Below are 56,058 nucleotides of genomic sequence, written 5' to 3'. Positions count from 1 at the left end.
AGCAATCGCGACCTGAAGTCGCTGCTACGAATTTACGCAAACCCGTAGCAGCGGGTTTATCCCGCGACCAAAGTTGGTAATTTCGATATAAAATCGTTAAAGATGCCACGACGTAAAGGTATGAAAACAGTCGCGACCTAAAGTCGTTGCTACGAATATGGATAAACCTGTAGCAGCGGGTTTATCCCGCGACCAAGGTTGGTAATTTCGATATAAAATCGTTAAAGATGCCACGACGTAAAGGTATGAAAACAGTCGCGACATAAAGTCGCTGCTACGAATGTGAATAAATCTGTAGCAGCGGGTTTATCCCGCGACTAGGATTGATGTGCGACATAAAATCGTTAAAGATGCCGCGATGTGAAGGCGTGAAACAGTCGCGACCTAAAGTCGCTGCTACGAATGTACACAAATCTGTAGCAGCGGGTTTACCCCGCGACTAGGATTGATGTGCGACATAAAATCGTTAAAAATGCCGCGATGTGAAGGCGTGAAACAGTCGCGACCTAAAGTCGCTGCTACGAATGCACATAAACCTGTAGCAGCGGGTTTATCCCGCGACCAAGGTTGGTAATTTCGATATAAAATCGTTAAAGGATTCGTGACGCAAGGGCGTAAAAACAGTCGCGACCTAAAGTCGCTGCTACGAATGTACACAAATCTGTAGCAGCGGGTTTATCCCGCGACCAAAGTTGGTAATTTCGATATAAAATCGTTAAAGATGCCACGACGTAAAGGTATGAAAACAGTCGCGACATAAAGTCGCTGCTACGGATGTGGATAAACCTGTAGCAGCGGGTTTATCCCGCGACCAAAGTTGGTAATTTCGATATAAAATCGTTAAAGATGCCGCGACGTCAAGGTGTGAAAACAATCGCGACGTAAAGTCGCTGCTAAGAATGTGGATAAACCTGTAGCAGCGGGTTTATCCCGCGACCAAAGTTGGTAATTTCGATATAAAATCGTTAAAGATGCTGCAATGTGAAGGCATGAAACAGTTGCGACATAAAGTCGTGAAAACAATCGCGACCTAAAGTCGCTGCTACGAATGTACACAAATCTGTAGCATCGGGCTTACCCTGCGACCAAGGTTGATTCCAATATGCTTTTGAAGTTTGCTCTCTTTCAAGTCTGCTCTATTCTTTAAGTATGCAGGGTTATAAGGATATAACATGTACAAAAGTCAAAACTTGAGGAATAAGCGGGTCTCACTCGTAAATCATTTCTATGCAATTACTTTAACGTGCAAAGATAGAAAATCGTACTTTAACTCCTTTTCGGTTTGTGCCGAGGCCGCTAAGACGATCATGGCTTGTGAGCAGGGGCAGCTTTTTAAAGTCATTGCTTTCGTATTAATGCCAGATCATCTTCACTTAATCATTCAATTAAATGGTTCTTTAAAGTTACCAGATTCTATTCGAGCGATAAAAGGCCGCATAGCAACCAGTCTGCGTTCTTTCGGAGTATTTGGCTTATGGCAAAAAGGTTATTATGAACATTTAATTCGAAGTGAAGACGACTTAAAAGAACAAGCAAGGTATATAATTCAGAACCCAATTAGGGCTAAGCTTGTTACGCGGGTAGGTGAATATCCATATTGGTTTTGCATTTGGGTGTGATTTATTAAGGTGATTGCAGTTAAACAATCGCGATGTAAAGGCATGAAAACAGTCGCAACGTAAAGTCGCTGCTACGAATGTGGATAAACCTGTATCTGGGGGGGAGCCCGCGACCAAGGTTGGCAATCGTGACATCAAAGCGTTAAATATGCCACGACGTAAAGGTATGAAAACAGTCGCGACCTAAAGTCGCTGCTACGAATGTGGATAAACCTGTAGCAGCGGGTTTATCCCGCGACCAAGGTTGCAATTGCGATATAAAATCGTTAAAGGTGCCACGACGTAAAGGTATGAAAACAGTCGCGACATAAAGTCGCTGCTACGAATGTACACAAACCTGTAGCAGCAGGTTTACCCCGCGACTAGGATAGATGTTACGACATAAAATCGTTAAAGGTGTCACGACGTCAAGGCGTGAAACAGTCGCGACCTAAAGTCGCTGCTACGAATGTACACAAATCTTTAGCAGCGGGTTTACCCCGCGACTAGGATTGATGTGCGACATAAAATCGTTAAAGATGCCACGACGTAAAGGTATGAAAACAGTCGCGACGTGAAGTCGCTGCTACGAATGTACACAAATCTGTAGCAGCGGGCTTACCCTGCGACAAATTAGGAAGCTAGGCTTAATTGATGAAAGCGTTTCAAAAATTGCGAAAACTCTTCACCTAATTGCTCATCGCGAATAGCATATTCAACAATGGCTTTAAGGTAACCAAGCTTGTCGCCACAATCGTGCGAACGACCGCTCATATGAAAAGCCTCAACGGTTTCCTGTTCCATCAGCATATCGATAGCATCGGTTAACTGGATTTCTCCACCAGCACCGACTGGCGTTTTTCTTAGTAGTGGCCAAATATTTTTGGAAAGCACATAGCGGCCAACAACTGCTAGATTAGAAGGCGCTTCTTCTATGGCTGGCTTTTCTACCATATGTTTAATGGCGCTACTTTCACCCGGGCGTAGCGACACACCGTTGATATCAGCAATACCATACTTACAGACATCCTGCTGTGGCACAGGCTCCAACATGATTTGGCTAGCTTTCGTTTGGTTAAAACGAGATAGCATTGCGGCTAAATTTTCTTTTCCCTGATCGGCTGTGTATTCATCCAAAATGACATCGGGCAGTACAACAACAAAATCATTATCCCCAACGATAGGTCGTGCGCATAAAACAGCATGGCCAAGACCTTTGGCTTCACCCTGACGAACATGCATAATCGTAACATCTTCAGGACAAATCGAGCGCACTTCATCTAAAAGTTTACGCTTTACACGCTTTTCGAGCGTAGCTTCCAATTCAAAGCTAGTATCAAAATGGTTTTCAATTGCATTTTTTGATGAGTGAGTCACTAACACAATTTCTTTAATACCCGCAGCAACACATTCTTTGACAATGTATTGAATGAGTGGCTTATCCACCAAAGGCAACATTTCTTTAGGAATAGCTTTGGTCATAGGGAGCATCCTTGTTCCTAAACCTGCTACTGGGATCACTGCTTTCATATTATCTCCGATTTAAATCTTGCAGCCTTTTTTCGAAATAGTCCACAATTCTAACCGTTACAAGCTAAGTTGCAAACGAATTTATGTTGCAATATGTACGGCTGTTAATTGAAGTTTGATTTTTAAATTTAGCGAAGAAAGTCCCTGCACCATTAAAGAAATAATGGTTATTGGCCTTTTGGTTGTAAAGGTATGAGTCACTTTACTTGCTTGTTTTTCAGATATTAAAGTAGGTCATTTTGGTTTTTTGCACGAAAAAGCCCCTTTCGGGGCTTAAATTAACCTTTAGATATGGAATAATTAAAAGTTAACTGTGATTTCGTTTGAGCAAATTTCACCAGATTGACATACTTTATATGTGTAGCTGGTGGCTTCTAAATCACGTGAGAAGTCTCTGAACTTACCTGTGTTTGCAACCGTTTCAAGTGCTTGACCATCACGGTAAATCGTTACTTCATCAGCACTGCTGCCTTGCCATGAAAGCTCTACGCGGATAAAGCCTAAGCGAGACTTATTAGCGCGAACCAGCGATAGCTCAACCTCATCAGTGCTAACCGCAACAGACTGAGTGGTTGTGTGGCTGTTGCCTTCACTATCAGTCACCGTTAGAGCAACGCTGTACTCACCAGATGCTGCAAATTCATGAATTGGGCTTGCGTCAGTACTGATGCTGCCATCACCAAAGTCCCATGCCCAGCTAACGATATCATCATTCGGATCACGGCTTTCATCAGTGAATGTCACGGTAAGGCCTGAAGCTGCAAAGCTAAAGCCCGCAACAGGAGGTTGAGGTGATGCTTCGCCTAGACCTGTTAGGTTTAGTGTCCAGCTGTTTAATGTACCTGTATCGATACCTGCATTATCTGAGACAGACAATGTCCAATCACCCGTTGCAACCTCACCATTAAATGCCGCAGAGTTAAAGGTTTGGTTAATGTCATCAGCACCGCCACCCTGACGGTTGTGCAGTGTTGCCACTGTACCCGCAGGAGAGGTAAGCGTAACAATTAAGTCGCCGATGTAGGTGTGTGTAATATCCACTATAGTATTGCTATCAAATACAGTAACAGTGTCAGCTACAGTGATCACGGAAGTAATACCTGAAGCATCGTTATCTGGAATGTCTACCGCGGTAGTATTTTCATAGCTGAAATCACTTAACCCTTGAGGTAATACATACAGTCCTACTTGCTCTTGATCTGCAAGTTCGCCGGATGTTGCATTAAGCGTGAAACTATATTCACCCCACTGAGTTGAAGCTGTAGTTGGTACAGAAAGTGTTACTGTATCGCCTGGCATTGCAGTAGTTGCAGACAGCGTTGCACCTGCTATTGGTGAAGTAACAGACAAATCAATAGTGCCCTGCCAGTCAGCGACTGAAGCAAAAGTAAATTCGTATGTTGCAGTATCGCCCGCTGTGATTTCTTGATTAGCTGGACGAGCTGATACTCTAAAGCCTGGCTCTGGATCTGCATCAATTACAGCTTGATTCACATTTAAGCGCTTACCAGATACTGTTTTATCTGTAAGGTCAGCATTAACATCACCGCTTTGCATTAGTAGGTTTTTAAGCTCAATTGCAGTGAGTGTCGGGTTGATAGAAAGTACTAGAGCCGCTGCACCAGCAACGTGAGGCGTCGCCATCGAAGTACCTGAGTAGCTTGAGTAACCGCCACCCGGAACGGTAGATAAAATTGCGCTACCTGGTGCACCCATATCTACAGACGTTAGACCCCATTGTGAAAATGAAGACATCGCGTCAGTATGGGTTGTACTTGCGATAGAGAATACGCTGTCGTGCTCGTAGCTTGAAGGATAATGAGGGTTTACATCGTTATCTACCGCACTGTTACCGGCCGCTGCCACAAATAAGATGTCCGCGTTTTCACTTGCAGTGATTGCATCAGAGAGTGCTTGGCTAAAGCCGCCGCCGCCCCAGCTGTTATTAGTAACGCGAACGTTGTGACCGGCATTTTTAAGCGCTACGATATAGTCAATACACTCAATCGCATCTGAAGTTGAGCCTGAGCCTGATGCATCTAGGAATTTACAGCCGACGATTGAGACTTCATGGTTCACACCAGCAACGCCTGTAGCGTCGTTGCCTGAGGCACCGATAGTACCTGAAACGTGTGTACCGTGACCTTGGTCGTCCATCGGGTCGCCACTGCCTGTGATTGCGTTAATACCGTGAACGTCATCAATATAGCCGTTACCATCATTATCAATGCCATCTCCAGCGATCTCTCCTGGATTGCGCCATGCGTTTGCCGCGAGATCTGGGTGAGTATAATCAATACCCGTATCGATCACACCGACGATCACATCACGTGAACCAATAGTGATATCCCATGCTTCAGGGGCATCAATATCGGCGTCAGCCGTACCACCAGTTTGACCTGTGTTATGCATGCCCCAAAGCTCATCAAAGCGACTATCGTCTGGGATTCCAAGTGCTTTTACTTGATAGTCAGGTTCGACATATTCAATGGCCGGGTGGTTAGCTAGTTTTTCAATTGCTTGCTTTGCTGTGATGCTATCTAGTTTAAAGTTTGCTAGGCGACCTTTTAAAACATGGCGATATTTGTCGTCTACGCCATCAGCGTTCAAATCCGCCATCTTTGCTTTTACAAGGTTTCTTGCATTGGCACGAAGTGCTGCAGAAGTGTTTTCTTTAAACACAACTAAGATGCTGTCATCAGCGGTTGCAGTTGTAGTTTCGATTTGAACAGCTGCTTGAGAAGTGAAAGCAAGTACAGGAAGCAAAGCCAAAGACAATGCAGAAAGTTTAGATCTCATATTAATAACCTTTTTAATTTCAAGCGTATCCATCAATACACAATTTTTGAGTTGGTAGTTTTTCTGGTAGTGGCTGTGGTCTTTTTGGCAACGTCTTAAAACCTAGACCCAGATATTGAGCAGTGCAATGTAAAAAAAGAGTTAACTAATAAAATCAGTTTTTTTTACTGATTTTTATTTTTTGGAATAGATTATTTGGTTCTTTTTTATGGGGTGGGTGGATATGGGTACGATTGAACTTTAGTCATACTTTTTTTGTACCTCCATATTTTATTCGTAATTTTGTGTGAGTTTATACTTGTACTTTATTGAAAATAATGAAGTATTTTTTTCATAAAATCTTCTTATTTATCTTCAGTTGTTCCCATCTTAGAGTTAAAGGTGACAAGACGTAATAAAATATATTATTTCAACATATGAATTTGCTGACTTTGATATAGATTATGTTTTTCACTAAAAATGTAACACTCTGGTAACTGGCACAGGTGGGAGCGACTCAGGAGTAATGAGTCATAACAGGACGTTAGTTAAGTGAAAAGTTGCAGTTGGCTGAGTTCGGCAACAACTCAATGCCTGCACCGATCACTTAATTGAAAAATAATATAATAAATCTCTAAGGAGAACAGTGTGAAGTTTTCAAAATCAATCGTAAGTTGCGCTATCGCGCTTGCACTAACACATTCAGTTACAGCACATGCTGAGGCAAAATCAGATAATAAACCACTTTCAACTTCTGCACTTTCACAAGTGGAGCGTGCAAGTGGAACAAGTAACGAACTCAAACTTTCACAAACGTCAGGTAGCCAAGGTGGTAACGAGTTAGCTTCGGTGCAACTGGGTACTTCTAACCTGACAGATGTGACTACGATTGGCGACAACAATATTACTGAGGCCGATCAGAATGGTACTGGTAACGTCGCTATTATTACGACCACCGGAAATAACAATAACCAAGTATATAGCCAAGATGGTGAATCTAACGGCGCATTAACTGAGGTTACTGGTGATGATAACGCGATTGACATTCAGCAATCAGGTAGCGGGATCCTTGGGATTAACAACGAAGCCATCAATGTGATTAATGGCGATCAAAATACTATTACAGTATCTCAAGGTTCAGGCGGCCAATGGTTCTACAACCTAAATATGCAAGGTAGCCAAAACGAAGTAACAGCGACACAAACAGGTACGTGGAACGAAGCGACACTTGAGTCGGTACAAGGTGACATGAACCAAATCACCTTAGATCAAGATGGTGTATACAACCAATATAAAGTAGTTAGTCTACAAGGTAATGAAAACGAAATTGAATCGAGCCAAAGCGGCAACTTCAATGTTATCTCTGTAGAGACTGTGATTGGTGATGACAACCAAGTTGAGATCGAGCAATCGGAAGGTGATAGCAATACGGTTAACGTATTTGAAATTACTGGAGACAATAACGAGCTTAGTATCGATCAGGAAGGTTCAACTAACACCTTCGCGTCAGATTTATTAGTTGGTAACGACAACGAAGTGATGACTGAACAACGTGGCGACGAGAACAAAGCCCAAGCAGACGTGATCGGTGATAATAACGAATTTACTGCGATGCAAATCGGTAATGGTAACGAGATGTATCTTGGGGTTGCTGGCGAGAACAATGAATTTTCAGCAACTCAAGTAGGTGATGCGAACATCGCACACATTGCGAACTTCAACGGTAGTGATAATGATGTTGATGTTACCCAAACGGGTGATGAAAACGAGGCTGTGGTGCAGTCATCTTATCCAGACGTGAGCCTTGCAAGTAATGATAACGCAGTTGATATTTCACAAAGTGGCACAGGCAATGGTGTTGTTGTGACAATGAGCAGCGTATTTGATAGTAGCTCAAACCAAGTAGATATTGCGCAGTCTGGCGAGTTCAACGCGATTGATCTGATGCTTGAAGGTAGTCGCAATATGCTAGACATCACACAAAATGGTAGTAATAACTTTGTGATGGGTATGGGCTCAGAAGCATTCATTATCAACGGTGATGATAATGCATTTACAGTAAGCCAAATTGGTGATGGCAACTTAGTCCAAGGTGGAATTACAGGTAGTGGTCAAAACATTACCGTAACTCAGGTTGGAGACAACAACGTTGCGACTATCACTCAGCAATAACTAAGTAATTTAGATAGGGGGGCAAAACCGGCCCCCATATTTTGTACTATTCAGCTAACCAAAACATCAATGTGAATCTCGTCAGCAAAGACATTCTACGCCGTGAGTAAACAAATAATGATAAGAATAATAACACTCTTCTTGAGCGCTATGCTCGTTTCTACATTTTCACTGAGTGCACAAGAAGATGTAGAAATTGATGGTTTAGTGATTGATCAGAGTATTAGCCGGTTTGGTCACCAGTTTTACTTTCAATTTTCGCAGTTGTGGAGAGATGTTCCTAACACCTCGGGAATTAATATCACGGTTAAAGAAACGGTTTTGCCAAGAGCTGGCACTCGGTTAGAGGTTTTAATGAACAGTCGCGCAGTGTACGCAACAGCAATGGGAAGAAGGGGCGGCTCCGTTGATGAACGAGTTGAAACTGCCATTTTCACCATTATGGATGCGATGGCGAGAGAACAATATCAACAGCATGGCTCTGAAGATCTAGCTGCGAGCGGGTGGTAAAATGACAACAATAAAAACAACAATCGTGTGCGCTGGTTTAATACTACTTGGTAGTGCTCATGTGACAGCGACTGAGCTTGTATATAAACCAATTAACCCTGCATTTGGCGGTAATCCGTTAAATGCCAATATGTTACTGAGTAAAGCACAATCTCAAAATAAGCACAGAGCACCAATCATAGAAAAAACCTATGACGAAAAGTTTCAAGAATCACTCGAGCGTACGTATCTCAACCGTTTGGTAAGAGAAATCACGGATGTTGCGTTTGGTGAAGATATTCAAGACAGTATCTTTAACCAAGACGCGACCTTTATGAGTGGTGACTATCAAATTCAAGTGATCACCAGTACACCCGACACCATCACGGTTAGGATCACGAATACAGCATCGGGTGAAGAAACCATTCTAGAGGTACCCAGATTTGCCTCATCAGCTGGTGGAGGATATTAAATGCTCCGCGTAACGTTATTGGTATTTTTATTACTGCTAGGCGGTTGTTCTAGCATGTCTCGCGTTTTGCCACCTTCGCAAAGTGTAGCAATTGAGCTGACTGACACAGAAACCTTTGCAGAACTAAAAAGCTTACCTACACCGAAAGGGCGAATTCCTGTCTCTGTTTATTCATTTCGGGATCAAACAGGGCAATACAAACCACAAGATAATGTAAGTTCATTTTCAACAGCGGTGACTCAAGGCGCTAACTCTATTTTAATGCAGGCACTACACGAAACGGATTGGTTTATTCCGGTAGAACGTGAAGGACTGCAAAACTTGCTGACTGAGCGCAAGATTATTCGTGCAGCAAGTGATGATAATGACACAAACGCTTTGCCACCTTTAATGACTGCAAAGATCATTTTAGAAGGTGGGATCATCAGCTATGACTCTAATATCCGCACAGGCGGTTTGGGTATGGAATATTTTGGCATAGGTGCATCTGAGCTTTATCGTGAGGATGTTATCTCTATTTATATGCGCGCAGTTGATGTTCGTACCGGGCAAGTATTGCTTTCCGTCGCGAGTAGCAAAAAGGTGCTATCCATGGAGGTTCGGGCAGGGTTTTTCCGCTATGTGAGTTATAAACGGTTGGCTGAAGCCGAAGCGGGGTTTAGCGATAACGAACCGATGCACATTTGTGTTACCCAAGCGATAGAAAAAGCGCTGACTTTGATGGTACAACAAGGCATTGAAAAAGGCGTGTGGTCGGCCGCTACCGCATCGTAGGTCGTGCTTTAGCGCGACAAACCTTTAAGCACGATACAACCTTGAGCACGTGCTCATACTACCCACTTTAAAATAAAGAATAATACTGGTGCATGAGATTCAACAATAAAGTCAGCCACCAATAAGCTGAGTATGTTAATCTAAACAGCAATGAAATAATAAAGAACGCTAACATCATGCACGTACATATTTTAGGGATTTGCGGTACCTTTATGGGCGGGATCGCAGCCATCGCTCAATCATTGGGGCACAAAGTCACAGGTTCAGATCTCAATGTTTACCCGCCGATGAGTACACAACTTGAATCACTCGGTATTGAACTAACTCAAGGGTACGACCCTAAGCAGCTCATCGATGTTGAGCCTGATGTGGTGATCATCGGCAATGCCATGAGCCGTGGTAATCCGTGCGTTGAATATGTTTTAGAAAAAGGTATGCGTTATACCTCAGGCCCTGAATGGTTAAAAGACCATGTTTTACGCCAGTCATGGGTGTTGGCTGTGGCCGGTACGCATGGCAAAACAACCACTGCAAGCATGTTAGCGTGGTTACTCGAATACGCAGGATTGCGTCCGGGCTTTTTGATTGGTGGCATAGTGCAAAACTTTGGTGTGTCGGCGCGCACCTCAGATACGCCATTCTTTGTTATCGAAGCCGACGAATACGATACGGCGTTTTTCGATAAGCGCAGCAAGTTTGTCCATTACTTACCTCGCACGTTAATACTTAATAATCTTGAATATGATCATGCTGATATTTTTCCAGATTTAAATGCCATTCAAACCCAGTTTCATCATTTAATTCGCACGCTACCCAGCCAAGGTAAAGCCGTATATCCAGCGGATGATACTGCGCTACAAAACGTTATTGAACGCGGTTTTTGGAGCGAGCAGGAATCGCTTGGTAAAGAATGGTCGTATAACTTGCTCAAGGCTGACGGCTCTCGCTTTACAGTGTTATTTGAAGGCGAAGAAAAAGGCGAAGTAAATTGGCAAGCGATTGGTGTGCATAATGTCAAAAACGCCATGATGGCGATTGCGGCGGCAAGACATGTGGGCATTCCAATCGAGGTAAGTATCGAAGCGCTGGGGCAATTTATTTCTCCCAAACGCCGTATGGAAGTCAAAGGGGAGGTCAATGGCGTTACTGTCTATGATGACTTTGCGCATCACCCCACGGCAATAGCAACGACCCTAGCAGGGCTTAGAGCCAAAGTTGGAGATGCACCTATCATTGCTATTTTAGAGCCGCGCTCAAATACGATGAAGCTGGGCATTCATCAAGAAACCTTATTGCAATCACTTGATGTTGCAGATGAAGTGTATCTATTCGAACCAGATGGCTTATCTTGGTCTCTTAAAGCACAAGCCGAAGCCGCGGGTCGTCAGTGTTTTGCAAGCGTAGATGAGATTGTCGCACAGGTTGTGACAAATCAAGCACCAAACCAACATGTGCTGATCATGAGTAATGGTGGTTTTGGTGGCATCCACGACAAACTTTTAACTGCATTGAAAAAGTAATCATTATGTCAGAACAAACATTTAATGGGCCAATTACGCTGGCCTTTAGTGGTGCGTCGGGCGCCCCATACGGACTGAGATTACTCGAGGTATTGGTGTCGTTAAACTATCAAGTTTACGTGCTAATCTCGAGCGCAGCCAGAGTGGTGCTGGATACTGAGTCCAATCTAAAACTCTCTGGTAATGAACAAAAAGCAACGGAGCAACTACAGGCGCTTTTCTGTGCTAAAGAAAAGCAAATTCAGGTATTTGGTAAAGATAACTGGTTTAGCCCTGTGGCATCTGGCTCGGCCGCACCCAAGCAGATGGTGGTGTGTCCGTGTAGCGCAGGAAGCGTGTCAGCCATTGCGCTTGGGGCATCTGATAATTTGCTTGAGCGTGCAGCAGATGTGGTGATCAAAGAACGTGGCCAATTAATATTAGTGCCGCGCGAGACGCCCTTTAGTCCGATTCATCTTGAAAACATGCTCAAGCTTAGCCGCTTGGGGGTGACTATCATGCCTGCAGCGCCCGGTTTTTATCATCAGCCACAAAGTATCGACGATTTGGTCGACTTTGTGGTGGCCCGTATTTTAGATCATCTACACATCGAGCATACCTTAGCGAAGCGCTGGGGTTATGGAGAATAATAAAATATGACAATAGCACTGAACATCAAAGGGTTAAAAAAAGTTTATAGTAACGGCGTCGAAGCCGTTAAAGGCATTGATCTCGAAGTTCAAGAAGGGGACTTCTTTGCGCTACTTGGTCCAAACGGGGCTGGTAAATCTACCACAATAGGGGTTATTGCCTCACTGGTGAACAAGACCCAAGGCCGTGTAGAGGTTTTTGGTCATAGTATTGATACTCATCTGGAAGACGCTAAATCGAACTTAGGTTTAGTACCACAGGAGTTCAACTTTAGCCAATTCGAGACGCTTAACCAAATTCTAGTGACTCAGGCGGGCTATTATGGTGTGCCAAGAGACGTTGCCCATCAGCGAGCCGAGAAGTATCTCAAACAACTAGGACTATTTGATAAAAAAGACAAGCAAGCTCGCACGTTATCCGGTGGTATGAAACGGCGCTTGATGATTGCAAGAGCATTGATGCATGAGCCTAAGCTTCTTATTTTGGATGAACCTACGGCTGGTGTGGACATAGAACTACGCCGTTCTATGTGGGACTTTTTGCGTGAAATTAATAAGCAAGGCGTAACGATTATACTCACAACGCATTACTTAGAAGAGGCAGAGCTGTTGTGCCGTAATATTGCGATTATCGATAAAGGCACGATTGTTGAGCATACTACCATCAAGGCATTACTCGCAAAGTTAGACAAAGAAACGTTTGTACTTGATCTTAAGCCGCCCATGCAGCCTGTGGCACTCGATGGTTACCAATTTACCACCGTCGATGATCATACTATTGAGGTAGAAGTGGCTAAGTCGCAAGGGCTCAATGGGGTATTCACACAACTCACAGAGCAAGGTAATCAGGTATTAAGTATGCGTAACAAAGCTAACCGTTTGGAAGAGTTGTTTGTTGGCTTACTAGAGCAGGGGAGAGGGGCATAATCGTGTTGAAATATGGCGTCGCGTTAAAAAGTATTTGGATAAAAGAGTGTATTCGGTTTTTACGTATTTGGGTGCAAACCTTAGTACCACCAGCGATCACCATGACACTTTATTTTGTGATATTTGGCAGTTTAATCGGCTCGCGCATTGGTGATATGGGTGGCTTTAGCTACATGGAGTTTATTGTACCTGGCTTAATCATGATGTCGGTGATCACCAACTCCTATTCTAATGTTGCCTCGAGTTTTTATTCCACCAAGTTTCAAAAGAGCATTGAAGAACTACTCGTTGCACCTGTGCCTAACTATATTATTGTACTTGGCTATATGGGCGGTGGTATGGCGCGAGGCATGCTGGTCGGGCTTATTGTTACTATCGTCAGTCTGTTTTTTGTGGATATTCAAATTCACAATCTTGCAGTTATCGTTATTACGGTTATTTTAACGTCAGCCGTGTTTGCATTAGGCGGTTTGATCAATGCGGTGTTTGCCAACAGTTTCGACGATATTAGTATAATTCCGACCTTTGTGCTGACACCTCTGACTTATCTAGGTGGTGTATTTTACTCAATCACATTACTACCGGAGTTTTGGCAAGGTGTGTCGCAGGTAAATCCAATCATTTATATGGTAAATGCCTTCCGTTTTGGCTTTTTAGGTGTTTCGGACGTTGATATTGGCGTCGCCTTTACGGTATTAGGTGTATTTATATGTGGTCTATTTTGGTTGTCACTGTACTTAATTAAACGCGGTGTTGGACTAAGACACTAACGTAAATAGCATTAATTTGGAAACATGGGCGCTGTCATCAATTGCGGCGCTCTTGCGTTATTTCAGGTAAAATCCTTACCATTCCCCCTTAATAATGACTGGTTATGACAGAAGCAAACTCTCGTAGTATCACCACTAATCAACAAGGGCTACACGAAAAGCTCGATGAAATCGTTACCAAGCATCTAACCGCTGAGTTTAAAAAACCCATTGCGGCACATACACAAAGTGCTTTCGATGAGGTTAACGCACGAGTGCAGGCCTTTAATGGACCGATTATTTTGGACTCATGTTGTGGTGTTGGTGAAAGTACTGCAAATTTGGCGAAGCGACATCCTGATGCCTTGGTAATTGGCATCGACAAGTCTGCGCATCGACTAGATAAACACGATGTTGAATATAAACAAACGGAACAAGGCCAATATATTTTGGTGCAAGCCGATCTCAATGACTTTTGGCGATTAGCGTTGGAAGCCGATTGGCAGCCAACTCACCATTATTTGCTGTATCCTAATCCGTGGCCGAAAGCTAAACATATTCAAAGACGCTGGCATGGTAGCGCGGTGTTCCCTTTTATCGTCAAGCTAGGCGGTAAGTTGGAGCTGCGCAGTAATTGGGATATTTATGTAAAAGAGTTTGCCAGAGCTTTGGCGCTTAGCGGTGTTGATGTTGAAGTGGAAGCCTACGAAAGTGATGAGGCTATTACACCCTTTGAGCGTAAGTATTGGGCAAGTGGTCAATCAAGTACCCGGTTAGTCGTAACGCTTTAATTTAACCCATTGTAGACTTGCACTTCAAATTGATAAAAGCGGCTTAAAGATGGCCGCTTGCTTTTCCTATCCAGCTACCTTCTAATCTTGCAACGCCTGCTGCTTCCAATTGTTTTGCCTGTTTGCTGGTGGCAACACAGGGTACAATCAAGTCGATCCGCTTGGCATTACAATGACTTGCAAGATATTCAATAGAGCTCAGCAGCATCTCATCTTCATCCAAGTTTTCACAAATACTGGCTTCTAAACAAATGGCATCTAGTGGGAGTTTTAAGATCCGGTTGATGGTAAGAAAACCGCTATTCACACCCGTTACCGCAACATTTGCACCTTTTGCTTTTAACGACTGCATCATTAAGCTCATATCGCTAAAGTTTTTGAGCACATCTGTTTCATTAAACTCAAATGTGATGAGCTGCGGCTGCGGGTAACGGCGTAGGATCTGGCTGATATATTCAAAATATTCCGCATCCGAGATTTCACTGTGGCTTAATTGCATGCTCCAAGCATGGTTTGATTTACGAAAACGGGTGACGCATAACTCAAGTAGCTTCATGCTAATTTGGGCGCGGAGTTTTGGTTGCTTCATCACTGGGTAAAAATGTTCGGCGTCGATGATAGCGCCACGCTCGTTAAGGACGCGTGCCGTGCAATGGTACTGAATGTCAGCATGATCATGACAAGCTTTACGCGGCGTAAAGAAAGGAATGATGCGGTCTGATTCACACGCGCTTTGCAGTAACCGGGTGAGATGGAGATTTTTTGATTGTTGCTGAGGATTTATTTGTAGCTGAGAATCAAAATAACACACTTGGGTATTTTGCTGTTGAGCCTGACGTAGCGCGAGAAAGGCATTTTCAAGTAACAGCGAGCAATTGCCTTTAGCAACACCCGCACACAAATTAACGTATAAATGCGGCGCGTCGTATATGGGTTTTGCACAAGGGAATGACTCGGTTAAGTTCGCCAAATAATGCTCACCATTTTCGATGCTGGTAACTAGCGCAATTTTAGAGGTAGTAAGGCGATAAACTTCAAACGGATGGGTAAACTCGCTAAAGTAGCTCATGACTTTTGCCATAACGTTATCGCCGACTTCCGTGCCATAGAAGCTAATGATATCCTCAAGCTCTTTCACCCACACCACGCTTAAGCATAGGTGTTGCGATTTAGAATATTTAAGTGCTTGCTCAAGGGCGATTCGGTTGCCAAATCCGGTGCGACTATCCGTTGTTAGAGTCTTCTTGTAGTACATAAAGTACAAGCTCACGACAACCAAAAACATCACAAAGAAGAAGCTAGCGTCAATGGCGGCATCCATCACACTTTCTTGTAACCGACTCTCTAAATCATGAATGGTTAAGTCAGCACCTGCTATATAAGTAGTGCCATCTGGTAGCACAAAGGGAATAAACACACTTTTAAAGTGGCCCCATTTGTCTTTGGCGATTTCAAACACAGGTTCGGTAGAGTGAAAGGCGCTTTTTAGGGTAATCGAAGCCTCGGAATAAACATCTTGATAACGTGTAAGTCTGTTGAGTTTAAGATCTTCTCGGGTGTAACTGGACGCGGTAAAGTGCACATAAGGTGGCTTAAGCACCATAGTATAGACGTATTCAACATTTAGAGCACGGGCAAGCTCTGTGAGGGCATGACTTTTTTGCTTAAATTCGGCAGGGGTTATGTGTTCTGGTGACTCGTGATATTTTTTACCTACAATGACGTTGGCGCTGGTGGCTGCATTGATTAACTGGGCGTCGATCCTCGCCATGATATCGCGGCGCGTATCGTAATAGTTGGCGATAACATAAATCGATAGGGCAGCTAAAAAGATAAAAGAGGCTAAAACGAGCCAAGCAACTGGGAGTCGTGAAGTGTAACCTGTGAGCCCTAAAAGCGGAGTTGCTTTTGCTGTAGGCTGCCTAGATTTAGCTTTGAGTGGTTGAGCGATACTCCGAGTATTCATGATAATCCTTTATCCACAATATCGTTATCTAACAACGATAAAATGCCTAACTGGCGTAAGCGTGGTGGCTGCTTTGTTACATAATATAAACAATACAACATAAATTGACGTCTTGAGAAGAAATAAAGCAAAAAACTTTTTCTCCAATGATCAATAAAATGCATTGTTGCGGGCAAGTCGGCAATATACCGTTTTGCTGGGTTTATGTCCCCATTTTATACCTTATTTTTGACGAGAATGTAAAATAGAAACGCCAGAATACTGAGGGATTTTTCACTGAACTTTCGTTGGGTTTTCATAAAATTGTCAATGTTTCATGAATTTTAACTAGACAATAGAAGACAATTCCCTTTCTTTACAGTAAAGTTAGCCATTTCATGTATCACAATCTCTTGTGCAATTTGTATCTACTCAATTTCTACAATGGGTAGATAGGCTACTGCACCGTTTGATGTTTAGGTAGTATTGATGGGTCCAAAGCGTTGCGCCGTTGCGTCTGAAGAAAGCTTAATGCGTATATTTACCGTGCCTGAGGCGCCTGATTCAACTTTAAGCAGAATCGAGCAAGAAATCTCGAGCAATTTGGCTGGCTTTTTAAATGAGAATATTGCGGCAATCGAAAAGCCACTGCACGAAGTTGAAAAAGACTTTCAGTCGGCGGTGATCCCCGAAGTGCCAATGTTTGTCTCAGACTATGCGCAAGATATCATGGAGCAATTAGTTGCCCACTCAGTGCATACCGCAGCCCCAAGTTTTATTGGGCATATGACATCAGCTTTACCGCATTTTGTGTTGCCTCTGTCGAAGTTGATGGTGGGACTCAATCAGAACCTAGTCAAAATTGAAACGTCAAAAGCCTTTACTCCACTTGAACGTCAAGTGTTGGGAATGATGCATCACTTGGTTTACGGCAGCGATGATGCTTTCTACGATAAGTGGATGCATAGCGCAAAAACGTCACTTGGTGCTTTTTGTTCTGGTGGCACAATCGCCAATATAACCGCACTTTGGATAGCAAGAAACCGCTTATTAAAAGCGGATGGTGAATTTAAGGGTATTGGTGCATCGGGTATTGTGGCCGCGATGCTTCATTATGGTTACCGAGGCTTAGCGGTATTAGTTTCTGAAAGAGGCCATTATTCACTAGGTAAGGCCGCAGATGTGCTAGGTATTGGCCGCGATAACTTCATTTCAATCAAAACAGCTGGCAACAATAAGGTTGATGTTGGTGCCATGCGAGCTAAAGCTCATGAGCTTGAAGCACAAGGGATTAAAGTACTGGCTTTAGTTGGTGTTGCTGGGACGACCGAAACGGGTAATATTGACCCGTTAGAAGAGATGGCTGATTTAGCCGAAGAGCTCCATTGTCACTTTCATGTTGACGCCGCTTGGGGTGGAGCAACACTACTATCGAATAACAATCGCCACCTTCTTAAAGGGGTGGAGCGAGCAGATTCAATAACCATAGATGCGCACAAGCAAATGTATGTGCCTATGGGGGCGGGTATGGTGCTATTTAAAGACCCTGCAGCATCTGATGCAATCGAACATCATGCCGAATACATTTTACGGAAGGGCTCTAAAGATCTGGGTAGTCATACTTTAGAGGGGAGTCGTCCTGGTATGGCGATGTTAGTGCACGCATGTCTGCGTGTCATTGGTCGTCAAGGCTATGAGATGCTCATTGATAAAGGGATTGAAAAGGCACGGTATTTTGCTGAACTAATTAAACAAACCCCTGATTTTGAGCTGATCTCTGAACCTGAGCTATGTCTGCTGACTTACCGCTATGTGCCTGAGCAAATAAAAGCGGCAATCGCACAAGCGGATGAACAAGAAAAGATAGAGATTTATGCCGCACTTAACCGTTTTACTGCAAGCATGCAAAAGCGTCAGCGTGAAGCGGGCCGCTCTTTTGTTTCTCGAACACGCTTAACACCAGAGCAATATGACCGCCAACCTACGGTGGTATTCCGAGTAGTTTTAGCCAATCCTCTGACATCGGAGTCTTTGCTTAAAGAAATCATGGATGAGCAACGACAATTGGCAATGTCAGATCCGGTATTTAAAAAATACCTCGCAAAATATATTAAATAATCCAACGAATAAAGTGGCCTCGTGCCACTTTAATAAACTCAGGCTTATTACCTTTTAGCATTACCTCCTTTACGGATTGCTCTACTTATATTCTTATTTCTTACATAATCGTGTGAAAATATTCCAAAACATAGGTTAATTCTAGTATTTAAGACTATGCTTAAAAATTATGGCGCGTTATGCTAGCAGAAAAGAATAAAATCTTCGTATTATGTTGAAGAACTTTAGCAATGTCACTCAGAGGCTTCGGCGGCTCAGTTCGCAGGAGCTTGACGTATCGGGAACATTTCAAAGCTTCCTGATTGATTTACTTGATGAAGGTAAGCTTACCTTAGACGTCACTCGGGTTTCTGTTTGGTTGTTTGACGATCTCGACAAACCTTCTGAGCTTATCAATGTTGCTAACACAGATTGGCAGGGTGATGAGTTACCTGTGCAATTGCCAGCCTTAACGTATGAAAACTTTCCCGCTTACTTTTCTGCAATCAACAGTGGTCAATCGATCGATGCGAATGACGCTGCTGCCGATCCCAGAACGTCTGAATTTCAAGAGTGTTATTTAACCCCAAACCACATAGTAACCATGTTAGATACGGTGATCTTTAAAAATGGTATTCCTCACGGAGTGGTGTGCTGTGAGGGGAATAATGGCGTACGTACGTGGCACAAAGATGAAATCGCGTTTGCGGAGATGATTGCGGACTGCTGCAGTCGCCGATTACTGGTTAAAGAGTTATGGCAGTTACAGCTGCAGCTCACTGACATGGCGTTTAAAGATCCACTCACTGGATTGAGTAATCGACGTTTTTTAATGGATAACGCAAAACGTGAGATCAGTCGTCATGCACGCTTTGACCATCCATTTAGTATGATGATGCTAGACATAGATCACTTTAAAAAAATCAACGATAACCATGGTCATGAAACCGGTGACTTAGTGTTAAAAAGCTTTGCTGAGATCTGTGTAAATACCTTGAGGTTAGAAGATTGTATGTGCCGCTTAGGGGGTGAAGAGTTTATTGTGCTGTTACCTAACACGCCGGTAAATTCAGCGATGGTGATCGCTGAGCGCCTGCGACAAGAAATAGAGCAATCGGTTATCTCTACGCCATCAGGGAAGATCTCCATTACATCAAGCTTTGGGGTTGCCGAAGTCAATACCAATTTGCCTTTTGGTCACTCGCTAAAAGCCGTTGATCACGCGGTGTATCAAGCCAAAGCTGCAGGCCGCAACTGCGTGATCCCCGCGCAGTAAAGGTGGTGTTGAATACACCAACCACAATCACAGCCAAGTTGCTATTGCACGCTCAAGTTAGTTGAAGCGTCCGGCTCTGACGCGCCTTACCCTTTGGTTTATCCAATGTCTAAAGCAGTGTGCATAGAGCCATTGCTTGATGCCAGTTAGATTTTTGTGTTGCTGATAAAGCGCATCTGGACTTGTATAAAACCCTAGATCGCGTGTAATACTTTGCTTTTGAATATATGCACCATTTAACGAAAAACGATTATCGGGTTGCTGCAAACAGGGAGTGGAAATACCAAATCCTGTAAAGTTTTTTGCCATTGAGAACTGTTGCTGAACCTGTTTAAGGTAGCCGTCATCTATTATGTAACCTTCAAGCTCTACCCAGCGCTCCTCTAAATAAACCTCAATCCAACTATGGATAATACTTTTTGGAGCAAACCACGTCAGTAGGGTAGGAATTAACCCTTGCTTAAGATCGTTGGCTATCTCAAATCCATGAACTCGGGTGGGAATATCACAAGCCCTTAGCAGTGCAACCAGTAACGTTCCTTTGGTATTACACTGGCCATAACCTTGCTTAAGCACTTGGCTTGCAGTTAGTGTATCTGTTTCACTATAACCAAATTCGATGTCGTCTTTGACGAAGTTATAGATTTGCTCCGCTGCCGTGATGGTATCAAGTTGCTGCCAACCTTTTGCTTCTATTAAACTTTGGATCGCTGAATGTTGATAATCAACTAAAGGGGTAGTTACTAAAAATTGCTTCATGGTTATGCTCCTATTTTGGTAGCAGTGTGATGCAATTTAGGTAACTAAGCTTGAATAAACTGGCTAAGTTTGTGTTTTTAATGCCTCAGTCGGTGTAATACCAAACTGCCGTTTAAATGTACGGCTCAAATGGGCGCTATCTGCAAACCCCGCAAGCATGGCTGCTTGTGTAAGGTTGTTGCCGTGTTGTATGGCGACAACTGAGCAGATCAGCCTGCGCCACAGCACATAAGGTCGCCATGCTATCCCCACCTGCTCGGTAAACAGGTGTAAAAAGCGACTTGGCGAGAGATAAAGTGACTCGGCAATTGTACTGGCGCTGAAGTGACTGGGTTTCAGGCAAGTTTGGGCGTTAAAGCACGCATCTAATTGCGCCAATACACGGTCAATTCGTGGATCTAAATCTGTTGTCGGGAGTTCGGTCAGCTCTACTGCGCGTAATAACTCGGCAAGCTTGGCGTTGCTCTTTGGTGCGGTATTTATCTTGATTGCTGCGCAGCTATTGCCTTGTAGTTGCTTGCCATACAAGCTTTTTGGCTCGACTAATATCACCCAGCCTGAGGTCATTTTTAAGCTATGTTCTACGCCACTTGCAATTACGCTTGGGCCAGATAGCGTCTTGTCACCGATTTTCGCGATACAGTCGCCCAAGGGCAGATTAATTTGAATAAGGTGATGTGAATGGCGCGCGGCATTCAGGTCTTTGACAAAGGAGGCGAATATACCCGGAGTGAGGTGCAGCATAAAAACAGCCGAGACTTTCGTCTCGGCGAGCAGTATTAACCAGCGAATGCGTCTTGCAATGGTGGTACAACTTGCTTTTTACGGCTTAGTACGCCGTCCAACCATACTTTGCTTGCTTCAGGCTCAACGTTGTATGCTTTTGCGATGATCGCTTCATCATCTGAAGCGATCAGCATTTGTGATCCTTCTTTCATGATATCAGTAAGTAGTAGCATCACACTGTGGCGATTACCTTCCTCTTTTAATTTTGCGATATCGGCATGTAGCTCATCTTTGATCTTATCAAATACGGCAAGATCAACCACTTCAAGCTGGCCAATACCAACAAGGTTGCCATTCATGTTAAAGTCTTTGAAATCACGCATGACCAGGTCACGAATTGGTGTGTCTTCAACTGCTGATTTCACCTTGAACATTTCCATGCCAAGCTCTTTAGCATCATCAACACCTGCGATTTTTGCAAGTGCTTCAACACATTTGATATCCGCAGTGGTACAAGTTGGTGATTTGAAGATGACTGTGTCGCTTAGGATTGCACACATCATGATGCCAGCAATGTTTGCCGGGATTTCTACATCGTAGAAGTCGTACATCATTTTAATAATCGTGTTACTACAGCCAACTGGGCGGATCCAACACTCAAGCGGTGTTGAGGTTGTAAGGTCGCCTAGTTTGTGGTGATCAACTACGCCAACTACAGTTGCCTTGTCGATGTCGTCTGGTGCTTGCGTTTTTTCAGTGTGGTCAACGATATACACATCTTCGCCAGCATAGCTCATCTTAAGCTCTGGTGCTTCAAAACCAAAACGGTCAAGAATAAACTGAGTCTCCGGTGAGACTTCACCTAAACGCGTAGGGATTGCTTCTTCACCAATTTGGTTTTTTAAATAAGCAAGTGCGATTGCACCGCAGATTGAATCTGAATCAGGGATCTTATGACCCACTACATACATTGCCATTGACGGAACTCCTTAAAATTTTGCCCACATTCTAGCAAAATAACTTGTCATTTAAATAGTGTAAATGCGCAATTTGGCGTAGATAGGGGACGGTAACGACAGATTGTTGAATTAGGCGAAATAGCCTAGGCGAGCAAGGGCTAATTGAGCATGTATAAATACAAATTAGTATTATACACTAACCGTTCAAACGCTTAGGAGATGGGTATGATTCAAATGAGCCGTAAGGCGTGGAATAACGTGGTGATCTTTTCCATGTTACTGATGATCTTTTTTCTCAACGGCCTCCACTATAAATTGAATCCCAGTGACGACAAAGCAAAGATACAAGCTGTGCTACCAGAGCAAAGCTTTGTCTTAACCGTGGCATTTCCTGGCTATAAAATTGAACGCATTGGCACGAGCTGGCGTATAGAGTTACCGCAAGGCTCAAACCAGAGCTTTAGTGAAGATGCCTTACGTGCGCTTGTTGCCAAGTGGCAAAGTTTACAGCTATTGGTTGTTGAGGCGCCAAGGCAATTGGAGCCAGCGCTGAGCGCTGCGCAGTTTTGGCTGGCAACTCAAGAGCTTCCCCTTAGCTACCAACTGTATCGAAGCGATAATGGCTTTGTATTATTTGATAAACAACAACAGCGCTGGTTTGAGCTTGATAGCTTGCAAGCCAAAGCATTATTTCTACCGATAGAATTGTAATATCACAAACCACACAGTAATAGAGTGAATTATGCCTGAGTTACCAGAAGTCGAAGTGAGCCGTTTAGGCATTCAACCGTATTTAGAGCAACATATTATCCAAAGCGTAAAAGTACACAATGGTAAGCTAAGATGGCCTGTACCAGAGGAAGTACAATTGCTTGAAGGTGAGAAGGTGCTTGCGGTTAAGCGACGGGCAAAATATTTGCTTATCGAATCCAAGCATGGCACTGCGATTTTGCATTTGGGGATGTCAGGAAACTTACGTGTTGTTGATAGCAAAGAGCCACTAAAAAAGCATGATCATGTGGAGATCATTCTGGCCTCAGGCAAGTCGCTCAGATTAAATGACCCGCGTCGCTTTGGCGCTTTTTTATGGCAAGGTGCAGGCGAAGATCATAGCGTTTTTGAAAAGCTGGGTCCTGAGCCGTTGACCGAGCTTTTTACTGCAGAGTACTTATTTGAAAAAAGCAGAGGCAAGAAGCAGCCGATTAAACAATTTGTTATGGATAATCATGTGGTGGTTGGTGTGGGTAATATTTATGCCAATGAATCTTTGTTTAAAGCGGGGATCCATCCCAAAAAAGAAGCAGGTAAAATTTCACTTAAACGCTACCAATTACTGACACCGATCATCAAGGAAACCTTAAGTGCAGCTATCAAACAAGGGGGAACGACACTCAAAGACTTTGCTCAAAGTGATGGTAAACCGGGTTATTTTGCTCAAGAATTGTTGGTGTATGGTCGCAAAGGTGAGCCTTGCGTAAGTTGCGAAACGCCATTAAAAGAAATACGTCTAGGGCAACGCAGCACAGTGTATTGCTCTAAATGTCAGCGCTAAATAAAGTGCAGGCTAGGAGCCTGCGGTTTTAAAGTCTATCTTAACTTGGTTTTCTTGTAGCGTTGCTGAGCAAGGGGGGTAACTGCGGGTTGTTTTATACACGCGATCAAAGATATGAATTTCAACCCCTGAATGAAGCGCTTTGTTTGCCGCAAGTTTCGTGTTGTCGAGCAAATCGTGTAAGTCGTGATCAAGCTGGCTGAGCTTTTGCTCAAGGTGCTCGGCTTGCTGGCAGTAGTGCATCTGTGTTGCGCCAATTTTAGTTTTGAGTTGTTGCTTTTTAGCTGCGTCTTTTACTAACTCTGCTTTTTCAATCGCTTGCTGTAGTTGATCTAAAGAATCATTGGTGGCGGCGACTTCTTTGAACAGGGTGTCGGTTTCTTGGGTGATTTTAAGGCCTTTGCGTGCAAGATAAATCATCATCTTAGCGCCAGATTCACTGCCAATCTCTCCCGCTACCACCATTTGCGCATCTATGATCGAACCACCTATTAACTTGCCACTTGGATGATCGCCAGTGCCAACTTGTATCAGCTTTTGCGCTTTAATATCGCAGTGGTTACTCTGCTTATTGATAATAATGTTATCGCCTTCAAGGTAAGTATATTGTCCATGGGCAATCTCAATATTGCCTTTGGCGATAAGCTTGCAGGTTAAGCCTTGCTCATTATTTTGATGGTCAACATGGCCGATCACGCCACCTCGTACCTCAATATGACCACCTGCAATAAGTTCTCCAGATTCCACCGTGCCGAGCACTGTGATATCGCCTTGTGCAGTCACGTGCATACCCGGCTCCACATTATGGGTAACTACAACGCTGCCATTAAAGTCGACATGACCACTTTTTACTGTGACATCGGCAATCGTAAATACATCATCCACGCGCATACCGTTGGCGATATCTGAGGGGCAACCTGCAATGGTTGCGATAAGCTCTAGTGGGTTGTTGGGGTTGATCTCGGTGCCTTCACCCGCCATAAGCTGGAACGATTCGCCGGGCTTCGCTTCAATACTTTCACCGCTAACTGTAAAGCCTTCTTTGCCTGGTGTTGCGGGCTTTTGAGTCACCAGTAAATCACCCGGCGCGACGCTTGCAAGCTTGCCAAAATCACGCATGTCAACGGTGCCATCTTCACGCATTCTAGGTTGTTTGAGCCTCTCTTTTAAAGTTTGTACGTGCGGCAGTAATTTTGCTGACTGGCCGTCTTGTGGTGGTCGGCCTTGGGCGATTAACCCAGATGCCTCTTCACCTGGTGGAAGTTCAAATTGTTTGCGCAGGATATTTTCTAGGTAAGCTTGCTTATAGCCACGACTGACGCCAGCTTTGACAATGGCTTTTTTCGCTTCTTCTAATGATATCGCTTTACCACCACGAGCCGTTTTAAGTTGCCCAAAGGCCTGCATTTTATCGTCACTTAAGGTGACTTCAAATTCAGCATCATGTTGTTTAGCAACAACAATTTGGCTCTCGGGGAAGTCGCTTTGGAAAAAGGCATTAATCGAGTCGTGATCGATTTCGCAATCGGCAAATTGTGACTTTTCAAGGGCTTCAATCACAAACGCAGCACTGGGCGGTGAAGCAGACTTCACATCCATTAAAATATTGCCATTGTGCACAAGCTTGAACACGATAACTGCCTCGTCGAATTTTTATCCTATAGTTTCAGCTTGCTAAATAAACATCAATTGGTCAAGTGCTTAGGCCAATTTTCTTACGTTAATATGGGTTAAGTTAAAAAACAGAAATAAATCGTGATTTTCTAATACTTTCAGGTGAATGAAAATCAGCGCGCTTAAAAATGTGCGGGCTTATCACGCGCTTCTTGCAGTAGTATTTTAATCGCTTCAGGAACAACCTTTTTCTGTGTTGAAATCGCATAAAAATACTCATAAATATTAGGTAGTTCCTGATATTGCTGTAGCACCCCTTGGGCTATTTCGTCTTTTACTACTACGGCTGGTAAAACAGCCACCGCGCCACTGTCTCGTGCCAGTAGTCGCATCATCGCCATATCGTCGACCTCTGCCAAAATGTTGGGGAAATACTGATACTGAGCGCACAGTGCATTAAATGCGGTGCGTAAATCTGAGTTGGCAGGTGGCAAGATCCAGCGTGTTTTTTCAAAGCCTTGTGGAAATGGTGTGCTTGGCTTGAGGGCAGGCGGACCAATGATCGCCAGCGGTTGCTTGGCAACTAGTTGGCACTGCCAATAGGGATCTGAAGTATCTAGGTTTATTGTTCGGTTGGTAAGCACTAAATCCAGCTCATAATTGGTTAAGCCGTTGAGTAGCTCTGAAATACTGCCTGACTTTAATTTAAATTGCACATCGCTGCGCCGCATCAAAGGGCTAATAAAAGCTTCTACAAAGTTACGTGACAGAGTGGTCAACACCCCAATAGTTACGTGGGTGGTTGACTGCACGCCTTTGCTTAGCAAGGCTTCGAGCTCTTGCCCCGTGGTAAAAATATCATCGGCATAGCTCAACACCTTTTTACCCTGATCGGTCAGCATTAGGTTACGGCCTACGCGCTCAAATAGTGATACCCCGACATTGTGTTCCAACTGTTTGATTTGCGCAGAGAGCGCAGATTGCGAAACATGTAATTCTTTAGCGGCTTGAGTCAGGTTTCCGAGCTTAGCAACCTGCCAAAAGTAGTAAAGGTGGTGATAATTAAGTCGGCTCATCTATATATAAGTAAAACAGAACGAATAGTTAAATTATATCTATTTTTATTAAATTAAAAAGGTTGGAATAATGACCTAATTCAAGACTTAGGTGAGAACCATAGAAAGTGATGATTAATATCTTAGTGGTGTTGTTGCTATTACACTTTTTGATTGCTGCGTCTTTCATGAGCAAAGCGTCTCGTAGTAACGCTGGGTTATTTCGTATCGCGAACGGTTTTGCTATTGGTGTGGCAATTTGTATCGCTTTTGGCTGGGGGAGTTGGGCAACACAAGGTGATATTGCCAGTAGCCTGTTTGAAATAAACTTTTTACGGCTTAGCGTGGTGTCATTGATTGGCTTTATGAGCTTTATTTTACTGCGTTACTCTATTCACTATTTACATGGTGAAAAACACCGAGGCCGCTATTTTCGCTATCTACTCACGACATTACTGAGCGTGACTATTGTGGTGCTCAGTAATCACTTAGTCCTATTTTGGTTGGCTTGGGTCGGTATTAGTTTGAGCCTACACCGTCTACTGCTGTTTTATCCTAACCGCCCGAGAGCGGCATTGGCCGCACACAAAAAGTTTATTTTGGCGCGCTTGGCAGAAAGTGCATTGCTTGGGGCTTTTATTTGTATCTACCTCAGCACTGGCATGCTCCAGCTTAATGACATCACAAACTATTACTTAACTCACGCAACGACACTGACTGTGCTAGAGCAATCTGCAGCTGGCTTACTTGCAATTGTGGCACTGATAAAGTGTGCGCAACTGCCAGTGCATGGCTGGTTGATGCAAGTGGTTGAATCACCCACACCGGTAAGTGCGCTGCTGCATGCAGGGATCATTAATTTGGGTGGTTTTTTGGTGATGGTGTTTGGCCCTTTGATTTTACGCGTAGAAGCTGCGAAATGGCTGATCTTGATCGTGGCAGGAATAACGACATTATTGGCCGCGCTTATCATGACAACGCGGATCAGTTTAAAAGTGCGCTTGGCTTGGTCAACCTGTGCGCAAATGGGACTGATGCTAGTGGAGTGTGCTTTGGGATTATATGAATTAGCGCTGCTACACTTATTAGCCCATTCAGCCTACAAGGCTCATGCATTTTTAAACTCAAGCCAGTGGATCCATGAAGATTTGACTCGTCGCTTGAGCGACCAACTTGAACCGCCCTTGTGGCAATGGCTCATTGCACTTGCCGTGGCAACTGGTCTAACTACAGTAGCTGCAGTCGTTATTGAATATCAAGGTCCTATCAGTATTTGGGGATTAATGGTTGGTGCATTAACGGTGTGGCTAGCGCTGCGTTTTGAGGCGCAAGCCCCTAGTAGCTATTTTAGAATTATCACCGCAGCCGTTGTGTTATTGGCAGCCTATAGTGCGCAAAAGTGGCTATTGCACTTGGTGGTCGCGCTACCAAATGATCTTAGAACGCAAGCACTCGATGGTGCTGATATTTGGTTGCTCAGCTTAGTAGTGGTACTTATCGTAGTAAATTATTTGCTCTATTACCGCGCACATTTGGTAACAGTGCAAAAACTCTCTCGAGTGTTGTATGCCGGCCTGTACTTAGACGAGTGGATGACGCGATTAACCATATTACTTTGGCCCGTCCATTTGCCAAGTATTAAAAAGCAGAAACACCTAGCCATTCATCGCTATGCTGCGGGGCACGAGGAGCAGAAGTAATGATAGAGACACAAGACAACAAACAGACTCAGCTATCTAAGCCGCAACAGCAACAACTCCTGAGTGCTGAAACACGCATTGCGCCAACTTGGCCACTCGATCAATTGATCGCAGTGAATCCATTTTGGGGAATGCGCGATCTGCCCTTTGATGCGGTGGTCAATAAAATGAGTGCGTTGGCACAGGTTAGAATGCTGATGCCCGTGGCATTTTATCTTGAAAAATGGCAGCAAGAGGCGATTTCAGAGCAAGCATTGCAGCAATCTGCGGCACATTACGCGGTGGATCGCAGCACCAATGCGCTACTTAATTGGCTCAAAAAAAGTCACTGCGGCGAGTTGCCACATTGGCATACATTAGCGGACTTACTTGACCGTTATCGCTCTGAGCATAAGATGCCATGGCAGGAGGAGATCAGCCACCAAATTAGCCAATTTTGCGCCGCGCATTATCAGCAGGTGCAGCCTATTCTCAAACAAACCCAAGGTGAGGATAAACTCTGTTTGTATCGCCACTGGCATGAAACCGTATCGCGAGACTTGGGGATAAGCATCGTCATGGGGGAGTCGGGCTTAGTGGATTACTTTAAGGCTTTGCCAACGTCTCCTGAGTCTTTAATTGCACTCGCTGTCGACACCTTAGAGATTGGTTTTAATGAGCTGAGTGATTATGCGCACATGCTACTGCTAGACATTAATGGTTGGGCATCTTGGGCGGCTTACGAACGCTGGCAAGCAGATCTTGCCCAGCATCCAGCTTCCGATATGCGTGCGCTATTGGCAATTCGAATGGCGTGGGAGCTGGTGATTTGGCGTTATGTGAGTGAGCGCCATCCAACGACCTTTACCCGTATTCAATACCATTGGAACAAGCAAAAGCTGCAACTTGCTGAGATTGTGATTGAACATAAAAAGGCATTGTTGCCGCGCCTAGTATTTCAGCGGGCACTCGAGCTCAGTTATCAAGTCACTTTAGTGGGGCAGCTAAAGACTCAGCAGGTAAAATCTGAGGAGGCTCGTGAGCAAGCTACACCAACCTTACAAGCGGCTTTTTGTATTGATGTGCGCTCAGAGGTGATCCGCCGTGCGTTAGAAACTCAAAACGCAGGCATTCAAACCATAGGCTATGCTGGTTTTTTTGGCCTACCGATTGATTATCATGCGACTAACTGCCGTTTTAGTCGGCCACAGTTACCCGGATTGTTAAAAGCACCAATCACCGCGATACAAACGCCAGCACCCCAGCACCTTGCCACAAAACGCCAACAAGCTGGCCGTTGGCATAGCTGGTCTCACTCTGCGGCTGCTTCATTTTCGATGGTGGAGTCGATGGGGATGAGTTACTTTTATCAGCTATTTAGCAAAGTGTTTTCACTGCAAAAAACTCATCATCCCGTCGATAGTCATATTGATTCAAGAAAGTGGCAATTAAAACAGGGCGAACACGAAGTTACTGTTTTGGAGCAAGCTAAACTCGCAGCTGGCATATTAAAAGGGATGGGACTGACTGAATTTGCTGATACAGTCCTATTGGTTGGCCACGGAGCACATACCACCAATAATTTACATGAAGCCGGACTGCAATGTGGTGCATGTGGCGGCCAATCGGGAGAAGTGAATGTTAAAGTACTCGCGCAACTTCTTAATGACCAAGCGGTACGCGCAGAATTAATCGCGCTAGGCATCGCTATTCCGTCGCAAACCCGTTTTGTTGCAGCGCTACATAATACCACCACTGAAACAATTACCCCCTATGGCGAAATAGATACAGAGATAACCCGCTGGTTAAAGCAGGCAGCGCATCTGGCTCGAGTAGAGCGCGCTCATGCACTCGTGATAACTGGTAAAGAATTATCTGAGCAGCAATTAGAGCAGCGATTTATAGCCCGTACTAAAGATTGGTCTCAAGTCAGGCCGGAATGGGGCCTTGCCAACAATGCAGCATTTGTGGTCGCGCCGAGACAAGTTACGCAGGGTGTTGACTTGCAAGGCCGAGTCTTTTTGCATGAATACAGCGCGGAGCAAGACCAAGACTTTAGTCAGTTAACTGCTATTTTAACCGCCCCTATGCTCGTCACTAACTGGATCAATATGCAATATAACGCTTCGGTAACCGATATCCACAAATACGGCAGTGGTAACAAGGTGTTGCATAATGTAGTGGGGGGGAGAATAGGAGTGTTTGAAGGCAATGGCGGAGATTTGCGAATTGGCCTGCCAATGCAATCCGTTCATAACGGTGAAAAATGGATGCATACCCCACAGCGTTTGAGCGTAATTGTACAAGCACCAACCGAAGCACTAGAGCAAATCATGGCAGCACACCCAGTTGTAAAACAATTGGTAGAAAACGAGTGGCTTTATCTTCTGTCTATTTCGCCTAATTGTAACGAAGTTAGACGATTTGATAATAGGAAGTGGGAACTTCTTTGATTTCAAACGAAACTCGTTGCAACTTAACAAGTTATTGTGCAGAGTATTGCAGAAATTGAAAGGTGTGGCTGGACGCTGCGTAAACTAGACGACCTCCTAGCCACCGACATTGGACTGTTTATACAAGGAGGCTGCTAGTGGCTTTTGATTATGGCTCTATTGATTTAGGGCTTAAAAACCCATTTAAAACGGAAGGTAAAATCACTGCTATTCGTGGTGCAATACAAACTATTGCTGGAATTGCATTACTGGTGATTGCCGCCAGCTCCGTTAAGAGCGATGCGGGTATGGGTTGGATCATCATGCTATTTGGCATGTTGATTTTAGGCCTTGGGATCACTTCTCTTGCAAAAGGAATATATGCAACACTGCGCTTTTTTGTGGGTCGTAACCATCCCACCTCTTTAGCTTATAATTTCAGTAAGTCAGAAACTTCAACTGCCCAGCAAGAAAAGGCTGATGTGGCTTACCGTGCTAAAACGCTAGAAGAAATGTTGATTGGCCGAAAGAACAGCACGTTTGTAGAGCCTAAGGGATTCTTATCGCGTTTACTTCACAGCATTGCACCTAAATTACTCTTTCTCCCTTACCCGATCAGAAATATGAGCCAACGCTTATTTGGTGCATGGGTGAGTACATTAACCGCACTTGTGCTTTATGGTGTGGTGGCGTTTGTATCGCTTTCTGGCTTTGCCGGTGATGCTGGTGAGCTTACTTTTCCAATCTATAGCACCTTACTGATGATATATATTTTGTCATGTTGGTATAGCGCGGCTAAACCGATTTCACGCAAAGCGGAACATGCCATTGAATCTTTGGGGAGTGCTACCCTCACTAAAGTGATTTCGCTCTCTTTTGTGCTACCAATCCTAATAGGCCTAACCTTGTCTTACATCATGGATGAAGGAAAGTTAAGTAAAGCCGATATTGAGCTCTTTTTTGCGCCGTTGCCTAGTCTTCATACTTGGGCTTATCTCACTGGCGTTATCGTGCTTGCACTTGGCTGTAGCGCCATTATTGCTGTTATGCTTAAAGCGCGTTTAGACAAAGTAAACCCAGTGGTTGAAGTGTCTGAGTTAAGAGAGAACTGGCAAGAATCAGTACATCCAAACGAGATATTTATTAACCTCGACAACTTGGTGATGGCTAATCGCCGTTATAAAGAAGTACCAAACCGAGTTTATCGTGAGCTAGATCCCAGCTTGCAAGAACAAGTTGATGGTAAAGGTGGCTTTAAAGGCGAAATGATCCAAGAAGTACAACCTAAAGTCCTACCCCTAGATTTAGGTAAATCGTTTGAACGCTTTAGGTTTTTATCCTTGCTTGGTGGTAACTTACTGCTGCTAGTAACCCTTGGATTAAGCGTCTTTTTTGCTTATGCCGTAGTAGATATTTACCACTATGTAACGAGCGCCAATATCAGTAATTTTTCTAGTGCCTTCAGCGAAGAAAACATCGCGTCATTCAGCGCCGTTGTGATGGTAGCCGTACATTTACTGCTAAGTGGCCTATTGATTAAATCGTTTGCATCAATGCTAACCAATGCTGCACACGTATTCTATGCCGAGATGCAATTTGAATCTCTGCTGGTTTATTTTAAATGTGAAGGGACATTTACTGAGTCTAAAATATCAACAGGTACTGGCATTCACGATTCCACACGCTCTGAAAATACGCTAGTACGCAGCAGTATTACCCCTTGGGTAGTGGTGTCGAGAATAGTATCAACGACCTTCGCTGCAACGGGCATGAAAAACCTAGAGCACCCAAGACATATTTTAGAAATGCATAAAGACGATGCACAGCTAAGCGACATCCGTAAAGATGTGATTAGCTTCTTAAAAGACCGAGAATCCATCGCCGCAATTACCAGCGAGCGTGATTTAGGCAATGCCTCACAAGTGTACCAACTCAATCAGCAAACGAGAGCGGTGGATCAAAACCACCAACTGCGTGCAAGTAGTGATGAAGCCGGTGCTTATCTACGCCGAGAAGAAGCACTCGAAAATAAAGAAGAGTAAAAGACAAGTGCCACCCTCGGGTGGCGTTTTTGTTGAGGTTAGTGAGCTTTATTCAATATATTTTTTGAATTTGCTCATTGAGTGGCAATCTAAACATTTAAAAACTCAAAAACTTACCGAAAAAACCGCTCAAAAATGCCTGTTTTCTCACCAAACTGCCCACCACTTGTCTATGGCTTTTACTAAATCTTAGTGGTGCTCGAAGCTATGACTACGGAAAAACAGTGCCGTTTTTATGCTGCTGTTAGGACTTAAAAATAGAAGTTTTGAAGGGCTTTATCGAGTGATTTTTCAACACTTTATTTATGGATACAATAGTGTCCACTTTCTGCTATTATTTCGCTATAATAGATATAACTGTATCCATTTGGTCTTTGCGGATGAATTTTACCTTACTTGATGATACCGATGTAAGCCAAGCTTATGCGGCTTATTTGCGTGAGTTACGAAAGCAGGCAAAACTGTCACGATCTGCATTGGCTGAGCGAAGCTGTGTACCTGCTGCCACCATTAAGAAGTTTGAGTTGACCGGGCAAATTTCATTTCGCCAATTGCTGTTGCTATGGCAGACCCTCGATTCATTGGATAGGCTTTATCAGCTCACACAGCCTAGCAAAGAACGCGCTGCTATACCCACGAGTATTGATGAGGTGCTAAAAGATGAGTTTTAAACCCATCCAAAAACTCATGGTAACTCGTATGTTAAGCTCAGGCGAGCAGGTTGCTGTAGGGGTCTTGGCACAGAATCGGCAAGGCGTTTTTTTTCAGTATGCAGACAGCTATTTGCAGCAGTTTGGCAATTTATCACCTTTTACTTTGCAGTCGAGCACACAAGTTCAAGTCGCACCAAAAGCGCCGCATCAAGGTGTACATGGCGTATTTGGAGATTGTTTGCCCGATGGCTGGGGCATGCTGTTGCAAGATCGTATTTTCCGGCAAAGGGGCATCCTGCCTAATCTATTAACGGCGATGGATAGGTTAGCCTTTGTCGGTGATAAAGGCATGGGAGCGCTGTCTTTTTCTCCGGTGTCTGAGTTTTCAACCACGACGAACGCTGACATTGATTTAGCTACTTTAGGCTTAGAAGCGCAAACGCTGTTCGATTCTTCAATGTCAGATTATATGGATGATAATCACGATGAGTTAGATGGACATACTCAGCAGGTGCTGGCTGCATTAGTCGCGGGTGGTAGTTCGGGTGGGGCAAGGCCAAAAGCGCAGATTTATATGCCTGCTGGGGAAACTCAGCATTGTCGAACCTTTGCTCAGCCTAGAGATGAGGCTTGGCTGATTAAATTTACCTCGAAGAATCTCGCGCTCGGCCATGAAGAAGGTTTGTGTGAGGCGGTTTATTTACAAATGGCAGAACTTGCTAAGTGTCAACCGCCGCAATGGCAACTCATTGAAGCACCAACTACAAGCGGTGCGTCTGCCTGGTTGGCGCTTAAGCGTTTTGATTATGTCACGGAGCAGACCAATTTAAGCGGCAATCGCAGTTCAGGTCGCCTGCATATGCACAGCGCTTGCGGGCTGCTGGATGCAGACTTTAGAACGCCAAGTTTAGATTACATTGATTTAATTAAAGCCAGCCGTCAGTTGTGTAAATCGCCAGCGGCTGGACAACTGCAATTTCGCCGTGCCGTTTTTAACCTGCTGTCGTCTAATCAAGACGACCACAGTAAAAACTGGGCATTTTTGCAAGTGGATGATGGTCAATGGAATCCTGCACCTTTTTACGATGTTACCTACAGCCCACATCCATTTAACGAGCATGCCACTGCGTTCGGAGGTTATGGCAAAGCGCCACCGCTTAAGGTGATGCAAAAACTAGCGATCAGTGCTGGTTATGGGAGTTGGCATGATGCAAGGCAAGTCATTGAAGAAGTTGCAGAAGCCATCAGTCAATTTACTTATCTTGCACAGCAGCAAGGGATCAGTAAAACGACAGCATCTGCGATTACTAAAACACTGGAGCAGCGCAAACAAGAAAATGCAGCGCTTTTTCAATGACAGTAAAACAAACTTTTCAATTCACAAAAAATACATAGCAAGGTCATCGTGAGCGAATATCAATACTATAAATTTGAGCGTCTGGATGGGTATTTAGATGCTAAAGCACGTCAAGCACTCAGAGCCATTTCAAGCCGTGCCGAGATCAGCGCTACGTCTTTTCAGGTGTATTACACCTACAGTGATCTAAAGGCAGAGCCTTTTGAGCTGATGTTAAAATACTTTGATATCGGTTTTTACTATGCCGATTGGGGCTCAATCGATGCCTACATCAAGCTACCAGCAGGAACGCTCCCTGAAGCTTTACTTGGCTTTTCAAGCGATGGGCTTCATGTTCACGAAAACGATGAGTGGCAGTTGCTGATCTTTTCCCTTGAGGAGTATGACGAGTATTTTGACGATGAGCATGCTGACGACTTTTTCCAGCATTTAGCCGCTTTACGCAGCGGGTTAATGCAAGGGGATTGGCGCCTTGTGTACTTTATGTGGCTCAAAGCGTTTGATTTTAATGATGACGTCGAGCGAGTGCCGTTAGTTCAATTCGATTTTGAGCACCTCAGTGAAGAGGAGCTGGCGTTTGCAGCGCTGTATGATATTCCTTTAACATTGGTTAAGGCACTCGCCATGGTGCTGAACGCACAACCCAGTCACCAAGCCAAACAAACCCAGTTTCAGTTTGATACATGGCTCCATAGCCTCTCAGAAGCAGAGAAAGACACGTTATTACGCATGTTGTTTGAGCAGGGCCAGCTTACCCGTCACCAAGCTTTAGCGCTGACGCGAAAAGAACCTGCTAACACAGATGAGATCTATCAATACTGGTTAACCCCCGAGGTAGTTTCCCCTTTCATTGAGCAAGCGCAAAGTCAATTACAGCAAGAGCAAGCCACAGCTCTCGCAAAAAAATTAGCCATCGAAAAAGCAGAAAAAGAAAAAGCGTTGACGGATGTTTACAATCGGCGTGAGCACTACTGGCAGCAAGCACAAGAGCAAGCGGATCGAACTTGCGCCAGTGGTTACGATGCGGCATCACGCTATCTGCATCAGCTGTGTGAGGCCTATCAGTTCAAAGTGGGTGAAGCGGCGTTTGAACAACGCTTTAAGCGCTTTGTTGTGGCGAATAATAGCCGTAAAGCATTGTTAAATCGCTTGAGTGATTTGCTTTAAACGATGAGGCTATAGATCGGCCAAATGACGTGAGTAAAAAATATCATTCAGTTTTGATTGGTTGAAAGCTTGAATGCCGCATTTAGGTTTACAAATTTTTACCTATGAAGTCACTGTGTGTAGACCTCTAACTGCTGAATTTCCCCGTTCGGTAAAACGCATAGACGAGTACTCAACTTGCATTGCACACTTTATCGCGCATAAAAGTGTGGTGGTGTTCGTTCTAGTTGAGAAAGGCTTTCTCTTTTTTGATAAGGTTGTTGGCACTTACCTCTTGGGCTTTGGGGGCAGTATGGGCAAAGCCTTAATTCACGCCACTTAGTCACACACCAATCCTGCCCACACGGTATTTATCACTTGGGTCATTATGTCAATTCTGGCGCAGGTTGGCTCGATACTACCGGCCCACACACCCTCTACCTGTTTTACCCAACCAGCCGGCGTGAAGCCACCGAAGGCCTCAGCCCAGATCGCGCTGCTAAAGCACTAATGGCCGCAGGCTATCTAATCCCCGATGGCAACCGCCCACAGCGCAAAGTCAGCCTACCCGAAACGCACTTGCTTTGAAATAGACAAGGTGGCAAATGCAGCATCTTGGATGACTAGCGAGGCGATGAATCCCGTGTAGGCTTGTCGCCTGCCGTGTACCACCAGTAAACCCAAGAACTGGACGAGGTTTAAAGTCTAAAGCTGACAAGACCGCTAGAGTACTGGTTGTGTGCTTACTGAGCACGGGGCTTGTAATCGTCCTAAACGGAAAATATCCTTGCGATATTATCAGTAGTTGATAAGATGCGAGGCTTATGTATAAGCATACAGTCTTTTGATTTTTCAAACGCTGCTTTACACATTCGCTGGCTTAATAAAGAGTTGAGAGTGTGAGCAAGCGATTCGAGTAGGTTATGTGAGTAAAGAAATGCGAGTAAGCAATGAAAAACGCAAAACAATCGCGTTGCGTGATTGGCATTAAAGGGCAAACGCCTGACCCCGATTACCCCGTTGATATCTGGTTCGATTCGCTGAAATCGGTGGCCAATGTGCTGTCGAAAGAAAACCAGCAGTTGTTAAAAGTAATCGCCGAACAACAGCCGCAATCGGTCACTGAGCTGGCCATGCTCACAGGTCGAGCGGTCAGTAATGTGTCGAGAACATTAAAAACATTGGGCAAGTACAACTTGGTTGAAATGCAAAGTACAAAAAACATGCTTCGCCCTACCGTCACCCATCAAGAATTTTTAGTAGTAGTTAATAATGAACAATAAAACCAACGTCCTTCTACAAGCAGAAGAAATTATTAAGCCCTTAGCACTCGAGCATGTGCCACAAGACAGTGACGTTGAAGCGGTAATTGATCAATGGTTACATGCCATCTCGACTGATAGCCAGTTTTACTGTAATCCAGAAGTCAGCAAGCCAGAACAGCTCAAAGAGCGTGTAATCAGCCTGCTACAGCAAAATGGTTTATACACAACGAGAGATGCGTTCTTTAATGAGGTATTCGGTGCTTTAAAGCTAAAGCCTGATTTTGACGCTAAGTTTCGTTTTATCGACTTATTCGCAGGGATCGGTGGAGTTCGACTCGGTTTTCAACAAAATGGCGGCATATGTGTTTTTTCTTCTGAATTTGATAAGCATGCTCAGCAAACCTATAAAAATAATCATGGCGAGGTTCCATTTGGCGATATTACAAAGATCCCCGCGAATGAAATTCCTGATCATGACGTTCTTTTGGCTGGGTTCCCATGCCAACCATTTTCGCATGCAGGCCTTAAACTAGGGATTGAAGATACCCGTGGTACGCTATTTCATGACATAGCCAATATTCTAGAAACGAAAAAGCCTAAGTTTGCTCTGCTTGAAAATGTGAAAGGTTTAATTAGCCATGATAAAGGCTATACGCTCAAGGTTATTTTAAAAACGCTAACCAAAATGGGATATAGCTGTAATATTCCTAAAAGTGTTATTGAGCATGGTTCTACAAAAGAAATTCAAACCTTAGCCAAAGAAATGGTGCTTAAATCAGTGGACTTTGGAATACCGCAGAATAGACAACGAATATACATCGTTTTATGGCGTGATGGCGAAGTTAAAAATTTTGAGTATCCAAAACCACTAGGAATTGAAGTTAAAGTTGGTGATAAGCTTGAGGAAAGCCCAGATCCTAAATTAACTATTTCAGATAGATTATGGGAAGGTCATCAACGTCGAAAAATTGAAAACAAAAAAAATGGTAAAGGCTTTGGTTTTGGCTTAGTAACGGAAGAATCCCCCTACACCAATACTATCTCAGCACGATATTACAAAGATGGTAGCGAAGTATTGATTGAGCAGGTTGGAAAAAATCCTCGGAAGATTAGCCCAAGAGAGGCAGCGAGATTACAAGGGTTCCCAGATGAATTTGAACCAAGCGCTTCAAAAGTACAGGCTTATAAACAATTTGGAAATAGCGTTACTGTTGATGTAATTAGAGCTTTAGCAAAACGTATCGTTTCATATATTTGAATAAAGGAATAACATGTTAAGAAGGCTTAATGAGATACAGTTGGAACAACCTTTGGTTAATAATTCCAAACTTTTTGACTATAAATTAACTACAGTGCAAAAGAATGTTTTGCAGCAACAACTTGGCTCTATTGGATATGGTTTTGATACCTACACTTCATTTGCAATTACAGATAAAGAGTCTGATGACAAACCTGCAAATTATGCTTTGATTCCTAATCAGTATTTTGTTTTTGCTAGTGAAATGTATGAGTTTGCAAGTGAGTTGTTTAAGTATTTTGAAATATACGAAAAATTAAGACCTTATGCCAATTCACTTTTAGGTAACTGTGAGCAGATAAAAAGAAATATTAATGCAAACCAAGATTTATTGAAACACTTTAGTTCAGAGCATGATTTGGAACTGTTTTCAAAATTTTTGGACAAAGATGATGCTACATTTAGGTTAGGCTCAAAGCGACTGATTAATGATCAAGGCAAGCCGAGAGGTTCTAGAGATTGCTTTGGTTCTGTTATTTTAAAGGAAATTAATTTGCCAGATGCATCCTCTAGTGTATTTGGACGTCTTGTTTATGATCTTTGCCAAAACCCAAACACATATAAAAGTGTTTATGACGCATATAGCTTGGCTAAAATACCAAATCTCCCAGTTAGACGTGATGATATAGTTAATGCGATTGCTTTATCCAAACCATTCCTTCTTCTCGCTGGCATCTCAGGTACAGGTAAAACCCGCTTTGTACGTGAACAAGCGAAAACCTCTGGACAGTTTACAGAAACCTATTGTTTAACCTCAGTACGGCCTGACTGGCATGAGCCTAGTGATTTGCTTGGCTATATCTCGCGCTTAAATGGCCCTGCCGAATACATCACCACTGATGTATTGAAGTTTATCGCCAAAGCTTGGCGTGCTATTGCTGACAGCGGCTTAACCGTTGAAATGCAAGAGAGTGAAGACCTAGGTAAACGCTTAGTGGTATCAGGTGAGCGTAATGTACTTAAACAGGTATTACCTTACTGGTTGTGTTTGGATGAAATGAACCTCGCTCCTGTTGAGCAGTATTTTGCTGATTATTTATCAGTACTGGAAACTCGCGAATGGTGTTGGACAGGGGATAGCTTTACCTACAGCTGTGATGCGCTATTAAAACCCGCCACTATTGAAGAAGTCGCTGATACAGAAAAGCTACGTAAAGCGCTAGGCTTTGATAACAGTGAAAATAAAAATTATGACGAGCTTTGGCAATTAGTTTGCCAATATGGTTTAAGTATTCCGTTTAATCTGATTGTTGCAGGCACAGTGAATATGGATGAAACCACTCATGGCTTTTCGCGCAAGGTGATTGACCGAGCGCTGAGCTTTGATTTTGGTGCGTTTTTCCCAAATAAGTTTGATGAGTTTTTTGATTTTGGAACTCCGAAAAATTGCAATAAGCGCCTTAGTTATCCTATTTGGTCAAACGCCTGTAAAGCGGATTTAGCCAATACCTTTGATGCGGATGGCGCTAAAACTCTAACGTTTTTATCGGCTGTTAATGCAGTGCTAAAAAATACACCGTTTGAATTAGCGTTCCGTGCGCTTAATGAACTGCTCCTCGCGGTGACCAGCAGCCAGCCACAAGATGACCTGACCCTAAAAGCGGTGTGGGACGACTTTATGATGTGTAAGGTTCTGCCTCGCATCGAAGGCGATACCGACAAACTGACTACATCAAATGGAAAAGCATTGTTGGCCGAACTTAATACTGTTCTGGCTGCTCAGTTAGCCCCAATTTGGATGACGTCAGAATCAGATAAAACCGTTCAACGCCCTGACTTGTATCTTGAGAAAATCGTGGCCGATGGTGCTACTGATGAGGAGAAAGTGCTTCGCATACCTTGCCGTTCAAAAGCTAAATTGCAGTGGATGAGCGAGCGATTAGCCAGTGCCACTTTCACCAGTTTCTGGCCATAAACAATTGGCTTCAAGGAGGGGGAGCGCATGCCAGAATTATTAAGGCTAAAAACAGACGAATTTTTATTTACCGTCAAAGCTGCATCGATTGAAGGCCGAAGCCGAACCTTAAATAAAACGTTAGTTATTCGCCAATTTACTCATTCTAATGTTTTCGTAAGAGTTGCTCCTGCAATAAAGCTTAGCGAGCAACCACGAGGCTTTGTCGATGGTTCATGCTCATTTTTGAATGCAGTAGAGGACCTTAACCACACAGATCAGATCAATTTAGACTTCCCTATTTTTTTTGAGAACACACTGTATCAAGTAGAGTGGATTTTTCTTCAAAAAGTACAATGGGCAAGCCTAAATCACCGCTCTAAGACTGTTTGCGATGCATTTATATTTACTCCGAGTGAAGATGGCTTAAATGCGCGTTTAACCGGCACCATTAATACCGGCAATGATGTGGGTTGGTTGCGTTTGCCACTCACGTTTGAGCTTAATGGCAAAACACAGACTCAGCATATTGCCTTTGAAGTGTTGCCAACCAAAATGGCACTGCACGAAGACTTGCCCGCCATGTACCAAGCCATCGACAAAATTTACCCTCTTTGGCGCTTTAGTTTGGCCGAAAAGACCGAGCAAGATGCAGCGACTAGCCAGCAGCGCGGGCATTTTCCACTTATGTGGTTGGCTAATTTTGCCGCGTTGCGGAAGCGTTTTGAGCAAGGCTTAAAAGTGATTTGTGCCGCACCACATAGCCGTTTGCAACCGACGGTAGCCAATATCAAAGCGGCCAAATTAAAAGGCCGTTTGCCTCATAAGTTAGCGGAGCAAGTCAAACAAGACTTTGCTAATGGCCAGTACGATAAACGCTATGCGGTCGAAAAAAAGCAACTTAGTGTCGATACCCCAGAAAACCGTTTTATCAAAATGGCGGTGAGTAAAAGTAAGCGGCAATTAGCGGAGTTTGAACAAAAGCTTAGGCAAAGTAACCAAGCACCAGAAAGGCAACGGTTGTCGGATTCATTTTTAAATGAGCTACATAGTTGGCAACAACCGCTGCAAAAAGTGTTAGGTCAGAGTTTCTTAAAAGAGGTTGGCGCATACACAGGGTTAAACCGCGAGTCGTTAGTACTACAGCAAAAAACCGGTTACAGCGGGGTGTATGGTGTTTGGCAGGAGCTGAAATTTTATTTAGATGTGTTTGGCAATCAGTCGAGCATTTCAATGAAGTCGGTGGCTGAGATTTACGAAGTGTGGTGCTTTTTGTGTTTGAAACAGATTTTAGAGCAGGATCTCGGCTTTGAATTGGTGGAAAACGGGGCGACTAAGCTCGCCCAGAATGACTTTTTTGAGTACCAACTAAAAGATGGTTTTGCTGGAGCCTTTCGTTTTAAACGCAGCGATGGTGTGACCGCTCGGCTGGCACACGAGCCGAAATTTACTAAAAAAGGAAAATCAATCCGCTCGTACTTAGTGAACCAAGAGCCGGATATTGTGTTGGAAGTGACACTGCCTAAAAGTGCTCATTTAACAAAAGCAGACTCAGCAGAAGAAAAGCAGTTTATTTGGCTTTTTGATGCTAAATACCGCATTAAAACCGAGAAAAACCGCTTTGATGACAGTAATGAAGATATTGAAAGTACCGATTACGTACCAGACGATGCCATTAACCAAATGCACCGTTATCGTGATGCTCTCATTCGTTTATCAGAACCTCACGGACATGAATCATCAAGTGGAAACGCTGGCCAACCTGCTAAAAAAAGCCGTCCTGTTTTTGGTGCGTTTGCTTTATACCCAGGCTTTTTTGATCAAGCTACAAACCCTAACCCTTACGCAGCCGCGATAGAAGAAGTGGGTATTGGGGCATTTGCCCTGTTACCTAGCCAAGATGAGCCTAGTCAAAATAGGTCTAGCCAAAACGAACTTAGTCAAACAGATCCTACCCAGACTAAGAGCAGTTATTCCGGTCACCAGTGGTTGCTAGCGTTCTTGCAAGCGCAAATTGGCACAGCACCGAATATACAAACTGGGCAAGGCAATGAAGCCATGTATCCCGTAGCAGGCATGGCGGAAAGGCTCTACGTACAAGAAGCTGCACGCATACCTTATTACGGTATGCGCCAAGTACTGTACCCTGATTTGACGATGACAGTGGCATTGGGTAAATATAATGACAGATTCATAGATTGCTTTGAGAAGTTTAAAAATGAGGAATTACACTTTTATCACCTGCCAGTTGCAACATTTCAGTTAAAGTTTGACGCGCATGTTATCGATGAAGTTAGATATTTAGCTCTCATACCAAATCACAATAGCAGCCATGATATTTCAACTCTTTGGCCAGTAAGAAATGTTCAGTATTTACCGAGAAGCGACATTGATCCGTCAATCACAGGGCAGAAAAGTAATTCTGATGAGCAATATATTTTATTTGAATTAGGTAAACCTTTTTCATTTAAACAAACAGTAAATTATCGGCCAGATGAATTTGGAACTTTCAGGCATTCTATAAAGATCACAACAATGCGGCAACTTGAGAAAAATACATACTTATCTGATGCTAAATCAGTTTATGAGAAGGCGCTCGAATGAAATAACTTAACGAAGTCGTTTTTTTCATTTTGAATTGCGCAACAACATATTTTGAAATACCGAGGCGTGGAGTATATGCAGGATATACACACTGTTTTTTGACGTGTCGTATTGATAGTACAAGTTGTAGTCTCGGTAAACAAAGCGCCTGATATTCTTTTCTTTGTTGTAGAGCGGGTGAGAGCATGGGAATGTAGCTAAGTTTTCAACTGCTCTGTACAAGAACTCTTCACAAAAACTTCTGGCTCTAGCTGGGTTGTCTTCAGCTATGAAACATTCGATCGATTCAAGGTCGGTTTTGGCTTTGTGGGTTAATAGTACTTTTACCATTGAGATGCAGGTTTAGAAAGTACCTGTGAGATATTGCCAGCATCAAGCTCAACCATATCACCATTAGCCACATCTTGAAGACCTTGTTCGATATCCGAATCAATGCGCTTTTTTACGTACTCTGAAACGGCCTCGAAGATAAGATCTTCAGGCGACTGAAACCCTGAGTTATTAGCTTCAGTTTGTACAAGCTCGGCAACGTTACCGTGGAGAGTAATAGTCATACTGTCTACTCTTAAAAATAAGTCTACTTCTATTGTATCAGAAATTGGTCAAAGTCAAATGGTCAGTTAGTAAACAGCTTAAGATTAGATAGCGGTTGTTTACTGGCTCAGCATTTAGAAAAACATTATAAGAACCTGAATTGTGTATTTGTAACGCGTTTAGTTATTTTGGTAATAAAACAAAACCCCGATATAAAGCGAGGTTTTTCAATGTCTTAAGAGTTTTTGTGAACGCTAGTGAACATTACTCAATATTTTGGATCTGCTCGCGCATTTGCTCAATTAGAACTTTAAGTTCAACGGCGGCGTTGGTGATGTCGCTGTTGATTGACTTTGAGGCTAGGGTGTTAGATTCGCGGTTGAATTCTTGCATCATAAAGTCTAAACGACGGCCACAAGCGCCTCCTTTTTTGAGGATTTTGTGGGTTTCTTTGACGTGTGACTTGAGGCGGTCGAGTTCTTCTGCAACATCTTGCTTTTGCGCAAGGTAAATCAGCTCTTGCTCTAGGCGACCTTCGTCAATGTCGGTTTTTAGTTCTTCTAACTTTTGTGAAAGTTTTTCACGTTGCCACTTAGTGACTTCAGGCATGTAGCCTTCAACGATGGCAACTTGCTCTAGAATACCTTCAAGACGAGTGGTGAGCATGGTTTCTAGGTTTTCGCCTTCACTTGCTCGTGCAGCTTTAAAGTCTTCTATTAGCTCATCAAAGCCACCTAACAGTTCGCTGTTTACGGTGTCTAAATCGACTTCTTCTGCTTCCATTACGCCAGGCCAGCGTAGAATATCTACAGGATTGATATCACCGCCGCTTTGTGATTGTAGCCACTTGGCGCTTTCAACAAGTTGCTTTGCAAGCGATTCGTTGACGGTTAGTTGGCCAACGTGCGCAGGATTTGCGGTGAACTTTAGGAATACTTCAACTTTGCCGCGTTGTAAGTGTTTACGCAGGCGTTCACGTATTACTGGCTCTAAGCCTCTAAATTGTTCTGGTGCGCGGATAAAGGTTTCGAGGTAGCGTTGATTCACTGAACGAATTTCCCAAACCCCAGTGCCCCAGTCACCTTTCACTTCTTTGCGGGCGTAGGCGGTCATACTATGGATCATATAAAGTCCCTAAATTAGCTTGGTTTAACCGGGGCATTATAGCCGAATTTCCGCACAGCCCTAAAGTGAATTTTATTTTTAGTCGGATCGCGTGGCATAGTCTCTATGATCCCTTTATAATGTACGGCAAATTTTGATGATGGGGGAACGTGGATGCGTCCAAGCGAAAGAACTGCAAATCAGATCAGGCCGGTTACATTTACTCGTAACTATACAATGCACGCTGAAGGCTCAGTAATGGTAGAGTTTGGTAACACTAAAGTGTTATGTACGGCTTCTGTAGAAGCGGGTGTGCCACGCTTTATGAAAGGTCAAGGCAAGGGCTGGATCACCGCAGAATACGGTATGCTTCCGCGCTCTACACATACGCGTAACAACCGTGAAGCGGCACGTGGCAAACAAGGCGGCCGTACCATGGAAATTCAACGCTTAATCGCGCGCGCTCTCCGTGCCGCAGTTGATTTAAAAGCGTTAGGTGAGAATACCATTACTATTGACTGTGATGTTATTCAAGCGGACGGTGGTACACGCACGGCGTCAATTAGCGGTGCTTGTGTGGCATTGGTCGATGCATTAACACACATGCGTGCCAAAGGCATGATCAATGTAAACCCGTTAAAGTTTATGATCGCGGCAATCTCGGTTGGGGTTTATAAAGGTCAGCCAATTACCGATCTTGAGTATCTTGAGGATTCAGAAGCTGAGACAGACATGAATGTGATCATGACTGAAACTGGCAAGCTAATTGAAGTACAAGGGACAGCTGAAGGCGAACCGTTCTCGTTCGACGAGCTAGATGAGTTACTTGGTCTTGCGAAACACTCAATTCGTGAAATCATTGATCTACAAAAGCAAGCGTTAGCGTAATCAACACTCAGTAGGAAAAACATGAAACCGTATCAAAAAGAGTTTATTGAATTTGCTTTAGAAAAGCAGGTGCTTAAGTTTGGTGAGTTTACGTTAAAGTCTGGTCGTACTAGTCCTTATTTTTTCAATGCAGGCTTGTTTAACACAGGCCGTGATTTGGCGCGTTTAGGTCGTTTCTATGCTTCGGCATTAGAAGATGCTGGCATTGAGTTTGATGTGTTGTTTGGCCCTGCGTACAAAGGTATTCCTATTGCGACAACGACTGCCGTTGCACTTGCCGATCATCACAATAAAGATGTGCCTTACTGCTTTAATCGTAAAGAAAAGAAAGAGCACGGTGAAGGTGGTAACTTAGTGGGTTCAGCGCTTGAAGGTCGTATTATGCTTGTTGATGATGTGATCACAGCGGGTACTGCTATTCGTGAGTCGATGGAAATTATTGCTGCTAATGGTGCTGATCTTGCTGGCGTATTAATCGCATTAGATCGCCAAGAAAAAGGCAAAGCTGAGCTTTCTGCTATTCAGGAAGTTGAGCGCGACTTTAATACTCAAGTGGTGTCTATCGTGAAATTGGCTGATCTGATCACATACCTTGAGCAACAAGGTGGTATGGATGCGCACCTGGATGCAGTTAAAGCATACCGTGATAGCTACGGTGTAGCGTAAGGGTAAGACCTACGATTTTCTGCTGATGGCTAGTACCATGCTAGCCATCAATTTACTTCTCTTTCATCTCAGTTTTATTGTGTGTCTTTACACAGCTCTTAATTCAAACTCACTATTGGTATATGGCGTAGCGCCCAATTAGCAAGTTCAACTCGGTTGCGCGAATTGGTTTTTTTAAATGCGCTGTAGATATGCGTTTTAACTGTGTGACTACTGATGTTTAGTCTATCAGCGATATCTTCGTTTTTAGCACCAGCAGCAATAAGCTTGATCACAGACTTTTCTCTGCCGGTAAGCATATTTAACTCTTCATTACTTAAGATAATGTCGCTGTTAGGCAATGCTTGTGGCATCGCGGCAATCAGTTCGCTAAATGCTTCTGAGATGGCGCTGCGACAAAACCAAAGCTCGCCTTTGAGCACACTGCTTAATCCTTGAAATAACGTCTCTGGCGGAGCGTTGCGATAGAGTATGCCTTTCACATTGCCAAGTAGCGCCGTTTTTTCATTAACGTTGTCTTCATTGGCATTAAAGAGCAGTACTTTGTGTTTAGCCGCCAATAGCTTTACTTCAGCACTGATAAGTTCATTGCAATCTCGGTGTTCTGTATCCACCAAAAATAACGCGATTTGTTCGCGTTGCGCAGGCTCTGGTAGTCGGGTATCAACTTTGACTGTATGTCCTAGCGTCTCTAGCACTTTGATAAGCACAGTATAATTGGTGGAGCTGGTATTGGCTCGAGCATGAGTCAGAATAAAAAACGCTCGATCTTGCCATGCTAGCGAGTTATTGGAATATTCCTTTGCAAACATAGAAGTATTAAATCCTTTTTTATTCCTGATTAAATTTAATATACATTTGTTTTACAAAAAATTTAAGTTTTTTATTAGGCTCAAACTAAAAAGTTGAGCCTAATACCATGGTTGTGCAAGTTCACGTTACTTATATAACGCACGCCATGCACAAGTACGATACCCATTCTTCTCAAAGAAGAAGCGATTACAGTTATCGTCATAGTTGGAGTTACCCACATCTATACGATAGCCGCTGATGTACCAGTTATGCAGCGAAATATGCCCACCGTTGTACAGCAGCGAAAAGTGAACGTGAGGACCGGTTGATTGGCCTCCTTGGCACAATGCCGTTGCTTTATCATCCGCATAACGGCCAAGCCAAGCGCCTGCAGAAATGACATCACCAGTGTTATATTGCAAACTTTCCATATGATAATACTGAGTTGAATAACCGCTTGAGTGAGTCACGCGAATATTACAAGCTGAGTAACGAGTCACTGTGCCGCCATGCGCTGCTTGAACCCAAGGTGTATTACTTCCCCAGCCACCTGAGCCGTTATTAAAATCAAGCGATGAGTAAGGGTAACCAGAACCGGTATTTGAGTGTGCACCACCGCTATACCAAGCGTAACCGGATGGCCATGGGAAGCTCATGCTAAAGCTAGCAGCTGATACCGCTTGTGTTGATGCCTGCTCACTAAAAGCGATGCTGTTGTCCGCTTTTAATGCCAACGACTCGCCGTTAAATAACGCTTCGTATGTATTGAATAGGGCATCTGCCGATGCGTGTGTCAGATCAGCAAGTGCGACAGTTGCTTCGTTTACCGCTGGTAACTTTTTAGCTTTGCCTTCATCACGAAGTTTTTGGAATGCGTAGTATCTCGCACTTAGATTAAGCGCTACATCTTTTACTTGCGCATCAAACTCTTGTTCATGAGAAAGTTTACCAAACGGTGCTGAGAGAGAGTGTTTATCAGGATTGCTTACCACACCTGACTCAAGCTCCATTAGTGCCAGCAATAACTTAGGGTTGATGCTGGCATATCCTGCATAGTGCAAGATCACTTCGAGCTTATCACTTAAATGCGGTGCCGTGCTATCAAGCACCTGCTGCCAATCAACTTGCTGTAAAGCATTGCTGAAAAGAAACAGTTCAGGGTTTACTGCCATTACACTTGAAACAGGTAAGGCACTGATGTGTTCAGCAGTAAATTCAGGCATAGCTACTGAGTCATGTTGACCAGCAGCTGTTGCCTGATGTGAGAGGAGCGCGACTAAACACGCTGATAGATAGTGGCGTTTCATGTTGTATCCTTTCTGTTTGTTTTTTGTTCAATTAAGTTATACTAAATTGTGATTATTTTGTAAAATAAAAGTTTAAAATGTGGTTTTTATTGATGTGGATCATATGTTTCTTATCCGATAAATTGGGGTTTAGTGTAAAAGCGACTATAGAAAAGAAAGTAATGTGATGTGGAGGTTGCTATGAAAAGGCAAATTACTCTGTCTCAACTAGAAGAGTTGCTTGAAGAAAGGCAAGGTGGAAAGCGTCGAATACAACGAAGCAATGTTTTGCCTTTCGTCGAAAGGCGCAACCACGTTAGGAGAAAAGCCGACAAACAATACCTTAAAAATAGAATAGATTAGTACACTCCTCACCCTGCTATTTTGCTGTGAGTCCTGCATCCGAGTAAAACGCGTAAGGCAATTGGTTCGTCTTCGCGTGATACATAGCTTTATCTGCTTTAGCTACTAACTCTTCGGCTGATGTTGCGTCAGTTGGATAAATCACAGCGCCAATGCTTAAGTCCAGCTTTACTTCGCGGATATTTGCGCTTTCATCTTGGAGACAGTAATTATCACTGAGCAAGTCATACTTATGCTGAGCAAGTTTCCGTAACTGATTTTTTTCGGTTAGGTGAGGGGCGATAACCACGAATTCATCACCACCATAGCGTGCGACAAAGTCCGAGGCACGTTTATACATTTTAAGTTTTGCCGACAGTATTTTTAATAATTGATCGCCCGCTTGATGACCAAGCTGATCATTGACTGGTTTAAAGTTGTCGAGATCAATAAACAACACACCGAAACCATGACCATATCGCTCTGATTCACTAATTGCTCTTTCTAGTTCGCTATCAAATGCGCCGCGGTTATGTAGCATAGTGAGCCTATCCATCACCACTAGGTTCTCTAGATTCCGCTGCATTTCGTAGCGCTCTTTTGAGAAAGTGATTGTACGTGCTAGCAGTGGGCCGCTCACTTCGTGTTTTGGGATATAATCTTGCGCACCAAGTTGAATTGCTTTTTCGCCAAATAGCGTTTCAGATACCCCAGTTAGCACAATTATTGGGGCGCTAATGGGCAATTGTTTCACTTTAATCAGCGTGGTAAGACCTTGGCTTTCATCGATGTTCAAATCAATAAGGATGGCTTCTGGCTTAACTGTGTTTAAGGCGGTTTCAAGTTGCTCTAAATTTTTGAAGTGTTTAACGTTAAACTTTTGTCTACCATCAGTACTTGCAAGTGTGCGCTTTACTAAGTAAGCATCTTCATCGTTATCTTCAAGTAGATAAATCAGCCATGTATTCATAGTTACCCTTGCACGACACAGTTATTGTCAAACCAATACTGCTTGATTAATTTGATCAACGACTCTAAATCACTCAAGCGTCCTGGCTTGGTAATATATGACTTAGCACCCAATTGATATGCTTTACGAATGTCACTGTGGTGAGTGGAGGTGGTATAGCATACCGTTATTAATTTATCGGCAACTTGTTCATTTTTTAAAGCTTCCATGACTTCAAAGCCACTCATTTTTGGCATGTTTAAATCCAGCAAAATAACTTGGTCGTAGGTTGCGATAGAATCTAGGTAATGCAGCAGCTCATGACCGTCAGAAAAAATTTTGAGCTGTGGTGCATTGGTAATACTGCTGTATGCTCTTTTAAAAAAGTAAACATCATCTGGATCATCTTCAACTAATAACAGTTCCATTATTACTCCTTAACTTCTTTTGGCAGTATGATTTCAAATAAAGCGCCATCATCACTTTGCAGGCATTTTATTGTGCCGCCATGTAGTTTTATGATTTGTCGGCACAGCGCAAGTCCAATGCCACTGCCATATTCTTGTGTGGTGCCAAAACGCCTGAACGGTTCAAAGATTTGCTGACGTCGAGATTTTGGGATCCCAAGTCCATTGTCTTTGTAATGGATCACCGTTTCATGGCCGGTTTGGCTGGCGTAAATTTGGATTACGGGCGTAACCTCTGGTGACTTAAACTTAATGCTGTTACTGATTAAGTTTTGCAGCACTTGAAGAAAAAGCGAGGGATCAAGTTCGATAGGTAAATCACCATTCTCTAGCTTAATTTCTGCGCCGCTTTCCTCGATACTAAAGCTCATCACTTCACAGATATCTTCCAACAACAAAGTTAGATTGGTTGTTTGTAGCTTCAACTCATGGGAATGCAAGCGTGACAACTTGAGTAGGTCTTGGATCATGATCCGCATTCGTTGACTGGCATCTACCAAGCGTTCTATTTCAAACTTTGCATCGTCGTAGTCTTTTAAATCTGGCGTAATTCTTTGCGCCAAACTGTCTGAAAAAGCGGTGATCTTTCTGAGTGGCTCTTGCAAATCATGAGAAGCAATATAGGCAAAGTGCTCAAGGTGTGCGTTAGATTCTTGCAGCTGTAATAGCAATTCGGTGTGCTCGGTCATATCGACAAAAGTACCCAGCATCAACTCTGGCTCGCCATTGTGATCTCGAGTGATCACGGTATCGACAGAGTAACACCAAACCCAATGCCCCTCTTTGTGTCTAAAGCGATACTTTATTGGGATAAGCTCACCATCTTGGCTAGCTCTCACCTCATCAATATGCTCGTAAACGAGTGCGTGTTCACTTTCATGAAAACACAGCTCTAAATTTGTGCTTTCTAATTCTTGAATTGTATAGCCAAGGAGTTGAGTATAACGCTTGTTTATCCGAGTATTCTTGTGGAGTTTTAAGTCGTAGAGATAAAGGCCGCATACCGCTGAGTCTATCATTCGCTGTAAAAAGCGCTGGTTGTCTTCCAGTTCTTTTTCTGCGAACTTTCGCGCCGTAATATCAACAGCGATACCGACTATTCTCTCGACTTGGTTTTTACCGTCTTTAAGTGGATAAAGAGTCGTTTGGTACCAATATTCTTTATTTTTGAAGGGTACCATTTCGGTATAATCTACGGGTTTTGCAATCTCAACACAAAGTTGGTAGTTTTTTTCAATCCTATCTACTAGCTCAGCTTCTAACGCTGTACCTCTGAGTTCATGGAGGGTTTTACCTAGTATTTGGTCGAGTTTTACGCCTGTGCGTTGACAGGCAAACTTATTGTACTCAAGCACTCGAAATGTTTGGTTTTCTTCTACCTTTAATAGCCAAATAGCCTGACTTGCACCTTCGTAGATGGCATTGAGAATTTTGTTTTTTTCCGCGATTTGCAGCTCAAGAGATTTTTTCTGATGGATATTTCTTAGTGCCCCAGACATCACCACAGCTCTACCTTGGTCGTCAAATTGGCTGTTGCCTACGGCGGAAAACCACGCGTATTCTCCTTTGTTGTCTCGCCCTAAGTACTCTACAAAATATTGATCTTTGGTGGCAAAGTGATGGTCTATGGCATCTTGCACTTTGCCCTGATGGTCTGGGTGGATATGTGCAAACCAGTCGTCATAGGTGACTTTTTCGTCGTCGCGTTTACCTATCATGGTTTTTAAACGAGATGAATAGCTGACGCTGTTGTCGACAACGTTCCACTCCCAAATGCCATCTTCGGTTGCCCCGATTGCACGCTTCATTTGTTCGGTGGATTCCGCTAGTGCTTGCTCTGTGCGTTTAAGTGACGAAAGGTTATTAAACACCGCTAAAATGAGATTAGCACCGTCATGGGGTTCTTGTACTAAGCGCATCTCCATCGGGATTTGATTGCCAAATTTGTCTTTCACATGGCACAGTGCTTCTTTACTGTAATCGTTTTGGTTGAGTAGAGATTGGCTAATGGACTCTAAGCTGTCGAACGGATCATCCAAACTGACGATATCGTGTAATCTCAGTCCAATTAACGCATCTGGCGTGTCGTACCCAAGCTCGCGATAAAAATAAGGATTGCACTTACTCACGGTGAGTAGCTGGTCAAGCAGCAAGGTACTGGTGGGTAAGGCATCGAGCATAAACTCGGTGACTCTGTGTTGGTCTAGTTGCGAATGAAGCGCCTGCTTTTCATCGGTAATACGTTTGAGCCTTGCGGTTACGCCATGGAATTGATTGGGGGTTGGGATTGCGACAGCGCTTGGGATCAGTCTAAAAAGATAAACCGCCGTTACCATTGAGATAAACGCTGTGACTGCTTTTGAAATGCCATGAATACCATAAGCGCCATGCCAAACGGTATAAACGCCAATTAAGTGCGTGAGTCCACATAAAGTGATGAAGCTACAAAACAACACAAAGACCCAATTTCTGCCAACATCAGGGCGCTGTTTTGCATAAATCATAATCGCCATGGGAATCGAAAAGTAGGCTGCGGCTATCAAGATATCGGAGATAACATTGGTCCATAGCAGGTGAGGTTGCCACAAATAGCAATGACCATGTGGCATGTACGCGCTATTAAAAAATGACTCAAATGAGTTCAAATCCATGTTATTTCCTTACCTCAACGTAAAGCCGATTCATATAAAAACATCCGCCGTTAAGACGCTAAAAGCGCACTCAAGCTGCGATAGTAAAATACGCTTTAAAAGTCCTAATGCTCTGCTTTAACTGTAGTATATCTATTTGAAATTTCGACAAGAGGCGTAAGAAATCTTTATCGTGAGGTAGGGAAGAGGGGGAGTTGAGAGGTTAACAAGGTGAAGCGCGTGGCTTCACCTTGTTATTCAGTGAGTCGAAGGTACTTTTCGGCTAACTGATCAAGGCTTTCTTTGTGGTTTGGATCTGGTTTGATGCAATCAATGGGGCAGACACTCACACAAGTTGGTGTGTCGTAATGGCCGACGCATTCAGTGCATTTGTCAGGGTCAATTTGATAAATTTTATCGCCCATGTAAATGGCTTGATTAGGACACTCAGGGTCGCACATATCACAGTTGATACATTTATCATTAATAAGTAGTGCCATCGTTATGCCTTTTTAAAAGGATTACGAGTGTCCTCACTTTGGCCCAAATTGCGCATTAAAATGGCGTGACTTAAGTCTATGTCTTCTGGCAGTGGAATTTTGACGATATGACCAGAGCCCTTGGCGTCATCTATCGCTTCACCTTTTTTATTTTCCATGTGTTCCAGATTAAAGTGAATATTGCCCTTAGGCGTCATTAATTCCAAGCTGTGACCGGTACAGAACTTGTTTTTAACCTCAATCTCAACGAGACCATTATTAGTGCGACCTAGCACTTCACCAACAAACTGCTGTTGATCAGACACCGAATGACCGTAGTCGTAATTTTGATAGTCTTGATGTACATGACGTTTCAAGAAACCCTCGGTATATCCTCGGTGGGCTAGGTTTTCTAGGGTTTTCATTAAGCTTGGGTCAAATGGTTTACCTGCAACAGCATCATCAATGGCTTTACGATAGACTTGTGCGGTGCGAGCAACATAATAGAATGACTTGGTTCGGCCTTCGATCTTAAGGCTGTGCACGCCCATGCGAGTCAGTTGATCAACATACTGGACAGCACGTAAATCTTTGGAATTCATGATGTAAGTACCATGCTCATCTTCAAATGCTGGCATGTATTCGCCTGGGCGACCTTGCTCTTCGAGCATAAACACTTCGTCGCTTGGTTGACCTTCCCCTAAGGTTGGAATAATCGCTTTTGGATCGACCTTATGGATAACATCGCCAGTTTCGTTTTCTTGACCCGGTTTGACATCGTAGCTCCAGCGGCAGGCATTGGTACAAGTGCCTTGGTTTGGATCACGCTTGTTGATATAACCCGACAATAAACAGCGACCAGAATAAGCCATGCATAAGGCGCCATGAACGAACACTTCAAGCTCAGTGTCTGGGCAAAATGTACGAATTTCTTCTATTTCTTGTAGCGACAACTCGCGAGAAAGAATAACGCGCTCAACCCCTTGTTTGGCCCAAAATTGCACCGCCGCATAGTTAACAGCATTCGCTTGTACGGATAGGTGAATTGGCATGTCTGGCCACTTATCGCGCACCAGCATAATTAGCCCGGGATCGGACATGATAAGTGCGTCTGGCTTCATTGCGATAACAGGCTCAATATCACGTAAGTAAGTTTTCACTTTGCCGTTGTGCGGCGCAATATTTGATACAACATAGAGCTTTTTGTTTTGCTGGTGGGCTTCATTAATACCGATTTCGAGGTTGTTTAGGTCAAATTCGTTATTACGTACGCGCAGACTGTATCTTGGTTGTCCGGCGTAAACAGCGTCGGCACCGTACGCAAAAGCGTAACGCATATTCTTTAAACTGCCGGCAGGAGAGAGAAGTTCTGGTACAAACATGGTTTACCTCATACATTGAACTAGGGCCTGTTGAGTGATTTCGCGTGCTGATTCTAAAAAGCGGCGCAGTATAGAAGAAAGCTAAGTAAGTAATTTTGATGTAGATCAGGTTTTTTGACATTGTGCAAGGAAGGGCAAGTGACCTTGCTGTTAAGGCTTCTGCTGGCAATTCTGCGTATTTAATCGACAAATAATTCACCAAACTTTCGTTTCTTCGCAAAGAAAGCGGCGCGAGATAGTAGGTTTTTTCTACCAAAACACGTATAATTCGCGCCCGTTAATATTCACAATAATATTTTGGAGCAAAAAAGATGGCTTTAGAGCGCACTTTTTCAATCATCAAGCCTGATGCTGTAGCTAAAAACCACATCGGTGCTATCTACAACCGTTTTGAGTCTGCTGGTCTTAAAATCGTTGCATCAAAAATGGTTCACCTTTCTCAAGAGAAAGCTGAAGGTTTCTACGCAGAGCACAAAGAGCGTCCTTTCTTTGGTGCATTAGTTTCTTTCATGACTTCTGGTCCAGTAATGGTTCAGGTTCTTGAAGGTGAAGACGCAGTTCGTAAAAACCGCGAAATCATGGGTGCTACTAACCCTGCTGAAGCGCTAGCTGGTACACTACGTGCTGACTACGCAGACAGCATCGACGAGAACGCAGTACACGGTTCTGACGCGCCTGAGTCTGCTGCTCGCGAAATCGCTTACTTCTTCGCTGAAGAAGAAATCTGCCCACGTACTCGTTAATTCGAGACTTGGTGCCAAAGAAGGGCTTTCGAGCCCTTTTTTTGTCCCGTAGCTAAGTTGCGGGATAAGCGTGCTTTGTAAAGTAATCACACTACTTCACAAAACACGTTACATTATTTGTGATGCTTGCTGCTTTTTTGTACAATGCGTTGTTGGCAATTTAGCTGTTCTTACCGTCTTTAACCGAGGTTGTTCATGACCACTATTGAGAAAAAAATTAACTTACTTGATTTAAATCGCGAGGGGATGCGCGAGTTGTTTGCATCATATGGCGAAAAGCCGTTTCGCGCGGATCAGGTGATGAAATGGATTTATCATTTTGGTATCGACAACTTTGATGACATGAGCAATTTGAACAAAAAGTTGCGTGCGCGGTTGCAGGCTGAGTGTGAGATTAAAGCACCTGAAATTTCAGTAAAGCAGGTGGCTTCTGACGGTACCATTAAGTACGCACTAGTACTTGAAGGCGGCCAAGAAGTTGAAACTGTGTGGATCCCAGAAAAAGACCGAGCAACACTGTGTGTGTCTTCTCAGGTTGGTTGTGCTTTGGAATGTACTTTCTGCTCAACGGCGCAGCAGGGCTTTAACCGTAACTTAAAAGTGTCTGAGATCATTGGTCAGGTTTGGCGCGTGGCAACCGACATTGGTCTGCATAAAGGCGATAGCACTAAACGCCCAATTACTAACATCGTTATGATGGGGATGGGTGAGCCTCTGCTAAACCTAAATAATGTTGTACCAGCGATGGAACTGATGATGGACGATTGGGCATTTGGTTTATCCAAGCGCCGCGTTACGCTAAGTACATCGGGTGTGGTACCTGCGCTTGATATCTTGAAAGAAAAGATTGATGTGGCACTGGCGATCTCGCTACATGCACCAAACAATCCACTACGTGATGTGCTTGTACCAATCAACAAAAAGTATCCGATAGAAGAGTTCTTAGCAGCATGTCGTCGCTATATCGATGGTTCTAAAGCAAATAAAGACGTCACCATTGAGTACGTGATGCTAC

General features: G+C 43.6%; 47 protein-coding genes (1 of these 47 running past the window's edge). 29 read left to right on the top strand and 18 right to left on the bottom strand.

All coding sequences use genetic code 11. The features are described 5' to 3' along the window. Positions 1-1,172: 1,172 nt before the first annotated feature. Positions 1,173-1,619 carry a transposase gene (locus NO992_RS09400; RefSeq protein WP_371376390.1) on the top strand — a complete coding sequence of 149 codons (447 nt, stop codon included), beginning with the start codon at positions 1,173-1,175 and terminating at the stop codon, positions 1,617-1,619. Between the two features lie 612 nt (positions 1,620-2,231). Here the strand turns inward: NO992_RS09400 and galU are convergent. Together galU and NO992_RS09390 are read right to left on the bottom strand one after the other, a co-directional pair. Continuing rightward, positions 2,232-3,128, bottom strand: coding sequence for a UTP--glucose-1-phosphate uridylyltransferase GalU (galU, locus tag NO992_RS09395; RefSeq protein WP_371376387.1), 897 nt, complete (start codon positions 3,126-3,128; stop codon positions 2,232-2,234). 300 nt (positions 3,129-3,428) lie between these two features. Next, positions 3,429-5,927: a S8 family serine peptidase gene (locus NO992_RS09390; protein ID WP_371376384.1), complete on the bottom strand. Its 2,499-nt coding sequence runs from the start codon at positions 5,925-5,927 to the stop codon at positions 3,429-3,431. A 627-nt stretch (positions 5,928-6,554) separates the two neighbouring features. Between NO992_RS09390 and NO992_RS09385 the strand changes: the two genes are divergently transcribed. From NO992_RS09385 to NO992_RS09345, 9 genes are all read left to right on the top strand, one after another. Beyond that, complete coding sequence (locus NO992_RS09385; protein ID WP_010368513.1) at positions 6,555-8,078, top strand: curlin; 1,524 nt, start codon at positions 6,555-6,557, stop codon at positions 8,076-8,078. A 117-nt stretch (positions 8,079-8,195) separates the two neighbouring features. Further along, positions 8,196-8,588, top strand: coding sequence for a CsgE family curli-type amyloid fiber assembly protein (locus tag NO992_RS09380; protein WP_371376381.1), 393 nt, complete (start codon positions 8,196-8,198; stop codon positions 8,586-8,588). Position 8,589: 1 nt separating this feature from the next. Next, positions 8,590-9,039 carry a curli assembly protein CsgF gene (locus NO992_RS09375; protein ID WP_253104319.1) on the top strand — a complete coding sequence of 150 codons (450 nt, stop codon included), beginning with the start codon at positions 8,590-8,592 and terminating at the stop codon, positions 9,037-9,039. Further along, a complete protein-coding gene (locus tag NO992_RS09370; protein WP_253104320.1) occupies positions 9,040-9,813 on the top strand; it encodes a CsgG/HfaB family protein in 774 nt (257 codons plus the stop codon). Positions 9,814-9,989: 176 nt separating this feature from the next. Then, on the top strand, positions 9,990-11,333 hold the full coding sequence (mpl, locus tag NO992_RS09365) for a UDP-N-acetylmuramate:L-alanyl-gamma-D-glutamyl-meso-diaminopimelate ligase (protein WP_371376378.1): 1,344 nt from the start codon (positions 9,990-9,992) through the stop codon (positions 11,331-11,333). Between the two features lie 5 nt (positions 11,334-11,338). After that, positions 11,339-11,962 (top strand): flavin prenyltransferase UbiX, encoded by a 624-nt coding sequence (locus NO992_RS09360; RefSeq protein WP_371376375.1) that lies wholly within the window; start codon positions 11,339-11,341, stop codon positions 11,960-11,962. Positions 11,963-11,968: 6 nt separating this feature from the next. Next, a complete protein-coding gene (locus NO992_RS09355) occupies positions 11,969-12,889 on the top strand; it encodes an ABC transporter ATP-binding protein (protein ID WP_371376372.1) in 921 nt (306 codons plus the stop codon). Positions 12,890-12,891: 2 nt separating this feature from the next. Then, a complete protein-coding gene (locus NO992_RS09350; RefSeq protein ID WP_039494290.1) occupies positions 12,892-13,659 on the top strand; it encodes an ABC transporter permease in 768 nt (255 codons plus the stop codon). A 104-nt stretch (positions 13,660-13,763) separates the two neighbouring features. Beyond that, positions 13,764-14,429, top strand: a complete 666-nt coding sequence (locus NO992_RS09345; RefSeq protein ID WP_069020868.1) for a tRNA (guanosine(46)-N(7))-methyltransferase TrmB — start codon at positions 13,764-13,766, stop codon at positions 14,427-14,429. A 43-nt stretch (positions 14,430-14,472) separates the two neighbouring features. Here NO992_RS09345 and NO992_RS09340 read toward each other — a convergent pair whose 3' ends face one another. Beyond that, complete coding sequence (locus tag NO992_RS09340) at positions 14,473-16,395, bottom strand: EAL domain-containing protein (RefSeq protein ID WP_371376369.1); 1,923 nt, start codon at positions 16,393-16,395, stop codon at positions 14,473-14,475. Positions 16,396-16,863: 468 nt separating this feature from the next. Here NO992_RS09340 and panP point away from each other — a divergent pair, with 468 nt between their 5' ends. Together panP and NO992_RS09330 are read left to right on the top strand one after the other, a co-directional pair. Then, on the top strand, positions 16,864-18,492 hold the full coding sequence (gene panP, locus NO992_RS09335; RefSeq protein ID WP_371376366.1) for a pyridoxal-dependent aspartate 1-decarboxylase PanP: 1,629 nt from the start codon (positions 16,864-16,866) through the stop codon (positions 18,490-18,492). A gap of 211 nt (positions 18,493-18,703) precedes the next feature. After that, on the top strand, positions 18,704-19,747 hold the full coding sequence (locus NO992_RS09330) for a sensor domain-containing diguanylate cyclase (RefSeq protein ID WP_253104323.1): 1,044 nt from the start codon (positions 18,704-18,706) through the stop codon (positions 19,745-19,747). A 57-nt stretch (positions 19,748-19,804) separates the two neighbouring features. On the opposite strand, the gene NO992_RS09325 is transcribed toward NO992_RS09330, so the two are convergent. From NO992_RS09325 to NO992_RS09315, 3 genes are all read right to left on the bottom strand, one after another. Beyond that, a complete protein-coding gene (locus NO992_RS09325; protein WP_371376363.1) occupies positions 19,805-20,506 on the bottom strand; it encodes a transglutaminase family protein in 702 nt (233 codons plus the stop codon). A gap of 63 nt (positions 20,507-20,569) precedes the next feature. After that, positions 20,570-21,250 carry a helix-turn-helix transcriptional regulator gene (locus NO992_RS09320; RefSeq protein ID WP_371376360.1) on the bottom strand — a complete coding sequence of 227 codons (681 nt, stop codon included), beginning with the start codon at positions 21,248-21,250 and terminating at the stop codon, positions 20,570-20,572. A gap of 35 nt (positions 21,251-21,285) precedes the next feature. After that, a complete protein-coding gene (locus NO992_RS09315; protein ID WP_305776888.1) occupies positions 21,286-22,209 on the bottom strand; it encodes a manganese-dependent inorganic pyrophosphatase in 924 nt (307 codons plus the stop codon). A 207-nt stretch (positions 22,210-22,416) separates the two neighbouring features. Here NO992_RS09315 and NO992_RS09310 point away from each other — a divergent pair, with 207 nt between their 5' ends. Both NO992_RS09310 and mutM read left to right on the top strand, forming a co-directional pair. Beyond that, a complete protein-coding gene (locus tag NO992_RS09310; protein WP_371376357.1) occupies positions 22,417-22,902 on the top strand; it encodes a hypothetical protein in 486 nt (161 codons plus the stop codon). A 31-nt stretch (positions 22,903-22,933) separates the two neighbouring features. Beyond that, positions 22,934-23,743 (top strand): bifunctional DNA-formamidopyrimidine glycosylase/DNA-(apurinic or apyrimidinic site) lyase, encoded by an 810-nt coding sequence (gene mutM / locus NO992_RS09305; RefSeq protein WP_039494310.1) that lies wholly within the window; start codon positions 22,934-22,936, stop codon positions 23,741-23,743. 12 nt (positions 23,744-23,755) lie between these two features. On the opposite strand, the gene NO992_RS09300 is transcribed toward mutM, so the two are convergent. Together NO992_RS09300 and NO992_RS09295 are read right to left on the bottom strand one after the other, a co-directional pair. Then, positions 23,756-25,375, bottom strand: coding sequence for a DUF342 domain-containing protein (locus NO992_RS09300; protein ID WP_371376354.1), 1,620 nt, complete (start codon positions 25,373-25,375; stop codon positions 23,756-23,758). Positions 25,376-25,539: 164 nt separating this feature from the next. After that, the gene (locus tag NO992_RS09295; protein ID WP_010605720.1) at positions 25,540-26,433 is read right to left on the bottom strand and encodes a LysR family transcriptional regulator; all 894 of its coding nucleotides are present in this window, start codon (positions 26,431-26,433) and stop codon (positions 25,540-25,542) included. Positions 26,434-26,543: 110 nt separating this feature from the next. Here NO992_RS09295 and NO992_RS09290 point away from each other — a divergent pair, with 110 nt between their 5' ends. From NO992_RS09290 to NO992_RS09240, 11 genes are all read left to right on the top strand, one after another. Continuing rightward, on the top strand, positions 26,544-28,112 hold the full coding sequence (locus tag NO992_RS09290; RefSeq protein WP_371376351.1) for an NADH-quinone oxidoreductase subunit L: 1,569 nt from the start codon (positions 26,544-26,546) through the stop codon (positions 28,110-28,112). Then, a complete protein-coding gene (locus NO992_RS09285) occupies positions 28,112-30,544 on the top strand; it encodes a YbcC family protein (RefSeq protein ID WP_371376348.1) in 2,433 nt (810 codons plus the stop codon). Before NO992_RS09290 ends, NO992_RS09285 begins: the two co-directional genes overlap by 1 nt. A 137-nt stretch (positions 30,545-30,681) precedes the next feature. Beyond that, positions 30,682-32,565 carry a hypothetical protein gene (locus NO992_RS09280; protein ID WP_371376345.1) on the top strand — a complete coding sequence of 628 codons (1,884 nt, stop codon included), beginning with the start codon at positions 30,682-30,684 and terminating at the stop codon, positions 32,563-32,565. A gap of 380 nt (positions 32,566-32,945) precedes the next feature. Further along, a complete protein-coding gene (locus NO992_RS09275) occupies positions 32,946-33,236 on the top strand; it encodes a helix-turn-helix transcriptional regulator (RefSeq protein WP_010605716.1) in 291 nt (96 codons plus the stop codon). Next, entirely contained in the window at positions 33,226-34,575 is a 1,350-nt protein-coding gene (locus NO992_RS09270) for a type II toxin-antitoxin system HipA family toxin (protein WP_371376341.1), read from the top strand. Before NO992_RS09275 ends, NO992_RS09270 begins: the two co-directional genes overlap by 11 nt. Positions 34,576-34,623: 48 nt before the next feature. Then, positions 34,624-35,742, top strand: a complete 1,119-nt coding sequence (locus NO992_RS09265; RefSeq protein ID WP_371376338.1) for a hypothetical protein — start codon at positions 34,624-34,626, stop codon at positions 35,740-35,742. A 357-nt stretch (positions 35,743-36,099) separates the two neighbouring features. Then, a complete protein-coding gene (locus NO992_RS09260; RefSeq protein ID WP_371376335.1) occupies positions 36,100-36,309 on the top strand; it encodes a hypothetical protein in 210 nt (69 codons plus the stop codon). Between the two features lie 362 nt (positions 36,310-36,671). After that, positions 36,672-37,004 (top strand): MarR family transcriptional regulator, encoded by a 333-nt coding sequence (locus NO992_RS09255; RefSeq protein WP_371376332.1) that lies wholly within the window; start codon positions 36,672-36,674, stop codon positions 37,002-37,004. Next, the gene (locus NO992_RS09250) at positions 36,994-38,244 is read left to right on the top strand and encodes a DNA cytosine methyltransferase (RefSeq protein WP_371376328.1); all 1,251 of its coding nucleotides are present in this window, start codon (positions 36,994-36,996) and stop codon (positions 38,242-38,244) included. Before NO992_RS09255 ends, NO992_RS09250 begins: the two co-directional genes overlap by 11 nt. A 13-nt stretch (positions 38,245-38,257) precedes the next feature. Beyond that, positions 38,258-40,198: an McrB family protein gene (locus NO992_RS09245; RefSeq protein ID WP_371376325.1), complete on the top strand. Its 1,941-nt coding sequence runs from the start codon at positions 38,258-38,260 to the stop codon at positions 40,196-40,198. 27 nt (positions 40,199-40,225) lie between these two features. Beyond that, complete coding sequence (locus NO992_RS09240) at positions 40,226-42,781, top strand: DUF2357 domain-containing protein (protein ID WP_371376322.1); 2,556 nt, start codon at positions 40,226-40,228, stop codon at positions 42,779-42,781. A 24-nt stretch (positions 42,782-42,805) separates the two neighbouring features. Here the strand turns inward: NO992_RS09240 and NO992_RS09235 are convergent, their stop codons facing one another. The 3 genes from NO992_RS09235 to NO992_RS09225 all read right to left on the bottom strand — a co-directional run bounded on the left by NO992_RS09235 (position 42,806) and on the right by NO992_RS09225 (position 44,440). Further along, a complete protein-coding gene (locus NO992_RS09235) occupies positions 42,806-43,111 on the bottom strand; it encodes a type II toxin-antitoxin system RelE/ParE family toxin (protein ID WP_371376319.1) in 306 nt (101 codons plus the stop codon). Further along, positions 43,105-43,335, bottom strand: coding sequence for a hypothetical protein (locus tag NO992_RS09230; RefSeq protein ID WP_371376317.1), 231 nt, complete (start codon positions 43,333-43,335; stop codon positions 43,105-43,107). Before NO992_RS09230 ends, NO992_RS09235 begins: the two co-directional genes overlap by 7 nt. A gap of 244 nt (positions 43,336-43,579) precedes the next feature. After that, the gene (locus tag NO992_RS09225; protein WP_130164792.1) at positions 43,580-44,440 is read right to left on the bottom strand and encodes a YicC/YloC family endoribonuclease; all 861 of its coding nucleotides are present in this window, start codon (positions 44,438-44,440) and stop codon (positions 43,580-43,582) included. Between the two features lie 153 nt (positions 44,441-44,593). On the opposite strand from NO992_RS09225, the gene rph reads away from it, so the two are divergent. Further along, on the top strand, positions 44,594-45,307 hold the full coding sequence (gene rph, locus NO992_RS09220; protein ID WP_010377321.1) for a ribonuclease PH: 714 nt from the start codon (positions 44,594-44,596) through the stop codon (positions 45,305-45,307). A gap of 21 nt (positions 45,308-45,328) precedes the next feature. Beyond that, positions 45,329-45,973 (top strand): orotate phosphoribosyltransferase, encoded by a 645-nt coding sequence (gene pyrE, locus NO992_RS09215; RefSeq protein WP_017217061.1) that lies wholly within the window; start codon positions 45,329-45,331, stop codon positions 45,971-45,973. A gap of 98 nt (positions 45,974-46,071) precedes the next feature. Here the strand turns inward: pyrE and NO992_RS09210 are convergent, their stop codons facing one another. The 7 genes from NO992_RS09210 to yegQ form a co-directional block, all read right to left on the bottom strand. Next, entirely contained in the window at positions 46,072-46,785 is a 714-nt protein-coding gene (locus NO992_RS09210) for a response regulator transcription factor (protein WP_349195261.1), read from the bottom strand. Between the two features lie 126 nt (positions 46,786-46,911). Beyond that, the gene (locus NO992_RS09205; protein WP_371376311.1) at positions 46,912-48,072 is read right to left on the bottom strand and encodes a M23 family metallopeptidase; all 1,161 of its coding nucleotides are present in this window, start codon (positions 48,070-48,072) and stop codon (positions 46,912-46,914) included. 358 nt (positions 48,073-48,430) lie between these two features. Next, on the bottom strand, positions 48,431-49,363 hold the full coding sequence (locus NO992_RS09200; protein WP_371376308.1) for a diguanylate cyclase: 933 nt from the start codon (positions 49,361-49,363) through the stop codon (positions 48,431-48,433). 2 nt (positions 49,364-49,365) lie between these two features. Then, on the bottom strand, positions 49,366-49,770 hold the full coding sequence (locus NO992_RS09195; protein WP_017217056.1) for a response regulator: 405 nt from the start codon (positions 49,768-49,770) through the stop codon (positions 49,366-49,368). Positions 49,771-49,772: 2 nt separating this feature from the next. Continuing rightward, positions 49,773-52,460 (bottom strand): PAS domain S-box protein, encoded by a 2,688-nt coding sequence (locus NO992_RS09190; RefSeq protein ID WP_371376305.1) that lies wholly within the window; start codon positions 52,458-52,460, stop codon positions 49,773-49,775. A gap of 233 nt (positions 52,461-52,693) precedes the next feature. Further along, positions 52,694-52,939: a YfhL family 4Fe-4S dicluster ferredoxin gene (locus NO992_RS09185; protein WP_010377334.1), complete on the bottom strand. Its 246-nt coding sequence runs from the start codon at positions 52,937-52,939 to the stop codon at positions 52,694-52,696. Positions 52,940-52,941: 2 nt separating this feature from the next. Next, positions 52,942-54,300 (bottom strand): tRNA 5-hydroxyuridine modification protein YegQ, encoded by a 1,359-nt coding sequence (yegQ, locus tag NO992_RS09180; protein ID WP_371376300.1) that lies wholly within the window; start codon positions 54,298-54,300, stop codon positions 52,942-52,944. Between the two features lie 311 nt (positions 54,301-54,611). Between yegQ and ndk the strand changes: the two genes are divergently transcribed. Continuing rightward, positions 54,612-55,043, top strand: coding sequence for a nucleoside-diphosphate kinase (gene ndk / locus NO992_RS09175; protein ID WP_010377338.1), 432 nt, complete (start codon positions 54,612-54,614; stop codon positions 55,041-55,043). 195 nt (positions 55,044-55,238) lie between these two features. Then, positions 55,239-56,058 carry the 5' portion of a bifunctional tRNA (adenosine(37)-C2)-methyltransferase TrmG/ribosomal RNA large subunit methyltransferase RlmN gene (locus NO992_RS09170; protein ID WP_017217053.1) on the top strand. 317 nt of this gene lie beyond the right edge of the window, so only the first 820 of its 1,137 coding nucleotides appear in the window; it begins with the start codon at positions 55,239-55,241; the stop codon falls past the right edge of the window.

Source organism: Pseudoalteromonas sp. DY56-GL79, assembly GCF_041414765.1.
Taxonomy (GTDB): Bacteria; Pseudomonadota; Gammaproteobacteria; order Enterobacterales; family Alteromonadaceae; genus Pseudoalteromonas; species Pseudoalteromonas piscicida.
The sequence above is the reverse complement of the archived record's forward strand: the minus strand, read 5'-3'. Positions and strand labels throughout refer to the sequence as shown.

Bases quoted from the DNA above. Each gene is read 5' to 3' on its own strand.
- NO992_RS09400 (WP_371376390.1), top strand. From the start codon at position 1,173: ATGTACAAAAGTCAAAACTTGAGGAATAAGCGGGTCTCACTCGTAAAT.
- NO992_RS09345 (WP_069020868.1), top strand. From the start codon at position 13,764: ATGACAGAAGCAAACTCTCGTAGTATCACCACTAATCAACAAGGGCTA.
- NO992_RS09390 (WP_371376384.1), bottom strand. From the start codon at position 5,927: ATGAGATCTAAACTTTCTGCATTGTCTTTGGCTTTGCTTCCTGTACTT.
- NO992_RS09270 (WP_371376341.1), top strand. From the start codon at position 33,226: ATGAGTTTTAAACCCATCCAAAAACTCATGGTAACTCGTATGTTAAGC.
- NO992_RS09225 (WP_130164792.1), bottom strand. From the start codon at position 44,440: ATGATCCATAGTATGACCGCCTACGCCCGCAAAGAAGTGAAAGGTGAC.
- rph (WP_010377321.1), top strand. From the start codon at position 44,594: ATGCGTCCAAGCGAAAGAACTGCAAATCAGATCAGGCCGGTTACATTT.
- NO992_RS09275 (WP_010605716.1), top strand. From the start codon at position 32,946: ATGAATTTTACCTTACTTGATGATACCGATGTAAGCCAAGCTTATGCG.
- yegQ (WP_371376300.1), bottom strand. From the start codon at position 54,300: ATGTTTGTACCAGAACTTCTCTCTCCTGCCGGCAGTTTAAAGAATATG.
- NO992_RS09245 (WP_371376325.1), top strand. From the start codon at position 38,258: ATGTTAAGAAGGCTTAATGAGATACAGTTGGAACAACCTTTGGTTAAT.
- NO992_RS09325 (WP_371376363.1), bottom strand. From the start codon at position 20,506: ATGAAGCAATTTTTAGTAACTACCCCTTTAGTTGATTATCAACATTCA.
- ndk (WP_010377338.1), top strand. From the start codon at position 54,612: ATGGCTTTAGAGCGCACTTTTTCAATCATCAAGCCTGATGCTGTAGCT.
- NO992_RS09190 (WP_371376305.1), bottom strand. From the start codon at position 52,460: ATGGATTTGAACTCATTTGAGTCATTTTTTAATAGCGCGTACATGCCA.
- NO992_RS09310 (WP_371376357.1), top strand. From the start codon at position 22,417: ATGATTCAAATGAGCCGTAAGGCGTGGAATAACGTGGTGATCTTTTCC.
- NO992_RS09250 (WP_371376328.1), top strand. From the start codon at position 36,994: ATGAACAATAAAACCAACGTCCTTCTACAAGCAGAAGAAATTATTAAG.
- NO992_RS09240 (WP_371376322.1), top strand. From the start codon at position 40,226: ATGCCAGAATTATTAAGGCTAAAAACAGACGAATTTTTATTTACCGTC.
- NO992_RS09195 (WP_017217056.1), bottom strand. From the start codon at position 49,770: ATGGAACTGTTATTAGTTGAAGATGATCCAGATGATGTTTACTTTTTT.
- NO992_RS09210 (WP_349195261.1), bottom strand. From the start codon at position 46,785: ATGTTTGCAAAGGAATATTCCAATAACTCGCTAGCATGGCAAGATCGA.
- pyrE (WP_017217061.1), top strand. From the start codon at position 45,329: ATGAAACCGTATCAAAAAGAGTTTATTGAATTTGCTTTAGAAAAGCAG.
- NO992_RS09315 (WP_305776888.1), bottom strand. From the start codon at position 22,209: ATGGCAATGTATGTAGTGGGTCATAAGATCCCTGATTCAGATTCAATC.
- NO992_RS09330 (WP_253104323.1), top strand. From the start codon at position 18,704: ATGTTGAAGAACTTTAGCAATGTCACTCAGAGGCTTCGGCGGCTCAGT.
- NO992_RS09380 (WP_371376381.1), top strand. From the start codon at position 8,196: ATGATAAGAATAATAACACTCTTCTTGAGCGCTATGCTCGTTTCTACA.
- panP (WP_371376366.1), top strand. From the start codon at position 16,864: ATGGGTCCAAAGCGTTGCGCCGTTGCGTCTGAAGAAAGCTTAATGCGT.
- NO992_RS09375 (WP_253104319.1), top strand. From the start codon at position 8,590: ATGACAACAATAAAAACAACAATCGTGTGCGCTGGTTTAATACTACTT.
- NO992_RS09235 (WP_371376319.1), bottom strand. From the start codon at position 43,111: ATGGTAAAAGTACTATTAACCCACAAAGCCAAAACCGACCTTGAATCG.
- NO992_RS09230 (WP_371376317.1), bottom strand. From the start codon at position 43,335: ATGACTATTACTCTCCACGGTAACGTTGCCGAGCTTGTACAAACTGAA.
- NO992_RS09340 (WP_371376369.1), bottom strand. From the start codon at position 16,395: ATGAATACTCGGAGTATCGCTCAACCACTCAAAGCTAAATCTAGGCAG.
- NO992_RS09355 (WP_371376372.1), top strand. From the start codon at position 11,969: ATGACAATAGCACTGAACATCAAAGGGTTAAAAAAAGTTTATAGTAAC.
- NO992_RS09370 (WP_253104320.1), top strand. From the start codon at position 9,040: ATGCTCCGCGTAACGTTATTGGTATTTTTATTACTGCTAGGCGGTTGT.
- NO992_RS09360 (WP_371376375.1), top strand. From the start codon at position 11,339: ATGTCAGAACAAACATTTAATGGGCCAATTACGCTGGCCTTTAGTGGT.
- mutM (WP_039494310.1), top strand. From the start codon at position 22,934: ATGCCTGAGTTACCAGAAGTCGAAGTGAGCCGTTTAGGCATTCAACCG.
- NO992_RS09290 (WP_371376351.1), top strand. From the start codon at position 26,544: ATGATTAATATCTTAGTGGTGTTGTTGCTATTACACTTTTTGATTGCT.
- NO992_RS09200 (WP_371376308.1), bottom strand. From the start codon at position 49,363: ATGAATACATGGCTGATTTATCTACTTGAAGATAACGATGAAGATGCT.
- NO992_RS09295 (WP_010605720.1), bottom strand. From the start codon at position 26,433: ATGAGCCGACTTAATTATCACCACCTTTACTACTTTTGGCAGGTTGCT.
- NO992_RS09285 (WP_371376348.1), top strand. From the start codon at position 28,112: ATGATAGAGACACAAGACAACAAACAGACTCAGCTATCTAAGCCGCAA.
- NO992_RS09205 (WP_371376311.1), bottom strand. From the start codon at position 48,072: ATGAAACGCCACTATCTATCAGCGTGTTTAGTCGCGCTCCTCTCACAT.
- galU (WP_371376387.1), bottom strand. From the start codon at position 3,128: ATGAAAGCAGTGATCCCAGTAGCAGGTTTAGGAACAAGGATGCTCCCT.
- NO992_RS09255 (WP_371376332.1), top strand. From the start codon at position 36,672: ATGAAAAACGCAAAACAATCGCGTTGCGTGATTGGCATTAAAGGGCAA.
- NO992_RS09320 (WP_371376360.1), bottom strand. From the start codon at position 21,250: ATGCTGCACCTCACTCCGGGTATATTCGCCTCCTTTGTCAAAGACCTG.
- NO992_RS09185 (WP_010377334.1), bottom strand. From the start codon at position 52,939: ATGGCACTACTTATTAATGATAAATGTATCAACTGTGATATGTGCGAC.
- mpl (WP_371376378.1), top strand. From the start codon at position 9,990: ATGCACGTACATATTTTAGGGATTTGCGGTACCTTTATGGGCGGGATC.